Raw genomic sequence first — 57,671 nt, 5'->3', positions numbered from 1 at the left:
TGTTTTTATAAACATGTTGAAAGTTTATGTAATTTACACGCATTCCTTTAGAAACCGCCGTACGGATATAATCTTCTCCACTTGTCTGATAGTATTGTACGGCCAGTAATTTAAACATATAAAGAGTTGGTGCTATTGCCGTTAATACCATCGGATACCATATATTCAGCGCTCCGCCATCAGGTCTTAAAGAAATTACTCTGACACCAGAAACTTCATAAATTTTTATTGCCAATACTAATGAAAACACTATTAAAATAAAATCAGGTATGGTGGATAAAATATTTAACAGCATATTAAAAAATCGCGTTACGATAAAGCGGCTTAAAAAAATCCCAAATAATAACCCTATTACTACGGCCGACAGTACCCCAATTAATAATGTAAACAAGCTGATTAGAAAATTGCTCTTAATATCTGCTGAAATGAATCTTACCTGATCTCCAAGCTGATATGTTCCTAAACTTCCGCTGGCAAGCTCCTTCATAAACTGACCATATAAATGTCCAAGCTGGCTAAAATCTAAGTAAATATTTAGCTCATAAGGGTTTACTATGAGAATTGAGGGTATGGCAGCAAGAAGGATGATCAATAAGAAAATAAAAATAGCTTGTTGAATAATTCTCATCCTTGTCCCACCTTGCCTAACTTTTTTGCTATATTTTGCTACCTTTTTATTCTCCCGTTTTACTACAATATTGTCAATAATTCTCGAAATATTTAAAAACCCTTAAATTGTATAAAATAAAACGGTCTTGAATAAGGACCGTCTTATTTTATAGCTATTAGGAATAGGATAAAATTTCCACCCGATTTTATGCTTTCCAATGTCGCAATAAATTTCAACTTTGCCTTATGAACCGCCTTAACGGACTCTCCAATCGGCAAGTTTTCATTTATATTGAGCTTTATATTGTTCAAATTCTTTTTCAGAACAGTATACTAAATGTCCAGGTGCAATTTCACGCATTTCCACTTTTTCGTTTTCTTCATAATGATGAGAGCTTGGATCATACATGATCCGCCGCCGTGTTCTTTCGGATTCAGGGTCCGGAAGTGGTATGGCCGACAACAGTGATTTAGTATATGGATGCATGGCATTTTGATAAAGATCATCAGCTGGAGCCAATTCCACCAGCTTTCCGAAATACATGACTCCAATCCGGTCACTGATGTATTTAACCATTGATAAATCATGAGCGATAAACAAATATGTGAGCCCTTTTTCACGCTGCAACCGTTTCATTAAGTTGACAACCTGAGCTTGAATCGAAACGTCCAAGGCAGAGATTGGTTCATCGGCTATAATAAATTCAGGTTCAACTGCCAGAGCTCTGGCAATACCAATTCTTTGTCTTTGACCACCGGAGAATTCGTGCGGATAACGATTGGCATGCTCTTTATTAAGACCAACAGTTTCAAGCAGCTCATAGACTCGTTCCATCCGCTCTTTCTTGCTTTTAGCCAGTCCATGGATATCAATACCCTCGGCAATAATGTCTGCCACGGTCATTCTTGGATTTAATGATGCGTATGGATCCTGGAAGATCATTTGCATCTTGCGGTTAAATTTTTTTAATTCTGCTTTTGACTTTCTCCCATGGACATTTTCTCCGTTAAATAGAACTTGTCCCCCAGTAGCATCGTATAAGCGAATAATCGTCCGTCCGGTTGTAGATTTCCCGCAGCCGGATTCACCAACAAGCCCCAAAGTTTCACCCTTATAAATATCAAAAGTGACATCGTCTACTGCTTTTACCTGATTGGGACGGCCAATATTAAAATATTGCTTTAAATGTTTAATTTCCAGAAGTTTTTCCGCCATTTATTTCCCCTCCTTCACAAGGATCGGTTTTTCAAAGGTAGAGGATAATTTCCGCATCTTCAGCTTTACTGCTTCCGGCGGTTCTACTTTAGGAGCATCTGGATGCAACAGCCAGGTCTTGGCAAAATGGGTTTCCGAAACTTGGAACATCGGTGGCTCTTGCTCAAAATCGATTGCTAATGCATATTGATTTCTTGGAGCAAAGGCATCCCCTTTTGGCGGATTTGTTAAATCCGGCGGCGTACCCGGAATAGCAGCGAGCTCCGCCTTATGGTCACTGTCCAAACTTGGCATTGATGCTAATAATCCCCAAGTATATGGATGGCGTGGGTCGTAAAAAATTTCATCAACTGTGCCAATCTCGACGATTTGACCTGCATACATAACCGCGACACGGTCGGCCACATTGGCGACGACTCCCAAGTCGTGAGTAATAAAGATAATTGACGTGTCCATTTTCTTCTGTAAATCTTTCATTAACTCCAAAATCTGTGCTTGAATGGTAACATCGAGCGCTGTTGTTGGTTCATCAGCAATGAGCAGGCTTGGATTTGCGGCAAGCGCAATCGCAATCATGGCCCGTTGCCTCATACCTCCGGAAAATTCATGCGGGTATTGATTCACTCGTTTCTCCGGCATCGGAATCCCAACAAGTCGAAGCAATTCAATTGCTCTTTCTTTTGCTTGTGAGGACTTCATATTTTGATGTTTGTGTAGAACCTCCATGATCTGATGTCCGACCTTCATGGTTGGATTTAATGATGTCATCGGATCTTGGAAAATCATACTAATATCTTTTCCACGAATTTTTTCCATTTCCTTATCTGATTTATGAACAATATCCTCACCATGGAATAAAATCTGACCACCGGTAATTTTACCAGGAGGCATTGGAATCAATTTCATAATCGTTTGATTCAAAACGGATTTTCCCGACCCAGATTCTCCTACGATCGCTAAAGTTTCGCCTTTAAAAAGATCAAAGCTTACACCGCGGACAGCTTGGACTTCTCCTCCATACACATGGAATGAGACTTTTAAATCTTTTACTTCGAGTATCTTTTCCATGTTCTCACTCCTTATTCCGTAACCGTGGATCTAACGCATCGCGCAATCCATCACCTATAACGTTAAAGGCAAAAATTGTCAATGCAATCAGTACTGCCGGGAAGAATAATCGCCACGGATAATATTGAATCGCTGCTAAACCGTCATTGGCCATCGTTCCCCAACTGGCTAATGGTGGTGTTAACCCAAGACCAAGGAAACTTAAAAAAGCTTCAGTAAAAATGGCGTTTGGGATTGTTAACGTCATCGTAACCAATATCGAGCCCATTGCATTAGGGATTAAGTGACGTGCCATAATCCTTGTGACACTTGCCCCAAGGGTTTTTGCGGCCAGCACATATTCCTGGTTCTTGAGTGATAATACCTCACCGCGAACGATCCTTGCCATATTAATCCATCCGGTAATCGTCATCGCTAAGATCATGGTGGTTAAATTTGCTCCTAATACAACCATAAACAAGATTACCAGCAGTAAATACGGAACACCATATAAAATATCAGCAATCCGCATCATAAATTCATCAACGCGACCGCCCTTGAAACCGGCAATTCCACCCCAGGTTACGCCGATAACAAAGTCAATTAAAGCGGCCATCACACCAATCAGCAATGAAATACGCGCCCCTTGCCAAGTCCGGGCAAACATATCACGCCCTAAGTCATCGGTCCCAAACCAGTGGGTTCCGGAAGGCTCCTTATTGGTATTCATTAAGTCGTTCGTCGCATAATCAAATTTTGTCATATATGGTCCAAAGATTGCCATGATGATTAGGAGAATCAGAATAATAATCCCAAACATAGCAAGCTTGTTTTTTCGAAAACGAATTCTTACATCCTTCCAAAAGGAAAGACTCGGCTTTGATATTTTTTCCGCATCAGATGCTTTTGCACCAACAACTTGGAATTTTTCTTTAGCAATTTGCTCCATTCATTATTCTCCTTTCTTCCCGCCAGCCAGTTTAATGCGCGGATCAATGAGTCCATAGGCAATATCGACAAGGAGAATGGACACCAATAATAAGATACTATAAAATACTGTAACGCCCATAATTACTGTATAATCCCGGTTAGAAATACTTAAAACAAAGTGTGAGCCTAATCCTGGAATACCAAATATTTTTTCAATAACAAAACTTCCCGTAATAATACCGGCAGACAATGGACCCATATAGGAAACCACCGGCATTAGGGCATTTCGTATTGTATGCTTCATTATCATTGCTCCACGGCTCAATCCCTTTGCTTTCGCCGTTTTAATATAATCATTGCTTAAGACCTCCAGCATGCTAGAGCGCGTTAAGCGGGCAATAAATGCCATAGGCGTTGCTCCAAGGGCTAATGCCGGCAAAATTGTGTTAGAGAAATTATCCCAACGGGCAACGGGGAGCAAACCCAATTTGATTGCAAATATATATTGTAAAAATGTTGCCATGATAAAGGAAGGAACTGATATCCCGAAAACGGCAATAATCATCGCTGTATAATCCTGCCATTTATTATGCCGTAAGGCCGCAATAACCCCTAACAGAATCCCAATTGCAACCGCAAATAGAATCGCTTCAGCCCCTAGAGCTAAGGAAACCGGAAAGCCGTCATTAATTAGGTCATTAACGGTTCGTGATTCATATTTAAAAGACGGACCAAAATCCCATTGCGCAATCCTGACTAAATAATCTCCATATTGAGCATACCAAGGTTTGTTCAGACCATAATGTGCATTTAGGCTGGCCTCAATTTCCGGAGGTAACTTTTTTTCAGATGTAAATGGGTTTCCTGGTGCAATCCTCATAAGGAAAAACGTTGCAGTAATGATGAGAAATAAAGACAGCACCATATACAGCAAACGTTTGCTAATATATTTTACCAAATGGCACACCTCCATAATTTGCTAATAGAACCAAGAAAGAAACGAAGGTATACGGGAAATTTCCCATATACCTTTGTTCTAACTTTACAATTTGGCCATTAGATTATTCAAAATGAGCCCACTTAAATTGTACGTCGCCAAGACCAGAAATAACGACATCCTTTAAGTTTTCATCTTGAACCCAAGTATTTGTGTAGAAATATACTGGTGCAACCGGCATTTCATCCATAAAGATGGCTTCGGCATCTTTTAACAATTGTAAACGTTTTGCAGGATCTGCTTCTGTTTGCGAAGCATTTAATAATTTCTTGAATTCCGGATTTTCCCAGTTTGTATCATTGTTTCCGCCCTTTTTGTCGCGGAACAATTCTAGGAAGTTAATTGGATCGTTAAAGTCACCTAACCAGCCCATACGGCCAATTTGATAATCTCCAGTATGAAGCTTCGTAATGTAAACTTTCCATTCTTCGTTTTCAAGTTTTACATTGATACCGAGTTCTTTTTTCCACATATCTTGAACTGCTTGAGCAATCTTTTGATGTCCTTCATCAGTGTTATAAGATAGCGTAATGGTCGGCAGCTTGGAAGCATCGCTTAAGCCAAGTTCTTTTAAGCCTTTAGCTAAATATTCTTTTGCTTTTGCTACATCATTATCCTTGAAATATCCTTGTTCATTTTCTTTAATCATGGTTGGCGGTACAGCAGCCATTGCTGGAATTTGCCCACCTTGGGCTACATTCTCAACAATTGCCTTACGGTTAATTGCATAAGAAAGTGCTTTGCGGATATTAACATTATTTAATGGCGGCTTTTCAGTATTAAACTTATACCAATAGGTACCTGCGATTGGTTGAGTATGGAGCGAACCATCTTTCTTTAATTGTGGCAGAAGATCATTAGGCAGCTGTCCAAGCGGCATACCAGCCCAATCGAGCTCACCATTTTTAAACATATTTAATTCTGTATTGTTGTCGTTGATCATGTCCATATTAATTTTTGTTAACTTAACAGTATTGGCATCCCAGTAGTTTTCGTTCTTTTCAAGCACGATCTTACTGTTATGCTTCCATTCAACCATTTTAAATGGACCGTTCGATGTGTATTGATCACCGGCATCTTTGTACCAATTTGGATTTGCTTTAGCAATCTTGCTGTTAATTGGTGAGTAAGTATAGAAAGCCGTTAATTCTAGGAAATATGGAGTTGGGTTTTGCAACGTAACTTCCAATGTTTTATCATCAACAGCCTTTACACCTAGTGTATCGACTTTTGCTTTACCTGTGTTGATCGCTTCACCATTCTTGATGTAGTACAATTGATATGCATATTGTGACTTATTTTTTGGATCAATTGCCCATTTCCAAGCATATACGAAGTCCTCTGCAGTAACCGGATCACCATTAGACCATTTAGCATCGCGAAGTTTAAATGTGTAGGTTTTTAGATCTTTTGAAGTGGTGATGTTTTCTGCTGCAGCAGGCTGTGGCTTACCATCTTTATCAATACGTGTTAAGCCTTCAAATGTTTGTCTAATAACACCGCCTGAAGTGGAATCATTAGCCAGTCCTGGATGTAAGGAAAACGGCTCGGTCTTAATATTAATATTAAGAACTTGTGATGTCTTCTTACCAGAATCTCCTTTTTTGTTTTTATCGCCAGTAGAGTTGTCCTTGCCGGAACATGCTGCCAAGAACATGCTTAGCACAAGCGATAGTACTAATAGCAGTGAAAGTTTTGATTTTTTCACTAGTAGACCTCCCTTTTCTATTTTCTGAAAATATATTACATTCCCTATTATACATATTTTAAAATTTTTTGTACATTACTTTTTGAAAATTAATTTGGGATGCAGCAGTTAAATTGTTAAGGAGATTTACAAAAATCCCCATACTATATTAAATTCGCCAATTGAAAATTCGGAAAATTCCCTATAAATCAACGTTTCAAAGCGATTATTCCCTCATACACAGCAAACAAAAGGAGAGATTGGTAGCGTTTACAAAAACTTGGATTTTTTCCTTTTATGCTGTTATCCATTAAAATCTTCCCTATAATTGCTATTTCAATATACCATTTCCTTTGCTCGTTCAACAATAATTTTTATCCACTTGAAATTAAATATGTGCTTCATTTATAATAGAACCAATTATATTTTTGAAATAATAGCGATGATAAAGAGGAGTACGTATTTGCCAACATCGTAGAGAGTTTGTGGCTGGTGGAAACAAACATGTTTGGGATGCGGAATGGACTTTTGAGCTGCTTTGCTGAACCCTGCACATGAAGAAGGCAGTAGGTGAAGACGTGTTCCTTACGTTACAAGGATCCTACAGTAATGTAGGACAAAGCGACTCGAATTTCGAGTAATTAGGGTGGTACCGCGAGCCATTCGTCCCTAGATGAACGGGATGAATGGCTTTTTATATTTCTTTAGGAGGAAACAGAGGATGAAAACAATCTTTTCAGGAATTCAGCCGAGCGGAACCATTACGCTTGGCAACTATATTGGTGCTCTGAAACAATTCGTTGAGCTGCAGGAAGATTTTAATTGCTTTTTTTGTATCGTTGATCAGCATGCGATTACAGTTCCGCAGGATCCGCAAACACTCAGGAAAAATATCCGCAGTTTAGCGGCTTTGTATCTTGCGGTTGGCCTGGACCCGGAGAAAGCAACCTTATTCATTCAGTCAGAGGTACCGGCACATGCTCAGGCCGGCTGGATTATGCAATGCATTTCTTATATTGGTGAATTGGAACGAATGACCCAATTTAAAGATAAATCTGCCGGAAAAGAGGCGGTTTCTGCCAGTTTATTAACATACCCGCCATTAATGGCCGCAGATATATTACTTTATAATGCTGACCTTGTTCCCGTTGGTGAAGATCAAAAGCAGCATATGGAATTAACCCGGGACCTTGCTGAAAGATTTAATAAAAAATATAATAATGTCCTCACAATTCCTGACATCAGCCTGCCAAAAGTTGGTGCCCGGATCATGTCGCTGCAAGAGCCAACGAAAAAAATGAGTAAATCCGATCCGAATCAAAAGGCATTTATTTCGCTGTTGGATGAACCAAATCAAATTATCAAGAAAATTAAAAGTGCTGTTACCGATTCTGAGGGAATTATTAAATATGATGTAGAAAATAAACCTGGTGTTTCCAATTTACTTTCGATTTATTCTATTTTGGGAGATAAACCAATTGCAGAAATTGAAGAAATGTATACAGGAAAAGGCTACGGTGATTTTAAAGCTGATTTGGCAGAGATTGTGGTAAACTATTTAAAACCTATTCAGGATAGATACTATCAGCTTGTAGATTCTAGTGAGCTGGATGAAATATTGGATCGTGGCGCTGAAAAGGCCAAGGCTGTGGCCAATAAAACACTTAAAAAAATGGAAAATGCCATCGGTCTTGGAAGAAAGAAACGTTAAAAAAAAGCCTGATCTCAAAAGGTATGGAGCATACCTTTTGACTCAGGCTTTTAGTTTACTTTTGAACCCTGCTCCATTTCCCAAAGCTTTTCGAAAAATGGCTGTCCTTTAATAATGTTTTCACAAAAGATTTCGTGTTTTTCAGACCAGCCGTATTTGATTTCCTCAAAAAGCTGATCCCAGGCCTCTGCAAAATTCATTGCTTGGATGTGGGAATAACGCTCTGGACACCATTCCGTAAACCAATACCGCACTTCTGCCTCATTATTTGATGAGAACAATTGATCAAGTGCCATAAATAATAATTGCTTTAATTGTCTCTCTTTTCTTGTTAACCCGCGCATGAGTTCCGGTTCCGGCGATAAAATATGAAAGTTTTTCTGTTTTTGCTGCTGATAAAATGAATATTTCTTTGTTTCATGAGTTGCAATCATTTCATAAACCAGCTGTTCCTGCCTCGGGATTAACCGGCTTTTCCGAATCGGAATATTGTAACCAATCGTATCGACAGCTAAAATACCGACACCGTCCGTCACAATAAAACAATAATCCAGTTGAACTCTTTCATGATTTTTTCGAAGATAAGCTTTTTGATAAATATCATCTAATAGCTGCTGTGGTAATTCTGCCAGATCATTCTCAATATAGTGGAAAAGATCTGCTTCAACTTTTAGCAGTGGTACTTGATCCAGCAGTTCAACACCATCTTCTTTGCGCCATTCATGGAAATGGCAGACATTATAACCATTCTCTTCCCCTTCAAACCAATTTACCCATACATCATGGAGATACAACATCAAACAACCCCTCACTTCAAGTAACTATTTGTCACTAAGTATGGGCAGAGGGGAGTTAAAATATTCCTCTTGATATAATTTCCGGTAAAATTGAACCAGTTACTATAATCGGAATCGTTTCAAGGCAAAAAAGAGATGATCATGGTGACCATCTCTTCTTAATGATTAATTAACTTCAGGTGTTTCGCTTGTTACACCAACATTAAACCAGCCAAGTGCGTCAATCTCATGATCAGCATTAAGACCTGTTACCCGATTGTTTACAGAATAAATAATTGAACGGAACAATGTTGGAATAACCGGCATCTCATCATTCATATAGGCTTGCCACTCATCGTATACTTTCTTACGATAGTTATGGTCAAATGCTTGTTCTGAATGACCATCAGCTAATAATTGATCGTTCTTCTCGCTTACAAAGCGGGAATAGTTAAAGTTGGCATCTCTGCCATATAATCCATAAGGGTCCACATCTGTACCAGTTCCCCATGCAGCGGCAAAAACATCCACTTTAGGGTTATCTTCTTGAACCATTTTGTAGAATGAGTTAAATTCAGCCAAACGGCCATCAACCAGCTGTACATCTAAACCAACATCTTTCCAGCATTGGATATAGAATTTAGCAAGCGGCTCGGCAATATCGCCGCCACTCATAGATAGGAAGTTAATTTTGAACTTCTTGCCTTTTGGATCTTCACGAAGGCCGTCCTTATCTACGTCCTTATAGCCTGCTTCATCTAATAATTTCTTCGCCTTTTCCGGATCATAAGTAGCACCATTGGCATTTTCATCATACCAGCTTGGGAAGGAAGGCGGAATTAAAGATGTAGCTGGGAAACGAAGCCCGTGATATAGCTTTTCACCAACCGTTTTATTATCTAAAGCATATGCCATTGCTTGGCGCAGGCGTTTGTCTTGGAATTTCGGATTATCCATCACGTTTTCGCCTTTTTTTGCATCCCAGTGGCCAAGTTTAAAGCCGATATAGTTGTAAGCTAAATCGATTTTTCCAATGAATTGGAAATTTTTCGAACCCTTTGCTGCCGCATATTGGTCTGTTGGGAATTCGGCAACATCCACTTCACCCTTCTTCATTGCTTGGAGAATAACCTTTGGGTTCACTACTTTTAACACAATGCTTTTTAACTTTGGTTTGCCGGCATAGAAGTCATCGTTGCGTTCAAACTCAACTGATTCCCCTGGAACAATCTTTTTAATCTTAAATGGTCCGAAACCAATTGGTTTTTTGTGGATTTTATCAGATTTGGCCAAGTCTTTAATCGGAACATCCCCTAAGTAATGCTTAGGCATTGCATATGACCAAAGGCCCGTTAACAAGGCTGGATTTGCTTTTTCAAACGTAATTGAAAGTGTCTTGTCATCAATAATTTTGATACCGGAAATTCTTTTCGCTTTACCGGCATGGTATTCTTTCATCCCCACGATGCTTTGCATGAGAGCATCTCCATAGCGGACACCGGTGTAATCTTTATTACCGATAACCAGAAATGAATATTCATAGTCTTCAGCCGTTACAGGCTTGCCATCAGACCAATTGACATTATCTTTGATTTTTACTGTGATCGTTTTATGATCCTTGGATAATTCATATGTGGCCGGGCCATCATTGGTCATTTCGTAGTCCTCATTAATAGTAAACAATGGGATATCAAAGAATTGCAAAACCTTGGCATCTTCATCCCCTTGATAGAATGCATAGTTTAATGTACCCTCAAATGGAGTATCATAAACTAACCCATAATTCAAGGTTCCATCCTCTACTACTTTGTTATCATTTTTCACTTCCTTCGGGAACTGCCCGATGTCTTCTTTTGCTTTTTCAGTTGATGTTGTTGACTTTTTGCCGTCCTTTTTGCCGCCTGATGAGTTAGAAGAACATGCTGATAACAGCAGGCCTAAAACAACCAAGAGACTGAAGAACTTAAACAGATGCTTTTTCTTCATCAATACTTTCCCCCTTCTTTTATCCTAGTCTTTGTCTTGCATCAGCCGCACGTTTTAACGCTTGGCCAATATAATTTATACACAACATCATGACTAAAATCAGCAATGATGCAGGTAACCATATCCACCACTTGTTTTCCAGTACATCCGGATTAGTTGCATAGCTGACAAGTGTTCCTAAACTTGGTGTACTTTCCGGTAACCCAAATCCCAGATAGGTTAAACCGGATTCAATCCCAATATTTCCTGCCAAATTTAAAGTTAAGTTTACAATAATAATCGAACTAAGGTTTGGCAGCACTTCGCGGATGATGATTTTCCAATCTGGCGTGCCAAGCGTTTTCGAGGCACTGACATAATCCAGTTCTCTTTCTGCCAGAGTTTTCGACCTGATTAACCGCGCCTTACCCGTCCATAAGAATAAACTCATAATCAGAATAAAATAAAATACATTATATTTAGGTGCAATCGTAACAAAAACGATGATTAACATTAATGTTGGCAAAATTAGGAAAAAGTCGATGATCCGCATGATAATATTGTCGGTGCGGCCGCCAAAATAACCTGCAATTAAACCGACGGTAAGTCCGATTAATCCTGTCAACAAGGTAATACATAACCCAATCGTAAAGGAATTTTTCGCACCGATGATCAACTGACCTAAAATATCCCTGCCGCCATAATCTGTTCCCAGCCAGTGTTCAGCTGATGGCGGTGAATAAATGGAGAGAAAATCAACTGTGACAATTTTATCCTGATCTAACAGGAGGGATACTCCATAAACGATAATCAGGATAAGTCCTAATAGAATTAACGCTCCTAACGCCAATTTATCTTTGACAATCTCCCGCCACATTATCGAAAGTACGCCATGTTGCTTCTTCTGCTTTTTAACTTTTGGCTGCTTTTGATCTGTTAGTTCAGCTTTCATTTTTGTCCCCTCCTCGTTTGCTATTCAATCCTGATTCGTGGATCAACCGCACTTAATATGATATCTGACAGCAAAGTACCGATTAATGTCGCTAAACCAGATATCATGACCAGTGCAGTAACAACACTAAAATCGCGTTGCATAATGGAGGTGAGGAACAACTGTCCAATTCCTGGATATCCATAAATAGATTCCAAAAAGACGGAGCCGCCAATTAACGATACAATATCGTAGCCAAGAAAAGCAGCAATCGGCAATAACGAGTTTCTAAAAATATGGCGCGTATAAACTTTAGATTCACTAACACCTTTAGCTCTTGCCGTTTTAACAAAATCTTTAATCTTCGTATCAATAATTTCATTACGTAGATACTGAATGGTAACCGTTGTACTGACAATCGCACCGGACAATGCTGGTAAAATCAGGTGATTTAGCTTGCTCATATAGTAAGCAAAGGTGCCATTTTCAACACGGATATCAACACTGCCGCTTGTTGGAAACCATCCAAGCACAAAACCGAAAATAAATAACATCAACAAGGCAAAAATAAACAGTGGAGTTGCATAGGTTAAATAATTGTAGCCAACAATCATTTTATCGGCCCATGTATCTGTCCATCTGCCCCCAATGATTCCAAGCGGGATGGCAATCAGATAGCTAAGGATTAAAACAGCTGCACCTAATAAAACGGTATTCCACATTTTACCGGCTATTAATGAAGTTACTGGTGTTTGATGGATGATCGACATTCCTAAATTACCGTGAAGCAGCCCTTTAATCCATCTTGCATATTGAACATAATACGGATCATACATGCCGAGTTTTTGTTTCAATTCATGTAGTGTTTGGGCATCCATTTTCGGGTTGCTTGCCAGCTGACCTGTTAAGGCATCGCCAGGCATCGCTTTTGCTAAAAGAAAAATTAGAATACTTAAAATAAACAGCTGAGGGATCATAACCAAGATTCTGCGCAGTATAAATTTCAACATATTATAATCCCCTCTCTACGGTAATGCGACTAAATGTGTATCCGATATTGGTTTAAGATTATATACTTTTCCCTCAGCATTAAAATATTTATCATAGGAATTTTTATATTCAGAATTAATTTCCTGGCGTAATTTCATTTGATTTTCCCTGTTTTCGGGATTTATATCCGGGATCGCCGAGATTAATCTCTTTGTATAGATATGCTGTGGATTCGTATAAATATCCCGGCTCGTGCCTTCCTCGACAAACTGACCGCGGTACATGATTCCAATACGGTCACACATATGCTGAATAATGCCTAAATCATGACTTATGAAAAGATAGGTTAAATTGAACTCTTTCTGAATATCCTGCATAAAATTTAACACTTGAGCCTGTACGGAGACGTCAAGAGCCGAAACGGGTTCATCAGCAATGATCAGCTTTGGCTTTAATGTTAAAGCTCGAGCGATACCAATTCTCTGCCTTTGCCCGCCGGAAAATTCATGCGGATAATTATAGATAGCTTCGGGGTTTAAACCTACTTTTTCTAAATAAAACTGCACTTTTTTCTTTTCTTCTGCCGGAGATAGTCTTTCAAAGTTGCGTAGAGGTTCAGCAACAATATCCAGTACCCGTTTCCTTGGATTTAAAGAAGAATAGGGATCTTGAAAGATCATTTGAATGTCCTTGCGATGCTGATTGAAATCACGGCGATTCATCTTTAAAAGATCCTGGTTTTCAAATAGAACTTCCCCGGAAGTAGCTTTGATCAGTCCCATAATCGTTCTGCCGGTTGTGGTTTTGCCGCAGCCCGATTCGCCAACGAGGCCATAGGTTTCTCCCTGATTTAATTCAAAGCTGATGTCATCAACTGCTTTTACATGGGCTACTACTCTTCGAAAAAAACCACCGCGGATTGGATAATAGACTTTTAGATTGTTCACTTTAAGAAATGCCATAGTTCATATCTCCTACATCTTCATCTGAAAAGTGGAAATTTTTATAACATGTACATCTTACATAATGATTTGGACTAACTTCGCGCAATAGTGGGTTTACTTCATGTTCCTTGTCGCCAATCCATTTAATACGATCTTTAAATCGGCACCCTGATCTTGGCAAATTTTTTAGGGAAGGAACAATTCCTTGAATCACATGCAGTCGATCTTTGGTTGATGTCGATGATGGAATAGAATTGAATAGAGACCTTGTATAAGGATGTAATGGATTTTTAAACAAAGTATGAACATCTGCTATTTCGACTATTTCCCCGGCATACATGACGGCAACACGATCGGCCATTTCTGCGACAACACCAAGGTCGTGGGTGATAAGGATGATCCCGGTTTTAGTCTGGTTTTGCAGATCCTTCAGTAAATCCATAATTTGTGCCTGGATAGTTACATCCAAAGCAGTGGTAGGCTCATCGGCAATGACCAGCAGCGGATCACAGGCAACTGCGATCGCAATTACTACACGCTGACGCATACCACCGGATAACTCATGAGGATATTGTTTATAAGTTCGTTCCGGATTCGGTATTCCTACTTTTTTCAAAAGCTCAATTGTACGTTTCCTTTTTGCTTCACTGGACATATTGGTATGTACCGTCATACTCTCTTCTATTTGTTTTCCACAGGTCATTAATGGATTAAGGGCAGTTAGCGGATCTTGGAAAATCATCCCAATTTCTTTTCCTCTAACCTTATTCATCTCATTAGTGGAAAGAGATAGTAAATTTTTTCCTTTGAAATTGATCTTTCCTTCAAGCTTTGTTCTTTCTTGTGGATGCAATCCCATAATAGACATAGCCAATGCACTTTTTCCGCATCCTGATTCTCCCACAATTGCAACCACTTCATTCTCATTAACTGTCAACGAGACATCATCAACTGCTGCAAAATAATCGTCTCCGATTCGAAAGGAAGTACGGAGATTTTGAATTTGTAATAGTGGTTGATTACTCAATGTGAATCCCCCTAAACGGTTATTCTATAAAATTTTTCTCAGAAAAAAATTCCACTTTTTATTTTTTGTTTGATAATTCTTATATTTAAATAGAATTTTATTACGGAATTATTACAATTGCAAGACTTTTTTTATAACAACAGCAATTGCAAAACTTCAAATAAATAAAAAAGCCCCATTTTATGGGCTTCTCTACTGTTATATTTCCATTTTTTCGATAAAATTCGCTGCTGGAATGTTAAAAGATAGTTTTGTAGAATAATTTTCTGATTTAAAAAAATTCCTTACAATATTATACCCGGCAGCATATCCAAGCAATGCTGGTATCCTTCCACCGCCATAGAGGAGCTCATCATGAATCCTTTCTGTTTTTTTCTTACCCAGTTGTTTCTTTAGAAAATGATTCCAAAATAAGGATAATTCTCTTTCCGAATAAATATGACACCAATTAGCTACATACTCTTTGCCGCAATTTTTTAAGACGGCATATTCAGCCAGCCCTTCAATGATAATCGAGTCCAGTAATGTATAATCTTCCATCTTTTTATTTAATGCCCGAAGTCTGCATACATGATGATATTCATGAACAATGAGTGCTTCAAGTTCCTTTGGATCATCATAATGCGACAAAAACAGGAACATTTTATCCGGAAATGAAACCCCTGCTTTATTTCTTACTTCCTGTCTGAAAAAAATCCCCCCTTTTTGCTCCAAGGGAAAGATAAATATAGGTATATTAGTTCCTGACCACTTGGTTTTATATTTAAAAAATATTTTCTCGACCTGATTCCAGATATTATTTTCAATCATTGATTCCAAATTTTTCTGTGTCCGCCAACCTGGTCGGTACATCCCGTATTTTAACAGCAGATTGTATATCTCATTTGCTTTCAGCCCTTTAAAGTAGGGAAGGAGCGATTCACAGATTTTGACCGGACGGTCGAAGTCCTCTTTCAACCATTCATCTGTCCGGATAATCCCCATTTTGAGCACCCCATTTACGTTTAGTTAACTATTTTTAGTTTATGACTGAGTTAAAGGGATGTTCGGGAAGACGGAGATTTAACGGTATAGATTGAACTCCTGAAAAAAATCCCCACCCATGGCGTGTGTGAGCCTTTTGGTGGGGATTTTTTTATTCATATTTTTTAAATACGATTGTTGCGTTATGGCCGCCGAAGCCTAATGAGTTACTCATCGCTGCCTTAATTTCCTTCGGACGGGCTGCATTTGTTACATAGTCAAGATCACAATCCGGATCAGGGGTTTGATAATTAATCGTTGGCGGCAGGATACCATCCTTCATCGCCAAGACAGTAAAAATTGCTTCTACTCCCCCCGCCGCACCGAGCAAATGGCCAGTCATTGATTTCGTTGAGCTCATTGCAACTTTATAGGCATGGTCACCTAATACTTCTTTTACAGCAAGGGTTTCAAATTTATCATTATATTCCGTACTTGTACCATGGGCATTAATGTAATCAATATCCTCTGGATTTAATCCTGAATCGGTAATTGCCATTCTCATCGCCCGGGCACCTCCCTCGCCATTTGGAGCTGGAGCTGTTATATGATAGGCATCTCCAGTGGCTCCATAGCCAACAATTTCAGCGTAAATTTTAGCACCACGGGCTAAGGCATGCTCTAATTCTTCAAGAACGACAATCCCTGCACCCTCTCCAATCACAAAGCCATCACGGTTTTTATCGAATGGTCTGCTTGCGGTTTGTGGATCCGGATTGGTGGAAAGTGCCGTATTGGCACAGAAACCGGCGACAGACATCCGAGTGATTGGTGCCTCCGCCCCGCCTGTAATCATAACATCAGCGTCTCCACGCTGAATTACTTTAAAGGCGTCTCCAATCGAATTTGTTCCCGTTGCACAGGCGGTCACGGTGCAGGAATTAAAGCCTTTTGCTCCAAGGGTGATTGAAACCTGACCGGTGGCCATGTCTGGAATTAACATGGGTACGAAGAATGGACTGACACGCTTATACCCTCTTTTTTGAAAGATTTCAAATTGCTGTTCAAACGTCTCCATCCCACCAATGCCGGAACCAATCCATACTCCGACACGATGAGCATTCTCTTCATTAATCGTTAAGGTGGCATCCTTAACTGCCATAATTGCGCTGGCAACAGCAAATTGCGTAAATCGATCCATTTTTCTAGCGTCTTTTTTTTCCATAAACAGTTCCGGATTAAAATCTTTTACTTCGGCCGCAACCTTAGCCGGATATTCATCAGCATTAACCCTTGTTAAAGGACCAACCCCCGATTTACCGGCCAAAATTCCTTTCCAAGTTGTTTCAACATCGTTTCCAAGTGGTGTTACCGCTCCAACGCCTGTTACGACAACTCTACGTTTTTCCATTTGTGCATCTCCTTTACCAAGCATTTACAAAAAGTTGAATTTCACAAAGTAGTTGAACTTTACTATTTACCCCAGCGGATGGCAATGGCTCCCCAGGTTAGGCCGCCGCCAAATCCGACCATCACAATAATGTCATCATCTTTAATTCTACCTGCTTCCAAATCTTCAATGAGTGAAACCGGGATGGATGCAGCTGATGTATTGCCGTATTTATTTACAGTTTTGGACATTTTTTCTTCCGGAAGCTCTAATCTTTGTCGTGAAGCCTCCATGATCCTTATGTTAGCTTGGTGAGGGATCAGAAAATCAACATCTTCTTTTTTCAATCCCGCTTTTTCCAATACATGAATACAACTCTCACCCATTTGTCTTACGGCAAATTTAAATACTTCGCGACCGTTCATAATGATATATTCGTCTTGGTATAAATGTTTTCCTCCCGTTCCATCGGCCCCTAATTCAAAAGCCAGGATGCCGCGATTTTCCGAAACAGGACCAACGATCGCGGCTCCGGCAGCATCGCCAAATAGAACGGCAGTATTGCGGTCTGTCCAATCGGTGATTTTCGAAAGCTTCTCAACACCGACAACCAAAATATACTTATAAACGCCGGATTCAATGAATTGTTTGGCGGTTACCAATCCATACATAAAACCGGCACAGGCGGCACTAATATCCATTGCAGCCGCTTTTTTTGCTCCCAGCCGCTCTTGAATTCTACAGGCAACTGATGGGAAAGGCGAATCAGGTGTAACCGTCGCAACCAAAATTAAATCGATTTCTTCAGGCGTTATAGCTGCATTTTCAATCGCCTGTTGGGCCGCGAAAAAGGCCATATCCGAGGTATTAATATCGTCAGCTGCGATCCGCCGCTCTTCAATGCCTGTTCGTGTTCGAATCCACTCGTCGGTGGTGTCCATCATTTTTTCCAAATCATGATTAGTAAGTACTTTTTCAGGTAAATACCTGCCCATACCGACAATACCTGCTTTCATTTTTCCAACTCCTTTAAATTTAAAAACAGATCATATTCTAAGATTTAACATCAATTATTATGACTTGGTACTAATTTTATCAAATTAAACATTCATTTCGCAACTGTTTCCACTCTCCTATTTCCGCTAATGTACATTCCGATTGAGTCATTCGTTCATATTTTAATGAGTAGGATGCAGTGAAAAGGAGGACTTTTGATGGATGACAAGGAAATAAATGATCTTGAGGAGCAGATTGAGCCAGAGAATTTTGCAGGCCTGGAGGAATCGAATGATCAATATGATAAACCAGATCGACAACAGGATGTTGCCGACCCCTTTACTACTTTAATGTTTGGTCCAAAGAGAGCAGAACAGTTATCAAGACAGTTCCCCGCTCAGCAGCCAATAGACCTTCCTCCAACTAAGCAAAATGATATTGACCTGGAAGCCTTAATCGTTAATATCGATACACTAATCGAGTCTGTCCGCGGATTAAAGCCTTTATTTCAACAGGTGTACCCGCATATTGAAAAGTTCTGGAAAAAGAAATAAAGCTGCCCTATTTTTGAGCGGGCAGCTTTATGTTGTTATATCATTCAACTAGCTTTGGAGTACAAGGTTAAACTTGGTTTTTATAATAATATTTCACATGCTCCTCTTGTTTGGTAATGGCCTCAGGAAATGGGGTTAAGTTTTTCAAAGAAACTTTGCGAATTTGGGCATCAATTGGCAGGGAACGAGGGTTAACGGTTAACGCTATTTTTTCTTTTACATACGCGGCGCATTGTTCCTGATATTGTTTGCTGCCGCTTTCCAGTAGAAAATGACCTGGTTCACCTGATTCAATCAGGTCAAAAATAGCCTCCGCAACATCGGTAACATATAAAGTATCTTCAGTCCATTCCCGTTCCGATAATGAAATAGTCCCTTCCTGCGATGAGGAGATAATCGCTTGGTGAAATAGAAATACCGGCGGCTGCCACGGACCGAAAACCGCCGGAAGATAAATATATAGTGTATGATTAACGCACTCCCGCGTTTGTTCAAGAAACTCATCTATATAACGGATATTTTCGCACAATTTCTGTATTGGGATGAGGATCACCATTTTTGTATGATCTTTATTCTGTTTTACATATTGCGTTACTGGCTCAAAAACAACTTGTAATAGTGACTCTTCCTGCTCCATGTAAAGATCATATAGTGAAAAAATAACTATTTGTTCCTTATTAATATCCTCATCCATATGAATGTTTAACTGTGAGATGGAAATTTCGGTAAAATTTGCATTTCGGCCAATTTCCAGTTTTTTATCCTCCAGAAATGGATCGGACTTTGCTGCAAGAGGAATGCCGGTAACTTCAATTCCTTTATTCAATAATGATTGACAGAGCTCAAAGCCTACAAAATGATAACTACCGACAATTACGGCCTTGTCCATAAGTTTTACCTCCTCAATCTAACCTTAGTGTATCGTATGCGACTCACGAAGGAATTATTTCTACTGAGGAGGTGGGATTATAGTTCTGATTCATTTAGTTGATAAAAGTCGATGCAAATTTTTCCGATCCGTTGTTTTTTTTCAGGAACGATAAAGGTTGGGTTAGTTGTTAATGATTGCAAGAGGTTCTTATATTGTTTAGCCTGATTATAAGATCTGCCCCCTGCGAGGACATGAATAACCTTTACCGATATTTTTTCAGGGAGTTGAATCTGGTCACTCAACTGGGCAATTTTAGCTTCAAGCTCTTTTTGCTCCATTTGATAAGCTGCCGTTAGTTCTCTAATGAGTTTTTTATAAAAAAATTTATGCTCTTTTTCCTGCTCAAGTTGGTGTTTTAAAGATAAGATCGGGTTAATGAGGATGATCGACCTTATTGATTCACCCATTTTTTCAATAAGCTTTAGTGCAACAAGTGCTCCCATTCCTTCTGCTAAAATATGAATCTTGGTATTAAGAATCTCGCTGCGAATGACTTTCTCATAAACCCGCTGGGCCAGATCAACAGCATGTTGGCTTCCCCAGTGCCGACCATACAGATTCGAGGAAAAAATGGTGTACCCTGCATCTTTCAGCTCATTTAAGATAGCTTGTTTACCTTCATTTTGCGTCCAAAAGCATTTGCTCTCTTCAACAAAATGTCTTTCGTCACCAATGATGAAAACCGCAAATCCAGTAGGTCTTTCAGGGTAATAAATAATATTCCATTGGGTATCCATCATAAACGCTCGACTTTCCATCGGTAAATCTCCTTTTACATATTTCCTCACCATATTGTATGTTGGTTCACAAAAGATGTAAGGGAGTTAGCCTAATTTTTAGGATAAACCGTTGGATCTATATGTTTATTATTTTGAATGGATATGGTAATATTATAAAGGATTGAAATAGGTAGGTGAAAAATCTTGCGTTATTTTTGGACATTCTTTTGGTCGTTTTTTCTAGTTGAAATGCTTGCATACGTAGTTAGTTCGATGAAAGGTGCCGAATTTGACTTTGTAACTGCAGCTGTCATCTCTGTAGTCGTTTCGATCTTTGTTTTCATTGTGGGTGCAGTTATTCCAAATCAGCCGGTAGAAAAACATTGAACAAAAAGGTCTTCCATTTTATGATGGAAGACCTTTTTAATTGATTATTTTTTAGCTAATAAGAAAGCATAAATTCAACTACGCCTCATGAACCGTCCTAAAAGATTCGCCAATCGGCGAGTTTTCATTTATTAATTTGGATTGCCAGTTTACCATTTTCAGTAATAATCTCAACTTGCGACCCATCGTAGACATTTCCGGCAATTATTTCACGGGCAAGCATTGTTTCAATATTTCGTTGAATATAACGCTTCAATGGTCTCGCTCCATAATTTGGATCAAATCCATTTACAGCAATAAATTCCTTTGCATCCTCGGCAACCGAAATATGAATTTGCTGTTCTTTTAATCTGTTTTCGAGCTCCTTTAACATCTTGACAACAATTTTCTTAATTTCCGTTAAGGCTAATGGTTTGAACAGGATGGTCTCATCAACCCGATTTAAGAACTCTGGCCGGAAATGGGCTCTTAATTGACTCATCACCTGTGCCCTTGCCGCTTCCGAAATCTCAATTTCATTTTCTGTTCGCTCGAGTAAAAATTGTGAACCAATGTTAGATGTCATAATAATAACCGTATTTTTAAAATCTACCACCCGCCCTTGCGAGTCGGTAATACGGCCATCATCTAAAGCCTGCAGGAGGATATTAAATACTTCCGGATGAGCCTTCTCAATTTCGTCCATTAAGATAACGGAATAAGGTCTTCTTCTGACAGCTTCTGTCAACTGCCCACCTTCTTCATATCCCACATAACCAGGTGGTGCGCCGATTAACCGGGAAACGGCGTGCTTCTCCATATATTCAGACATATCAATCCTGATGATGTGCTCCTCACTGTCAAATAAAGATTCAGCTAACGCTTTGGCCAATTCTGTTTTTCCTACCCCTGTCGGTCCGAGAAATAAGAAGGAACCGATTGGCCGGTTTGGATCTTTAATTCCGGCCCGAGCCCGCAATACGGCATCGGCAACAAGATTGACGGCCTCATCTTGACCAATTACCCTTTCATGGAGAATCGATTCCAATCTCAACAGTTTTTCTCGTTCCCCTTCCACTAATTTTGCGAGCGGGATACCTGTCCATCTTGAAACAATATTGGAAATTTCCTCACCAGTAACCTCTTCCCGCAGCAGCTTATCATCCTTTTGCGCAGCCGTTTCCAGCTCTTTAAGTTCTTTCTCGGCTGTTGGAATCAGGCCGTGACGGAGCTCGGCAGCCCGATTTAAATCATATTTATCTTCCGCTTGTTCAAGTTCGCGGCGGAGTTTTTCAATTTGCTCACGTTTTTCCTGTAATTTCGTAATATTTTGTTTCTCCTCCAGCCATTTTGCCTTCATTGTATTGGCCTGTTCTTTTAAATCCGCCAGTTCTTTTTGCAAACTCACCAGCCGTTGTTTACTAACCTCATCTTGTTCCTTTTTTAAGGCCGCTTCTTCAATTTCCAACTGCATCACCCGGCGTGTTACTTCATCCAACTCTGTCGGCATCGAATCAATCTCGGTACGGATCATCGCACATGCTTCATCAACGAGGTCGATGGCTTTATCCGGTAAAAAGCGATCGCTGATATAACGGTCAGATAAAGTTGCCGCTGCGACTAAGGCATGGTCATGAATTTTTACCCCATGATGCACCTCAAATCGTTCCTTTAAGCCCCTTAAAATCGAGATTGTATCTTCCACCGTCGGTTCTTGGACTAATACCTGTTGAAATCTCCGCTCTAATGCCGGGTCTTTTTCAATATATTTTCGATGTTCATCCAGCGTTGTGGCACCAATACAATGCAGCTCACCACGAGCGAGCATCGGCTTTAGCATATTTCCGGCATCCATTGCCCCGTCTGTTCGTCCGGCGCCAACAATTGTATGAATTTCATCAATGAACAACAATATTTGCCCTTCGCTTTTTTTAATTTCATTTAAAACAGCTTTTAACCTTTCTTCAAATTCCCCTCTAAACTTTGCACCGGCAATGAGTGAACTCATATCAAGCGCAAAAATGGTTTTATCTTTTAATCCTTCAGGTACATCTTTTCTAACAATTCTTTGCGCCAAGCCCTCGACAATGGCCGTTTTTCCAACGCCAGGTTCACCGATTAACACAGGATTATTTTTTGTCTTCCGTGATAAAATTCGAATCACATTACGGATTTCCGCATCCCTGCCGATCACCGGATCCAGCTTACCCGCCTTTACCTCTGCGACAAGATCCCTTCCGTACTTTTTCAACGCATCGTATCCAGATTCCGGATTTTGTGATGTCACCCTTTGATTCCCCCTTATCTCTTTTATTGTTTTGAGAATGTCTTCGGCAGAACGGCCATAGGATTGGATGATTTTTTTTAATTCGGATTCACTTGCATTAACAGCAGCTAACAGAATATGTTCGACGGAAATATACTCATCGGAGAAATTTTTGGCAAATTCCTCAGCATTAACCAATAACTTTTGCATTTTATTAGTGATATAAAGTTTTCCCTGCTCAGCTCCACTCCCGCTAACTTCAGGCTTTTTCGCTAGTGACTTTAATAAACGTTCCTTCACTTCTTGCGAAGGGACTCCAGTTCGTTCCAATATCATGGAAATCAAGCTATCCTCTTGATCGATTAAGCACAAGAATAAATGGGCCTCATCAATTTCTTGGTGATTCTTTTTAATTGCTAATGTCTGTGCGTCCATAATCCCTTGTTGCAGCCGCTCTGTCATCCGGTTTATATCCACATTTTTCACATCCTTTGACCTTTTTTGACCTATTAACTTTATTATAGAAAATCCTCCATTAAAAGTAAAAGATAAAGCCATCCATTTTGGGATGACTTTATCTTTTTCTATCATGGTTTCCTTTGATAGGTCCAAACCCTCTCATCATTCGAGTTTTCTGGAAATGGATCTCCGGCTTTAAGCTTTATTTTTTTAGGGTTAATCACATTGCTCCCTGTATCTCCGACTTCAATATAGACACCGTTATTCGGTGCCTTGTCTCCCGGTTTAAATTGTCGATTTTGTCCCATTTTCATCCCTCCTTATTATTAACATTTGTAGTATTACCTTTTAATATCGGTCCAATAAAGGAATTTCTTTCAATTTGACTAACGAATCGACATTATTTCCTAAGAAATACTTTTTATGAAGATTATATGAATTTATTCTACAATTATTGCTATTTATTCCTTGTAAACAATATACTTATGGTAATATCATGTTAATTTCACCGAACAGTTTCATTTTCAGGCCTGATTCGTACCTGTAAAGGTGGTTAAAATTATGCAACAGTCAATCAATGAAATTCCAGTTACACTCTCACGTCTTTTTGAACTGGTTCACTACGTTAAAAAAATGAAAAAAGGGGACTTCTTATTCCGGGAGGGAAGTCATGCTGAGGAACTATTTATTGTCCAAAGCGGTGTCCTTCAACTGAGTAAAATTATCCCCGATGGCCGGGAGCTTACTTTAAGAATGTGCAGCCATGGTGATTTTATCGGCGAGTTAAACTTGTTCTCTTCTTCGCCGCGGTATTTATTAAGTGCTCGTGTCGCCGAGAGTGGTGAAGTAGCGGTTATTATGAGAGAGGAACTCGAGAAAAAATTATCAGAGGATCTTCCCCTTTCTTTTGAATTCATCCAATGGATGAGCCTGCAATCGCGAAAAACACAAACAAAGTTTCGTGATCTTGTTTTGTACGGAAAAAAAGGGGCCTTATACTCAACCTTAATACGTCTTTGCAACAGCTATGGAATCACTGCCAGCAATGGGATAGTCATTGACTTGCCGTTGACGAATCAGGAATTAGCCAATTTCTGCGGTACCTCGAGGGAGGTAGTAAACCGGCTGCTCAGTGATTTGAAAAAACATGAAATTATCTCGATTGCAAAGGGTACGATTACAGTTCACGATGTAGAGTATTTAAAACAAGAAGTTGACTGTGAGGATTGCCCAGTAGAAATTTGTAAGATTGATTAACCTTTTTATATAAAAAATCGGCCCGAGTGGCCGATTTTTTCCTTTACCTGATTTAGTATTCTGCTACTTATTCTTATGTACAGCATCGGTACATCTCTCGACAATAAATTGTTCGGCAGATCGATCATTTATGGAAAAGCATGGAAGATCGAACCATCCTTTGACCAAATCCTTTATTTCTTCCTGCCAGTATATGACCGCCTTAATGTTTGTCAACCTATGCAATAAATCGACATCGCCGATTTCTTTTAGTAATACCACCTTCGGATATCCCGAAAACTTATGACCTTCAATCAAAATCAAATCGGGATGGAAGAAATCTAACAGTTGTATTTGCTCTGGCAAACTTAATTCCTGTCCTTCTGCCTGAAGAAGCAAGCGGCCATCACCAGCTGTGATCGCTGCTATAGCACCGGCACTGACATGTTTACTGGAATCCTTGTGTTCCAGGACATCCGGTTTTCCTCCATGACCGTGATGTTTGATGACTGCTGTTTTTACCCCATTATTAGCTAGGGTTGCTATTAATTTCCTAATAAACGTTGTTTTCCCGCTATTTTGAAAACCAACAACTTGAAATACAACAGCATTTACCAAGGCCATTCACTACCAGTCTGATCTTCAAGCAAGAGTACCGTAACTTCACTGCCCGCGGTAAAACCTCTCGTCCCCCCAGGCAGTATCGTCAAAGCATTAGCCCCAGAAAGGCTCATAATAATATTTGATTTATCTAATCCGCTAGGGACCACCTTTAATCTTCCATCCTCCAAATAGACGGTGCTGCGGACCAATCTTGTAAATGGATTCGCCTTTGGAAAGTCTACTTCAAGGATTGCTTTTTCCTTTCTTAGATGTGGCTTTGGCGAACAAAGGGCGATTCGAATAACGGGTCTAACAAACAATTCAAACCCGACATAACATGCTGATGGATTGCCGGAAAGTCCAAATAACAGCTTGCCGTTATGACGGGCAACGGTTGTCACACTGCCAGGACGCATGGCTACTTTATTAAAAAGGACTTCAGCGCCTAATTTTTGATAAATTTCCGGAAGAAAGTCATAATCGCCAACAGACACTCCTCCTGTCGTAATCAGAAAATCTACTTTATCGATTGCATTCTTCACTGCCGTAAAACACGTATCAAATTCATCCGGAAGTTTACCGAAGTAACGACAGGTTCCCCCGGATCTGGCAATTTGTGCTGCAATCATATAGGAGTTACTATTACGAATTTTTCCGGGCACTAAAGGCTCATCAACTTCCAGTAATTCGGTACCGGTAGCAAATAGACCAACAAGCGGCTTTTTAGCCACTGGTACTTGGTTGTAGCCAAAAGTCGCAAGCATAGCTTGAATTCCTGGGTTAATCGATATTCCTTTTTTGACAAGTACCTCTCCCTCCTTGGCATCCTCTCCTCTGAAAGAAACGTTTTCGCCCTTTTTAATGCTGCGCTTAATAGACATAAAAGGAACTTCGTTTTTTTCGTACGTATGTGCCACTTCAAACATAACGACCGCATCGGCTCCTTCAGGCATCATCGCACCGGTCATAATCCGGACTGCCTGGTTCCTGCTGACTATTTTTGCAGAAACTGCTCCTGCACCAATGTGATCAATCACTTCGAATTCAACCGGGTTGGATATGCCCGCCCCTTCAGTGTCGATCGAACGGATAGCAAACCCATCATACGGTGATCGGTCAAAATGGGGAACATCATGGGTGGCTGTTAAATCCGCAGCCAAAAAACGACCATAACTTTCCTCAATGGGAACATGCTCAATTACTGCTTGGTGTGGAAAAGCAATAATTTTTTTTACTGCATCTGCAATTGGAATGGGTTGTCTTCTTTCAAACAATTTCATCGGCTCCTATCTCAACAGTTCAAAATCTCAATATTCATTATAACCCTATAATTTGAAAACGCTAATGGATTTCACAAAGAAGAAAAAAACATAGCAAAAGTGTGATGCCGGTCACCTTGTTTTTTACTCGTTTGGATTATGATTATGTTAGTAATTATTAAACTTTACGATTCAAAGGAGGATTTCCTAATGTCTTTTCCATTTACAGCTGATTCTTTAGTTAGAGATATAGTGAATGAATTACCTAAAACAAGCGATATCTTTAAAAAGAAGCGCATCGATTTTTGCTGTGGCGGAAATATCCCTTTATCACAGGCAGTTTCCCAACGTGGGCTTGATATCGATACAGTGCTGGAAGAATTAAAAGAAGTTTTCGAAAAATACCAAGATGAAGAAAAAGATGTAACCGTTTGGACCGATTCTAATTCTGACACCATTATCGATTATGTGATTGAAAATTATCATCGAGTATCTGAAGAAGAATTAAAGAACCTTAGCCCCTATGTGACGAAGGTTTCCCGCGTTCATGGTGATAATCATCCAGAGCTTTTAAAGGTCTATGAGCTTTTTAATGAATTCAAGAAAGAGTTGCTTGAGCATATGGAAAAAGAAGAGGCAACCGTCTTTCCGTTAATTAGACAGCTTGAAAAGGGAACAATTGAAAATCGTCAAGAAGCAATCAATCAGATTGTTGAGCTTGAAAAAGAACATGACCAATGCGGTGAGATTTTAAGACAAATCCGCTCCATTACTTCCGACTATGCTTTACCGCTTGACGCTTGCGGTACCTATCGTTTAGTTTATGCCCGGTTGGAGGCATTAGAAGGATTAACCTTTATGCATGTCCATCTCGAAAATAATATTTTGTTTCCGAGATATATGTAGTGAATAATGAGCCTGCCAGTATATCTGCAGGCTCATTTTTTAACTAAAATGATAGTGAATTCTGTTTTTAGCCGCCAATGTAAGACATTTCAATTTTCTTGCGGTCGTTGTTAATCCCAGCAGTTCGTTCATCGGAATATCGGTCATCGCGTCCATTCCAAATGGTGCTAATCCGCTCAGATAATTGTTCATCCGTAGCGCCATTCCGCATAAAATTGCGGATATCATGGCCATTTCCGTTAAATAGACAAGTAAAAATTTGTCCATTGGCAGACAGTCTGGCACGAGTACAGCTTGAGCAAAAAGATTCAGACACTGAAGTAATAAACCCTACATTGATGTTCTGATCCTTGTAGCGGTAAAGTTTGGCAACTTCTCCATAATAAGCAGGAGTAACAGGCTCCAGCTCGAAATGTTGTTCTAACAGTTCATAGATTTGCCGTTTGGTGACAACATCATCCATTTTCCAGCCATTTGTCGAACCGACATCCATAAATTCAATATAACGAAGTTCTAAGCCGTTCGCTTTGCAATATTTTGCCATCGGAATAATTTCTGATTCATTTAACCCTTTCTTAACCACCATATTAATTTTGATTCGAAGTCCTGCTTGCTTTGCTGCTTCTATACCGGCAAGTACCGGACCAATTGCGACTCCTCGCCCGTTTATTTTTCCAAAAAGCTTGTCATCCAAGCTGTCCAGACTAATATTTACTCGCTGTAAACCAGCCTTCTTTAACTCCCAGGCTAATTTTGGTAAAAGGACACCATTCGTCGTTAAGGCAAGGTCAGCTAATCCGTCTATTTGGGCAAGCTTTTCTACCAGAGTTGGTAAATCCCGTCTTAACAGCGGTTCACCACCGGTCAGGCGGATTTTTTCGACCCCCAATTGAACAAATATATTGGCAACTCTCACAATCTCTTCATATGTCAGCAAAGCACTTCGAGGTAAGAATTCAAAATCAGGACCAAACTGATCAGCAGGCATACAATATTGACAGCGAAAATTACAGCGGTCAATAACTGAGATTCTTAAGTCCCGTAAAGGTCTGGTTAATTTATCCTTGATAATGGTTTTTTCCATTGAATTCAACTCCGTTATATTAAAGAAACGTGTTATCACTATTGTATCAAATGATGACAAAAAAAAGACTAATACTTTAAACACTATGATAATATTTTTATTGACTTATGATAAAAGATGGTGGGTTCTTGAGCGCCCGACCATCTTTTATTCATGATATTTCTCTTTATTGTCCTTGCTTTTCCCTTAATGCCTTAGGAATATAAACGCAGAATGGTTCACTTTCGAGGTAGTCTCCGGTCATGGCGTAGGCTCTTGACCTTGACCCGCCGCAGACATAGCGGAATTCACAAACACCGCATTTGCCCTTAAAGCCATCCGGATTTCTTAGTGCCTTGAAAATGGGGGACTCCCGATAAATTTCCGCAAGCGGAGTTTCCCGAACATTTCCAGCCTTAACCGGGAGCAAACCACTCGGATAAACATCGCCAATGTGGGAAATAAATACAAAGCCGTTCCCATCATTAACGCCTTTCGGTGCCCTGCCTAAGCCATCAATCGATCCGGTCAGCCCTTTTTCGGTTAATGCCGCTAGATAATCGATTTCGTTAGTCTTCGCTTTCGCTTCCCGCATTTTCTGCTGAATGACAACTCGACGATAGTGCATTGCTTCGGTTGTTTTAATATCAAACGAAACTTGCTTACTAAGATCATACAGCCAGCGCAGCACCTTTTCATGCTCTACCGGAGATATCATGTCAGATACCTGCCCTCTCCCTGTTGGTACGAGGAAAAAAACGCTCCAAAGGACGCAATTTAACTCTTCCACTAATTTTGCCATTTCCTCCAGATGCTCATAATTATACCTGGAGACAACGGTATTGATCTGAATTGGCATTTCCAGCTCATGTAAATACTTTATCCTTTCGATCGTCAGGTCAAACGAGCCAGCTGTCCCGCGAAAATGGTCATGGATCTCGGCAGTGGGTCCATCTAGACTAAAGGCCCAGCGAGAAAGACCAACCTCTTTCGCTTTACGCATCGCTTCAAGCGTCACATTTGGGGTTGCACTAGGTGTCATCGAAACCCGTACCCCTTTATCGACCGCGTATTTAGCAATGTCGAATACATCCTGCCGCATCAGCGGGTCACCACCAGTAAACACAAGCAGCGGATTATTCATTTCATATATTTGATCGATTAAGTTTTTTCCTTCTTCAAAGGTTAACTCCCTGGGATCTCTTGTATATTGTGCATCGGCACGACAATGCAGACACTTTAATTGACAAGCCCGGGTCAATTCCCAAATGACAATAAACGGATCTTTATTAAAGTCCCGGCTAAAATCCATTTCAAACGCCTCCTAATACGGCTATTTCGGCCAAAATTGCCTTAATATCCAATATTATAAAGCTGTTTATGCTTGGGAAAAGTGAACTATCTCACACTTTCGCCAGATTGGGAATTCCCGCCAAAATCTGCTATCTGCGAGTTTGTAAAGCGGTTCATGTTCATGGAAACCGTTAAGTAGACAAGGAAGGAATTAAGTAAAAACAGCAGTAGAAACTGCTGTTTAGGAAATGGTTAATACCTCATATTTTGCGGCCAGTTCAATAAAATCTCCCATGCCGCTTATCTTACCGACGGTTAATTTTTCACTGACCCCATAATGGTCGGCACATGTTTTACACGCTAAAATAGCGACACCCTTTTGCTCAAGTTCTTTTAAGTGGACGGAAACGAGTGACTCTTCTGTCATCGTCAAGACCCCGCTGTTCATGCAAAAAACAGCCGCAGGAAGGTCGTCCCTTTGCTTTAAAATCGTGAAAAATGTTTCTAAAATGTTTTCTCCTAAGATTTGATCGCCCCCGCCAAGCTGATTGGAGCTGACTAAGATCACTTTATTATTCATGTAACTGTAACTCCTTAGCGAATTCCTAAAGCAATTTTTGCATAGCGTGACATCATGTCCTTATTCCATGGCGGATTCCAAACAATGTTGACATCCACATCTTTAATTTCGGGGATATCCGCCAATGCCCTTTTCACTTGATCTACGATTGTTCCAGCAAGCGGACAACCCATTGCTGTTAACGTCATTGTAACAGTCAAAATGCCTTCGTCATCCATTTCCAGGTTGTAAACCAAACCTAAGTTAACAATATCTATGCCAAGCTCAGGATCAATAACAAGCTCCAGAGCCCCCATTATATTCTCTTTTAATTCCTCATTCATGTTTTCTTCACTCCTTTTATATCTATATATCCTATTATATCAAAAGAACTTTTTTCCATCACACAGATACGGTTTCCTAGCAGCTGAGTGTGAATTTTTTTACAGTCCCGATATAAAATTGTTAACATAGTGTTTAAAGGAAAATAAATTTCCTGTCAGTAGTTTAACATGAAATTGCGTTTTTTCCTAAAGCAATGCATAATGGACTAAAAGTGAGGGAGTCTTCTAATGGTACAAAGACACTTAATTGCCTTAGATTTAGATGGAACATTATTGAAAAATGATAAAACCATTTCGCCGAAAACCAAAAAGGTACTGCAAAAAGCAAAAGAAGAAGGTCATTTGGTGATGATTGCAACCGGAAGACCATATCGTTCAAGCGAAATGTATTATCGGGAATTGCAATTGGATACGCCAATTGTCAACTTTAACGGTGCCTTTACCCATCATCCGCAGCAGGCAAACTGGGGATTTTATCATGAACCGCTAGATGTAAAGGTGGCTAAAGACATCGTTGAGGCATGCAGCAGCTTTCAATTGCATAACATTATTGCCGAGGTCATCGACGATGTTTATTTTCACTATCATGACGAGAAATTGCTGGAAATTTTTAGTTATGGCAATCCGAAAATTACTACCGGAGATTTAATACGTTATCTCCATGACTCACCGACGAGCATGCTGATCCATACAGAAGAGGATCAACTGCAAAAAATTCGTGACCACTTGTCAAGTGTTCATGCAGAAGTAATTGAACAGCGCAGCTGGGCAACGCCATGGAATGTGATTGAAATTATTAAAGCTGGTTTAAATAAGGCGGTCGGATTAAAAAAAGCTGCTGATTACTATGGAATTCCGGCAGAAAGAGTGATTGCTTTTGGTGACGAAGACAATGATTTAGAAATGATTGAATATGCCGGCCATGGAATTGCGATGGGAAACGCGATTGATCAACTGAAAAATATCGCTAATGACGTCACCTTGCCAAACGAAGATGATGGGGTTGCGTCATACCTTGAAGATTTGTTAAAGCTAAAATAACTAGTTGGTCGCCATTGTTTACCTAAATGAATCGTCCTTTAATCGTGCATACTAGACTTGAGACAGCAGCGCTGTTTCAAAAGAGCTTTTAAGCATATTGGAGGGATTCGAATGGGTAGATCGAACAAATCGCGACGCTTTGTCCAGCAGGGAAAGGATTCCGTTACCAAGCATGCTGAAAGGATTCCTTACAAAATGACCTATGCTGAAGCTGAGGCTCGGAAAATGGCCAATGAAGATAACTCCTCATTTGGAGGATTTTAACAATGGGTAACCAATTATTCCAAGATGCCCGAAGATTTGTTGAGATGGCAAAATCTGCCGACCCTGCCGACCGTGAGAGTGCTGTGTCAAAAGCAAAAAATGCTCTGCGTTCTGCTTTTGCCAACTCCACTTTTGCGGAACAAAGACAGCTCCAAGAAATGCAACAAGAGCTTGATCAAATCACTTAAAGAGAAAAGCAGGTACACCCTAAAACATGGTGCACCTGCTTTTCTTCTATTATTCCTTTCGGAAGAATCCGTAAACTCCTGTTGTTTGGACAATGTTGGTAAAGGCATTTGGGTCCACTTCGTGGATCACCCTTTCCAAATCAAACAGCTCGTAACGTGTAATGACAATCATCAGCATATCTCTTGTTTCGTTTGAAAAGGCTCCCTTAGCCGGAATCATCGTGATTCCGCGGACAAGTTTGGCATGGATCGCCTTTTTCATCTCTTCCGCCTTTTTCGTAATAATAAAGGCCGTCAGTTTGGCATGACTTGTATGAATAGCATCGACCACTCTTGTTGAAGCGTATAAGAAAACAAGCGTATAAAGTGCTTTTTCCCAACCGTAAACAAATCCTGCCGTGACAATAATAACGCCATTTAAGGCAAACATATAAGGTCCTATCGGTTTATCTTTCGATCTCGATAATACCAATGCGATAATATCAAGTCCGCCAGTTGATGCCCCCCATTTTAATGTAATCCCTACTCCGACTGCAAGAATGACCCCGCCAAAAACAGCATTTAGCAAAATATCATGTGACATTTGCTTGACCGGAATCAAGTCGATAAAGATCGACGACAGGGCAACACTAATAATACTATAAATCGTAAATGATTTGCCAACCTTTTTCCAGCCGAGGATCGCAACTGGAATGTTCAGCAGGACTAATAGTAAGCCAATTGATAAATGTATTGGCGTGTAATCGGATAAAATTTTTGAGAGTAATTGGGCAATTCCGGTAAAACCACTAGAATATACATTTGCAGGTATAAGAAATAAGTTCATTGCCAGCGCCGTTAAAAAAGCACCGGTGATCACAATGGCGATTTTTTTTATTTCCAGCCACATATGAAATTCCCCCTTTATTTTCTGAGATGTTAGTTAGATAATTGTTTTTTTTACCTGAAACCGATAAACTTAAAATTATAGAAATTTCGTTGAAAGCAGGTGAGCAACATGCAAGTTAAAATTCTAGCTGACAGCGCATGTGATTTACCCAAAAGTTTTTACCAACAACATAATGTTACACTTATTCCATTAAATGTCCACATAAATGGTGAAGAATATGAAGATGTTAAAAACATTGATCCTAAAACCGTTTATACTGCGATTCGCAATGGGATCGTCCCGAAAACATCGCAAGCCTCTCCACTCTTATTCGAACAAGTTTTTACAGAGATGGCGGAAAAAAATGAAGATGGTATCTATATTGCTTTTTCCTCACAATTGTCGGGAACATATTCTACCGCTGTTATGATTCTTGACCAAGTCAAGGAAAAATATCCGAACTTTCACTTAACCATTATTGATACAAAATGTGCCTCATTGGGACAGGGACTTATTGTTATGGAAGCGGCAAGACAGGCAGCCGCCAATGTCCCGAAAGAAGAGATTGTCGAGGATATAAAATTTAGAGCCCTTCATATGGAACATCTCTTTACCGTGGAGGATTTAGATTATTTGGCAAAGGGGGGCAGACTCTCAAAAGCATCGGCCTTTCTGGGAGGTTTATTGAATATTAAGCCCATCTTAAATGTCGAAGATGGAAAGCTTGTTCCGATTGAAAAAATTCGTGGTCAAAAGAAGGTGTTTCGCCGGATCATTGAACTGATGAAAGAACGCGGCAGCAACCTTGATCAACAAATAATCGGCATCAGCCATGCTGATACCGAGGAAACAGCGCTTGAAGTAAAAGCGATGATTGAAGCGGAATTTCATCCTAAAGAAGTTTATGTTTCCTCGATTGGCGCTGCCATCGGTGCTCATACCGGTGCAGGTACGGTTTCGATATTCTTTCTAAACCAATTGCCATAAGAAGAAAAAAGCGGAGGCGCCTCGATTAAATTAAGGGCGACAAGTAAAGGAGTGAGGCGGTACCTCACTCCTTTACTTATGGTCGGTCTTTTTCGAGTACTGATTTTTCCCGGCTTGGCGGTTTCTTTCGCGAATCATATTTTTTTCATGACGTAATGCGTTGTTGTCCTGTGCCTTCTTATCATTATCTGACGTATGTGGCAAAACGACCTACCCCTTTCAAATGCTGTCAATATTAGTGTCTGTCATTTTGAAAAAGGATATGTGCCAGACTTTAACTATTTTTCTTTTCATATGTCCAGCTGCCTTCTTGATATACCTTTCCCTCTTTCATCAATTTTCCCAATGCCCGTTTGAAAGCTGCCTTGCTTAAACCAAAACGTTCCTTTATATCCTCCGGCATACTTTTATCCGTATACGGCATGGCTCCATTTCTGCTTATCAAATATTCATAAATACGGGCGGCATCCAATTCCAGCGAATCCTGTTTACGGGCAAGGAGTGACACATTAATCGTTCCATCCTCTTTAATATCAATAATTCGCCCCTCCACCTTTTCACCGAGACGAGGTTCTTGGTTTCGTTGTGATTCATGAATGAAGCCCTTAAAGCCTTCAAGGGTATAGATCCAGCTGCCTACTTTAGCTGTTCGGTAAATATACCCCTGAATATTTTTATTAAAGCTTGACCGCGTTGCTTTTGTGGAAATCGACTGAATCACTTGATCACTGGCAAGCTTTGCATATAAGAGATAACTGCGGTTTACCCGAAGTGTGATGTAGAGCATATCGCCCGTTTCCGGCCAGACTGATTTATGGACCGGAAGATCATCCTTCCCCAGCAAAATATCCTTTTGCAAACCAATATTCAAAAACACACCAATATCCGGTTTTACATCCGTCACCTTCACCCATGCATAGTGTCCGATGGAGACCTCAGGAATCACAGTTGAAGCTGTAGGTCTCCCTTCAGAATCGACATAAAGAAAAACCTCAACTTGTTCCCCCTCTTCCAATTGTTGATCCGTTTCATTTTTATGTAATAAAACATCTTCCTTTCCATCTGTTAAAAAATAGCCGAAGGGCGCTTTACGTGCCACGGTTAAAATGGTAGTTTGACCGACTAATTCTTTTAATGTCAATGATAACTCCCCTTTCCTTTTGGAGCTTCCTTTAGGTTGTAAAACTAGTGCTTATTTTACTATAATGAAGCCATGAAGGGAAACTTTTACGGATGAAAGTTCTTATAATGTGCTAAAAAATGGAGGGCTGGCCATGGCAAAAGATAGTTCATTTGATATTGTATCGAAAGTGGATTTTTCCGAAGTCACCAATGCAATCACACAAACGATGAAGGAAATTACTACCCGTTATGATTTTAAAGGCAGTAAAAGTGAAGTTTCACTTGATAAAGAGGAGCTTGTTCTGATTTCCGATGATGAATACAAAATGGAGCAGCTAAAGGACGTTCTTCTTAGTAAATTAATTAAAAGAGGCGTGCCCATCAAAAACCTTGATTATGGCAAAATCGAGAAAGCTTCCGGAGGCACAGTCCGGCAGCGGGCAAAGCTTGTCCAAGGGATTGACAAAGAGAATGCCAAGAAAATTAATACAATCATTAAAAACAGCGGCCTAAAAGTGAAAAGCCAACTGCAGGATGATCAAATCCGTGTCAGTGGCAAAAGCCGCGATGATCTGCAAAAAATTATTTCCTTAGTTCGTGATGCCGACTTAAGTATCGATGTTCAATTTATCAATTATCGATAAGAAAAGCGCAAGCATTAGCTAAAATTGGCAGCGGTGAAAGTTCACCACTGCCTTTTTTTAATCAACTATCGTTCGATTTCTTCTTTTAAGAATAAATAATAAAAATACTAGGAATAAGACGACAACCAGCATTAATGATGCAATAAATGGTATATTTATCCCTGTTTTTTCGGCAAGGACGTAAAGCTCGGAAATGTCCCGATCGATAATGAGCACATACTGATCATTATGGCTGCGCACTAGGTCCCCATTCAACAAACCGCGCAGTTCTTTACCACCTTCAAGCTGATCAGTCGTCAAGGTAACCTTTTGTGATTTAGTCGTATTATTGATCGCAATGACAGTTGTTTCCCCTTTATAAATTCTCTTATAAATCATCATTCCATTTTGGTTATAAAGCATTTCAAACGTTCCCCGCGTTAAAGAGGGCAGCTGATTTCGCAATTCACTAATTTTACTGATGTAATCGATCAGTTCTTTTTCTGCCCGAAAATTCATCGGTTGTCGATTATCGGGAACTTCACCACCATTTAATGCAATATCCGTCCCATAATAAATGAACGGAATACCAGGCGTTGAAAATAAATAGGTTAACGCCGTTTTCCAACGGGTACCTGGAAACTGCCGCTTTTTGACAATATCGCGGGTAAATCTCGCCGTATTTTCGGTATCCAAAAAATTTACTGTAACATTGACTGATTGGTCATTTACAGCATCTGTATATTCTTCCGGTAGCGGCTGATTAGTCGCAGCAAAAACTTTGCGGAGCTCTTGACTGCGAGTAAAATCTAATACCGTATCCAAGCCGGCGTTTCGATAGCTTTTTACATCGATAACCGTTGCTTTTGCAGGAATTCCCATTAGAAAGAAATCCGCTTTTTCTTGTTTCATGGCAGCCGAGAAATCCTTCCAAAAGCTTAACGGCACATAATTTACCTCAGGGAGGGTATAGCCGTCAATATTTGTTTCTTTCATCCACCATTTCGCCGCATCGAGCAAATATTGTTTGACCTCCGGATTTTCCTGATTTAAATCAGGTAACCCATCAACCCAGCCATTTTCCGCCTCTTGCTGATTATTCCAGTTTACAGTACTTTTTTTCGGATGGAACCAATTCTGTTTCCCCGCATCACTCACCCATGGATGGCTTTTAGCAACATTATTGGTGACAAAATCAAGTAAAACTTTCATTTTCCGCTTATGAGCTTCCTTTACAAGCTGCTTGAACGTTTCAAGTGACCCGAAATGCTCGTCCACTTTATAAAAATCCGTGACCCAATATCCGTGATAGCCATTTTGGGCATTAGCGAAAATGGGTGTTAAGCGAATGGCCGTAAAGCCCATGCTTTGTATGTAATCTAGTTTATCAATAATTCCCTGTAAATCGCCGCCATTATACGCTAACGGTTCTCTTGTATTAACTCCGAGATCATTTTTCGTATCACCATCATTAAAGCGGTCAATCATAATGGAATAAATCGATTCATCTTGCCACAGGCGGTTTCCTTTGTTCATTTCCGCCTTAGCAGGAATGGCTGAAACTAATAACAAGCATATGAAAATAGGAATCATTCGTTTGAACATTCATTTACCCCCTCTTCCCTACAACCATTTTAATCTATGAAAGTAGTTATTCCAAATTTTATCTTCTTTTCTCCAAACTGCCCATTTTAATAGGCTACTACCATAACAAAGTATCAGAATGGCGAAAATCGGAATATTTTAAGATAGGGGAAATTAACTTGAATCTTAAACATTCAAATGAGATTTGATCAATCGGTTGACAGTTGCTGCCCCTCCTTTACACTTGTCACAAACAAAATTTTCCAACTATGATGAGTTATAAAATTCCAGGAAGATGTCTAAAAAGAAAAATGAAACATCTGACATGGAGGTTAACGATGAATCGACAACACCGAATGCACCTTTATGATATACAAAACAGGGCCTATACAGAAGGAACTGTTGAACAAATAAATGATCAGTGGATTTTTTTTGATGAGGAAACGGAAGAAGCTGTCATGTTGGAAGATTTTCTCCAGCAGGAAATGGAAATATACCGGCTGAATCGTTGGAAAAAGGGTATTTTATATGAAGCAGGAAAAATCCGCATTGGTAATGAGGTTATGATGCTTCGTGATCATGATCGTGTTAGAATTAGAAAGCATTTAATCTATTCACTAGAAAGGCTTTTAGAAGGAATCAACGATGATGCGTTTATCCAATTCGTCACAACGTTAAATTCATTGAATTTTTCCATTTTTGATTGTATTTATTGTTACAACCATTTATCTTTTCTATCTGATGAAAATCGTAAGGATGGAGTAAATTTTATGGTCTTCGATAATCAAAATGAAATTTGTAATGTACAGCACCATTTTTGTTATTATGAAAAAATAAATGACCGCTTTGAATTCACAATTAATACAGGTAAACGATTGATTATTGAAAAATTAATTTCCTAAAAAGAGAAGCTGTCAGATGGGAACCTCCATTTGACAGCTTTTTGTTTTTTATACAGGATAAAAAATGGACATTGGCAGCTTCACAAAGCCTAAATATAATACAAGCGCCCAGGCAATCACAAATTGGAACCAAAAAACGGAGGTCCTGCGCTTATTGGCAACTCGACTGAGAATGACTTCAAACAGACCGATAATCCATAAACCCACGACTGCTTTTAATATATACATCGCATTGATATTAGTTAATTTGAAGAGAAGCCCAACACCTGTAGCAACAATAATCAGATAAAGAACCCGTAAAATCATTTGCACCATTTTTGCCCCCTTCGTCTTTCCGTTAGACAGGAGAATAAGGGCAACAATAAATAATATAAGCGCTAACGCCCATGCAGTGACATGTCCATGTATCATATATTTTCCTCCTATGTAATAGTTCGAGACTATCATATCATAGGATTCTAAAAATTTCGAAGAAAAAGCAATTAATTACAGTGATAATGCTATTAATGATATTAATTAATTTTCAATCTCATTTACGAGGGTTCCGATTTTTTCAATTGTAATTTCCATTTTATCCCCTGGTTGTAAAAACTTTGGCGGTTTAAAGCCTTTCCCTACACCGGCAGGAGTACCAGTTGCGATGATATCTCCTGGTTCAAGCGTCATTCCTGCTGATAAGACAGAAATAATTTCTTCAACCGGAAAAATGAAATGCTTTGTATTGGAACTCTGTCTTACTTCTCCGTTTATTTTGGTTTCGATGTTTAAATCATTAGGATTATCAATCATATTTTTATGAACAATCCACGGTCCCAGGGGCGCAGTTGTGTCCAAACTCTTACCGATAAAAAATTGCTTATGCCTTGATTGCAGGTCTCTGGCGGTCACATCATTTAGAATGGTATAGCCAAAAACGTGGTCCAATGCTTCTTCGCGTTTAATAGCCCCTCCTTTTTTACCAATGATAACAGCCAATTCACCCTCATAATCAAGCTGTGATGTCAGATGTTGATGGTTTAACACTACTGCATTCGGACCGATGACTGTCGTCGGTGCCTTTGTAAAGACCATGACATGTTCAGGGATATCAGCTGCGCTTCCCAATTCAATCGCATGCTCAGCATAATTTTTACCTACACAAAAAATATTTTTCGCTGGTCTTGGAATCGGGGCAAGTAATGTTACCTCCTCAATTGGGAGATAAAAGTGAGCTGCTCCTTCCTGTGTTTGTACCCAATCGAGCAGTTGACTGACCTGATTAATAAACTCTTCTCCAGCGGCAATACAGTCAAGCATTGATGCTGGGAAACGCTTTTTCCCCGTTCTCGCCGCCTCTGCTTGATGTAGCACGAGGATCTTCTGCAGATCGTCATCAAGTAAGCCAACAAAAATTTCTGCCTCTTTTTTTGCCGTTACAAACTTCATATGAATCCCCCTCGATAAAATAGCTTCTTATTTAGAATAAAGGATATGAGACAATCTAACAAATATATTTTTTGGGCTAATTAATCACATTACTTTCGCCCATACATAGGATATGAATAGAAATATAAGGGAAGGGTGTTATTTATGCCAGCCATTGTAGGGGTAGCTCAGGTGATCACTCTTGGCAACAGTTCGGTTTTTCATATTGGCGATGTCTATAAAATTATGCCTTTCTCAAATGCAAAGACATTTTCGGGCGCAGGTTCCTTTAATACTGGTGAACGTTTGCGCGTCGATAATAACTTGAGCTCGACCAACACATTTGACCCGGATATGATGGACCAAAATAATGCTTTCAATATGTAATTTCTGGGTGGGCTGAAAATGAATTTTTATATCCAGCAGTCGATTCATATTAATACCATAAAAATTGGCGGTGTTACAAACTCTTCTGTCATTCAAATTGGCAGTGCCGGCATCATTAAACCGCAAGCAAACCTGTTTAATACCGGCGGCTTTCTCAAATCAGCACCGACTGCTATTAAACAGTTTGGGCTGACCCCTCCCACCCTACAAGAAATACCTTCTGTTCCATTGCAGGCACCTGTAAGGACTGCAGGAAAGGTAAACAGCAGTTAAGCGCCACGAAACGGCCCGAAAATAGATCGTGAATGGGGTGATCGACATGACTCAGGATCTTTACCAATACCTTCAATGGCTGCAGATGTGCATGCAAACACAGGAACAAAGAATTTCAGCACTTGAACAAACTATTCTTAAACTTCAACAACAAATCAAGAATTTAGATGAGAAAAAGGCCATCCACGTAGACAGAATCGAGTATAAATTTGATCAATTAAAGGTAGAAACACTAGAAGGAACGTTGAATATTGGCCTTAATCCAAATGATATGTCAGCAATTGAAGACTTTGCCGTACAAAATCAAACACTAGCCACCCCCTTTTCACCTGAAACAAACATGCGAAAATCGATGAAAATAGAAGAAGCGATTTATCAATATTTAGAGACGGAATTACCGCAAATGATTGAAAATAATCAAAGAAAATTATCCATTCCACCGAACGAATCCTATTTATCCTTCATTAAACAGGATATTATTAAACAGCTTCCCGCCAGAATTGATTATCATCTGAAAGCTAGTCAAGCAAGTGAGCAGCAAGTGACTGATGAGCAAATTATTGAATTATTAAAACAGGAAATTGAGAATGGCGTCTTTGTATTTCTAAATAATCTGCCAAATCATGTGAAAGGAATGAAAAATGAATGATCTTTGAAGTTTACAACCGCAATCTTTGTGTCGATAACATTAATATTACCGGGGTTGCCAGCTCCTCGATGGTCTTTGTGGGGGATACTGACACGATTCAACTCGCTTCCATTTTTGACACTCCGCCGGAATCCTTAATTATTGGACCATTTGTTCCGCTCGCGCCGGAAGTGAGATAAGTATGCCCGGTAGAACATCCGTTGTTGACAAGGCCAAAGTATTTATTGTTTCTTATTCTTCCATTTTTCAAATTGGCGACTCTCATTATATCTATAAACTATCACGTGCACTAGCGGTTCAACGGGAGGCTGAAATATTTTTTGGAGATGAAGGCAATTTTGCAGCCTTTCAAACCTTTACCCGCCCCATTTCCCCGCCTCCCATTGATGAACCTATTTCAATTGCTCACCATCACTTATCTCCGATCATCAAGGTTAACAATATCAATATCATCGGAATTTCTTCTGCCTCAATGCTTAATATCGGCAATAGTCATCATGTTGCAATGGAAGCAAGAATTAAGCATATACGCCAGCTTTTACCTACTGGGCATGAACAGGATATCGGGTAACCGCATATGTTACTGTATGGCTTATATCGGATTTTATCCCGCCTTAACGGGCAGTAAGACCCCTACCTCGAGAATCCCAGTTACAAGGAATCTAGGCGGGGGATCAACTGCCCGTAAAGGTCCGATTGGTTCAACTAACCATCAGTGGGGGATGAAGAAAACCCCACTGATGGAAGTTTCACTTTATCCAAAAAGGATGTTGTTTTATGCCAGCAATAATCGGTCCTGTACAAATTGTGAATGTTAGCGGTGGAGTGGTTCAATTCGGCGATACCTTATATATTTCACCAAAAACGTCAACTAAAACGTCTGCTGGGTCCGGAGGCTTTAATACCGGCGGGGTGATCGTGGCGAATAACGGATTAAGTGCAACAAATGTACTTGATGCAAATGTAATTGACCAGCCAATAGCGGGAAATAATTAAACAACAAAAGAAGACTGGCTCAAGAGTCAGTCTTCTTTAGCTTGTCTTTAGAATCGAGTTTAATGATGTGGGCTCCGTCAAAGAAGAATAAATACCTTTCCGTCACATTTCGTTTCCAAATTTTCTCGATAGCTTTTGTATATAAGTCAATTTGCACCTTATAGCGCGCTTCCAAAATCGATTTTGCCTGGTCAAAGCCACCCTTAAATCTGTCGGTAATGCTATCCGATTTATAATCGATGATCACAAGACCTTGTTCATCCTCAATCAGACAATCGATAATCCCTTGAACAAAAATGGATTCATCATCTTCCTGCCAATCATGGTACACCTCATCAGCCTTTAGAGACAATGTAAACGGCACTTCACGATGAACCGCATGAGCGGATAAGTATCTTTTTCCTAAATCTGTTTGGAAAAATTGCTCGATTAATTTGCTATCAATAACTTGAGCCTGCTCCTCAGTTAATAATTCTCGATCCACCATTGCCCTGATCTGTGCGGAAATGGCCGCTTCATTTACAGGTCTGGTCAAATCAAGATGCTGCATCACCATATGCATGGCTGTTCCCCGTTCAGCCGGACTCAAGGTCTTTTCCTGCATAAATTTGGGACGTTTGAGAATCGGCTTTTTATACTTTCTAATAAGATCTGTCCCACTCTGTTCGTCTGCCATTTCCCGTTGACGTTTTATTTCGGAAACAGATTGCTTCGACCGATGCGTTGCCGCACTACGAAAAGGATATTTCCACGAAAGTCTTTCGTTTATTTCCTTGGCAAACGGTGAGGTCAGCGGGATTGTTTGTTCTTCCTTTACTAAGCGAATAAAATCATTCTCCTGTAAGTCATCCTCCATTTCCTGTTCCTTAATCTCGCTGGCCGCCGTCATAATAATTTTCCAGGATGAAGGATGCTTTCTAATCTCTTCCGGAACACGCTCATACATTTTTTCAGTAATTCTTAATACCTCACAGTCTTGATGACGCACCAATGCAGGGCCAATCCAATCAAGATAACTGGCAACAGCTGCGCGCCTGTAATCCTTCAGCAGCCATTCTTGATGATTGACATCCTCATTCCATTGCCCCATCGTTTTTGCGGCATCTTTAAGCGTTGCAGTCAAATAGAGTTTTTCCTTCGCCCTGGTCAGCGCCACATATAAAACACGCATTTCCTCGGCCAGCATCTCGATTTTCTTTTTACGTTTAAAAGCAAGTTGCGGTAACGATGGGTAGGAGATCCGCTTTTCCACATTTACATACTTGGCGGCAAAGCCGTACTCTTTATCAAGCAAATACGGTTGCTTTAAATCCATCATGTTAAATTTCCGCGCCATTCCTGCAATAAATACAACCGGAAATTCCAGACCCTTACTGCTATGAATGGTCATGATCCGGACTACATCTTCTTGCTCCCCTAAGGCACGAGCCGCCCCAAGATCATCGCCTCTATCAATCATGCGTTCGATAAATCTTAAAAAACGGAATAAGCCCCGAAATGATGTTTGTTCATAGGCTCTCGCCCTGTCATACAGAGCCCGTAAGTTTGCCTGGCGCTGTTTTCCACCTGGGAGCCCTCCGACAAAATCATAAAATTTCGTATCTCGATACAGCTGCCAAATTAATTCTGAAAGTGAACCTTGACGGGCCATGGTACGCCATTGTTGTAAAGCTGTATAGAATTGGCAGACCTTATCATAAAAGGCTTGTTCTGCTTCATTCGTTTTATCAAGGCAAAAGGAAGCGACCGCATCCCAAAATGAACCGCGCTTTTGATAAAGCCGGATTCTTGCCAGCTCTTCCTCATTTAAACCGACAATGGGCGAACGCAGAACGGAAGCCAGCGGAATATCCTGAAATGGATTATCTATGACTCTCAATAATGACAGCATGATGGCAACTTCAGTCGCTTGAAAATATCCGGTTGATAAATCAGCATAAACCGGGATACCTTGCTGCTTAAACTCTTCGATCATTTGCGGCGCCCAGGTAAATGAGCGAAGTAGAATCACGATGTCACGATATTTCAGCGGCCTTTCCGACTTTGTTTTCGGATTATAAACAGGGGCCCCATCCGCCACCAAATCCTTTATTTTTGCCGCAATTACCCTTGCTTCCAGTTGGGACTGTTCAAGATCAGCCTTATCAAACACATCTTGTGCCGCTTCGGCTTCCGATTCGTTCTCTGTCTCTTCCAGCGTATCCTCCTCTTTCTGATCAATCAAAATAAGCTCAATTGGAAATTGTTCGGCTTCAGGATATGGCGCCCCATTTCGCAATTCTGCCGCTTCGTCATATTCGATTTCGCCCACTTTTACGCCCATTATTTGTTTAAACAAGTAATTGACGCCTTCGAGTACTTCTTTACGGCTGCGGAAATTACGTGCTAAATCAATTCTTAGCCCTGATGCATCCCCATCAGGCCGGAAGCGATTATATTTCGATAAAAATAAATTCGGTTCGGCCAAACGGAAGCGATAAATTGACTGTTTCACGTCCCCGACCATGAAAAGATTTCCTGCTGCCTCCTCATCTTTCGCAATTAGTTTTAAGATTGTTTCCTGAACCATGTTCGTATCCTGATATTCATCAACAAACACTTCTTTAAATTGCCGCCGATACGAAAGGGCAGCCTCTGATGGGATAAATTCCCCCTCGGAGGTAACTTCTTTTGTTAAAATCTCAAGGCAATAATGCTCCAAATCAGCGTAATCGACAAGCCCCTTTTCCTTTTTGGCGCTTTCAAAGCGCTTGGAAAATTCTTTCACCAGATTCGTTAGCGTTGCGATTAACGGGTACATCTCTGTCATGTCGCGCAAAAAGCTTTCCGGTTTGCGGGAAAATAATTCCGTCTGTAGCATCTGAACTTTTTTCTTTGCCTGCTCTCGCAGCTTCTGTGCCTTTGCTGTCAGTTCTTCATGATACTCCCCTTTTTTTAACCTTTTTGCCGTCGAAAAGGTCACGCTTTGCATCGCTTGATAAAGGGTTTCCCAAGAGTCCTGTTTGGCTTTGATTAACGTATCAATAATATGCAGATCATCCAAGAAGTTTTCCGCCCTTGGTGCCGGTCCGTCCGGAAGCTTGGTGATTTCTAAGCCCTGGATGATCATTTCCCGGGTAGCTTCCAGCTGTAATCCAATATCAAACCGGAGGGCTTGAGTAAATGGCAGTTCTTCCATATTTTTAATGTTAGAAACATTATACATTTCTGCCATTTTGTTTAAATATTTTTGCGGCTCCGGGTTCGCTTGGGCAAAATCATATATCGTCTGAACAATCGTCTCTAAAGCGGCATCACTGCGATCGTTCGTGAAAGCATCCACCAAGCTGAAAAATGCCTCGTTATCCTGCTTCCCATATTCAGCTTCAAACAGCTCATCGATAACTTCATCTCTCATGAGTTGTGCCTCTGTGACATCAGCAATCCGAAATCCCGGATCAACATCTATTAAATAATAATACTTGCGAATGACCTCCATGCAAAAAGAGTGAAGGGTAGAAATAGAGGCCTTATTTAATAAACTCAGCTGCTTTCTCAAATGACGGGAATGGGGATCATTGTCAATCGCTTTTTCCAGCGCCTCACCGATCCGGTTTCGCATTTCTGCCGCCGAGGCGTTCGTAAAGGTAACGACTAACAATTCATCCACATCGATCGGGTCGGCTTGAGAAAGGATTTTTTGGATAATTCTTTCGACAAGAACTGCCGTTTTTCCAGAGCCGGCAGCAGCAGCGACAAGAATATCTTTATCTTTTGCCATAATCGCTTTCCATTGGTCGTCCGTCCAGGTTACATTTTCAGGCTTTGCCGGAATAACCATATTACTCATGCTGTGCGGCCTCCTTTCTTATCTTCTCTATAACGCTATCCTTAGAATGCGCCGTGAGGATTCGGTAATGATTGGGTTCAATCGATTCATCAAATTGGCATACCGATTTGAAAGGGCAGAAGGTACAAGGTGTTTTGTTTTTCAATTTATACGGGGAAATATTCGTCTCTCCGTCAATGATGGCATTCCCAGTTTTCTGATAGATTCCTCGTACATACTTCCTAAGATCGGCAAATTCCTCTAGTGTGGCAACCTTTGATTTTTTCGATAACTGTCCATCCTTTTTGATCCCGGCAGCAATAACCTGTGAATCCCCGGAATCCAGGGATTGATCCATTAACCGAATAACATCAGGGTCACTCACCATTAAGCCGTTCATTTTAAATTTTTTCAGAATCTCCGTTTCAATTTCATCGTTTGTCAACATTTTGGTCGCATTCACAAACGGATTGTGAACATGAAAATATAGGACACCGGCCGGATTTGCCTTTATCTCTACCAATTCTTTTGAATGAGTTATGACAATATCAAGATAGGTCAACATTTGCAGAGCCAGCCCATAATAGACCTCGGTTAAATTGACATCCTTTTCACTTGATTTATAGTCAACGACCCGTAAATAGATATTATTATCCTCTGCCTTGGCCTGGTCAACCCTGTCAATCCTGCCGGCTAATTCCATCTTCTTTCCATTTTTCAAAGCAAAGGATAACGGCGGCAGTTTCCCTTTTGGACCAAAGCTTAATTCCAACCCAATTGGTGAAAAGCCGCTTACCTTCGCATGTTCACTTAGGACGAGCGAGGCACGGGTAATAATTTGTTCAAGCTTCAGTCTAATATAATGATGGCGCTGAGAGCTTAGGAGAATTTCATTTTGCAGCTTTGGCGCCAGTGTTTTAACCGCTTCTTTGGCCAATTCCTCGCATTGCTGTCTAGTGAGTCCCGCCCAGGACAGCTTCTGCTCATTGACGATATCGGCAATTTGCTTCAAGGCGGCATGAAATAATTCCCCGATATCAGGGGCTTGCAGTCGAAATACTTGTCTCTCCCTTAACTTCAGGCCATGCTGAGCAAAATGGGAGAAGGCACAGGAGTTATAGAGTTCCATCCTTGAAACACTTGCTTGGATTGTTTCTCCATATAATTCTTCTGCTGTTTTTTGGGAAAGCTTAACAGTCTGATTCGTGTAAAAAAGACTTGAGAATACTTTTTGTGCCTGTTTTCCCCCTGGACTTGCGATGTAATAGTTGTACACATCCCACCACAAATCAGAAATAGGGTAATTTCGCTTTTTCAATTGCAGCTGTGCATTTAAATAAGCGAGTGTAGTGGTTTCATTAGCGACAAAGCTTAGCTGCTCTGCCTCTGAAAGTTCCGAAGGGTCGGTAACATAAAAATGCTCGACTGCATCGGGAAACATGTCTTTTAATCTTTTAATATAAGATGAGGGTATTAATGATTTTCCTTCTTCATTTGCAAGCGGATAACTGACATACAGTAATTCAGACGGTGCCGTAAAGGCTTTATAGGCTAAAAAGTTTTCATCCAATAAGCGAATTTTGCTGCTCGGAGCAAGGGTAATGCCATTGATTAACAGCATTTCACGATCTTCGTCTGATAATATTCCTTCATCGGAAACCTTTGCCGGCAAAACTCCCTCATTGATGCCCACCACAAAGACAACTTTCATCTCATTTAGCCTTGATTTTTCTAAATCACCGACTAATACCTGGTCAAGGGCAGGTGGAATAAGGGAAAAATGTAATGATTCAAACCCGGCCTCAAGGATGTCGGCAAATGACTTTAATGACACCTGGTCATCTCCTAAAACCTCCACATATTGATCGAGAAGATCGATGACAGCATTCCAAACTTGTTCATGCTCCCGGGCTTTAATCAGATTGCCAGACTCTTCAGCAGCCATTTTCCAGCTTTCCAATTTTGTCGGAATATCTAATTCCTCTAAAAATAAATAAATGGCTTCACAAAGTTTTCGCCCTGTATCGGCCCGTTTCAGGCGTCGTGATAACCGCATTAACGGTGCCGTAATCATCAGTTTTAATTCATTTAACTCTTGTTCCCATGCTTTTTCCGCATCTGTCTGGACTTTTGCTTCCATTTCCAGGCCTCTGATGTTCCGATATACCCAGCGATCCTTGCTTGTCCATTTGCGGCCATTTATTCCGTAAGCCAAAACATAGTTTTCAAGCTTGTCCATTTTCTCACGCATATCCCCGATAGTTCCATCAAGCGGATAAATTAATTCCGTTTTGATCATCCGAAATATCGGTTCATAGCGCCAATAAGAATAAATTACTTCAAGACTGGAACGGATTAATTCAATTAACGGGTGATTAAGCATCGTTCTTTTTTGATCGATAAAATAAGGGATTTGATAATCATTAAAAACAGGCTCGACAATCTCATGATAATCGCCGCCATTCCTGATTAGTATTGCAATATCACGGTAGCGGTACCCTTTTGTCCGAACTAATTGACGCATCTCGCGGGCAATTCCCTCGATTTCGGCACGCCGGTTAACCGCTTGACAAAGATGGATGTCAGTTTCACCATGAAAGGCTTGAACAGGACGATCATCAAATTTCTGCTCTAAATGCCTTAGTGATGGACTGTTCCATTTTTTTGGTTGTTGTAAAAATACTGGCTGTTCCAGTTCAATCTCAAATTCATGGGCGATGTCAAAAAGGATATGACAAGTTTCATTTGATGCCCGAAATAAATCCAGTTCATCCTGGATCCTGGCAAAAGCTGATTCATCTGTGGTCATGGCAATGGATACTCTGTTGCAATGCTTGGCCAGCTCGCCAATGATTTGATATTCTTGCGGTGAAAAATGATCGAAACCATCGAGATAAATTTCTGCATCACGTAAGTAAAGAGAGGCTGCTATTTTTTCAGCAAGCAGGCGAAAATAATCTTCGGAATCAACATATTTTCCAAAGATTTGATCTTCAAATTCTCGATAAATTAATTCTAAATCATGCAGTTTATCTTCCAATGCCTTGGAAGCAAAATGTTCTTCAGAAAATTCTAACCCACCGGTCAGTTCCTCCGGTCTGATACAATAACGCTTGAATTCCGTCACCATTTGCTCTAATTGTTCGATAAATCCGGTCTTGTCGACAGCCCGTTGAAAGAGCTTCAATTCCTCTTTCCGCTCGTCAATAATTTTGCGGAGCAGCATATTTATCCCAACACTGCTTAGATGCAGCCTGCTTATGCCGCCAGTTTCCTGGAGAATTCGCCATGCCAGCCGTGAAAAGCTGTACACCTGTGCCCGAATCATACCAGCGATGGACGGATCGGTTGCCAGAAGGTATTCTGATTGAAATGTCATCTGTTCTGGAACGATATAAATTAGTGGCGGACCCTCCGGATTTTCAATTAGTTTCCTGCGGATCTCGTTGTGGAACATCGTGGTTTTACCACTTCCGGTACGCCCGATTACCATCCTTAATGACATGTGCAAACCTCACTTTCCCTTCATCAATTGTCTACCTTTCATTTTAACACAAATAAGCACAAATGTTTGGATTTGTGCGAAATAGATTATAGCCAGAACTGGAAAAATTCTTTTAAACTTAATTTTTTACAACCCAAATGCGCAAAAAAAAACACGATATTGCTATCGTGATATTGTTTAAAAATGAACATCCATTTCATTTAGCGGCCAGTAGCGGAGGTCGACTTTACCAACCACTTGGCTGATAGAGATAAAACCGAAGTGACGACTATCCCAGCTTCCTAAACGATTATCACCGAGGACAAATAATTTCCCCTCAGGAACCGTATCCTCACCGGTAATTTCCTTCAAACTGAAATCACCCGTTATCTTTACACCAGGAGATTTTTGTTTATAAGCATTTAAATATGGCTCATTTATTTTCCGGCCATTAATATACAATTGATCATGACGATATTCCAATTTATCACCCGGCAGCCCAATAATCCGTTTAACAAAATCTTCTTTTGCATTTGCGTGAAAAACAATTACATCAAAACGTTTAAGGTCGCTGACTTGATAACCAAACTTGTTCACCACCAGCTTGTTACCGTCTTGCAGCGTCGGCATCATCGATTCGCCTTCGACAACATAATTGGAAAAGAAAAATGCACGAATAAAGATAAAAATAATAATTCCAATGGCGAATGCTTTTAGCCATTCCCATCCTTCTCTTTTCCATTTACTCTTCATCAAAGCCCCCTCCGTTTCGCGATCTCATTGTTTTTCTCTGTTTCCCCATTTTGTCCTCCTGAATAATTCCGATTTAATCTGGCTTCGATTCTTTTTCCAACAAACCAAAGAATAAATATCACCACCAATACTTTAGCTGTTTGCAGCGGCTGGGTGATCAAAGCACGAATATCATAGCCGATATAACTGATGGTAAAAATCATCACCATTTTTCCAATACAGACTGCGAGTATGTACTGGGCGCGGCTAATTTTGGAGAGACCGGCGACAATGTTTACCACAGCTGAAGGAGTAAACGGAAAACATAGCAATAAAAATAGCGGACCAAAGCCATGGCGTTCCACCCAATCCATAAGCTTGGAGACTTTCGGATGTCTTCGCAAAAAGGCCAAAAGCCTTTTTTGTCCGTACTGCCTGACCAGTGAGAAAACAAGCACAGCCCCAATACAGGCCCCGAGCCAGGAATATAAAAATCCTAACCAGAGCCCGAAGGCATTGGCATTTGCCATTACAAAAACAAACAAAGGGAGAAACGGAAAAAAGGCTTCAAGCACTGGCAGCAATATTCCCGGTAGTGGTCCAAGAGTACGATATTCCTGTATGAGATTCATGATATTTTCTAGTGTAAACCAATCCTTTAAGATTTCAAAATCCATCCGTTTTCTCCTCTTTTTAACTCTATTTTAAAGACAACCTTGCGATTATTTTGTAATAAATTGGTGAAGAGCTTGTTTATTTTTTTCAACATTTATATCAAGGACTAGCCCTTCCCCTGGTACCCGCGGCTCGGTAAAGCTATTGTCAATAGGAATCCTCAGCGTATCTACTTTTCCGCTTTTGTCAGATAAGAAATCTTTACCCATAAATAAAATATCCGAGGTCTTCATATTTGTATTGACGTAAGGAGTAACAACACCAATTAATTTTGGAAGCTTGGCAATCGTTTTGAAGCCGCTTAATTGGTCTTTTATTGCTCTCACCGTCTTTTGCTGACGTTCAACACGACCAAAATCACTCATGGCATCGTGACGAAAACGAACATAACCAAGTAATTGTTTTCCGTTTAGTCTTTGCCGGCCGGGTTCTAACGTTACACCGATGTTTCTCTTCATTTCTTTCTCCACATCGATTTCGACACCATTCGGGAATGCTTCGTCAATCAGCTGCTCAAACCCTCGAAAGTCAACAATTGCATAGTACTGCGAATCAAGATCAAAATTTTGCTTAATCGTTTGTCTAAGTAAGTCCGGTCCTCCATAGGCAAAAGCAGCATTAATTTTATGTTTGCCGTGTCCCGGAATCTCGACATAGCAATCCCTCATAATGGAAGTAAGTTTAAATGTTCCTTTCTTCTGATTAAAATGCGCAATCATGATGGTGTCAGAGCGGGATGTTTCTTTTCCCCGTGCATCACTTCCAAGCAGCAGGATATTGGTATCCCCATATTGATCCTTTTGACCATTGAAGGAATAATTAACCTTTGAAGGATTAGTCTGCAATTGTTTTAATGATTGGTTTACTCCTTGCTTGTATTGAAAATAGGAATACCCAATTCCCACACCAAGCAACAGTAAGAAAATGAGCAAAATTTTGGTCCATCGCCCTTTTTTCTTTACTTGATGTTTATCCGATCTCATGATTAATCACCTATCCGTCCAACGTAATTTTATTTTACTATATATTTGACTATATTTAGGCTTGCAAGGTTTCTTTTTTTTCATTTTTCCCTTTTTAGTATCCCGCTATTTATGGCAGCATCCTAATGAAATAATTGGATAAAATTAAAAATGCCCGCTATTAAGCGGACAATAATTAGGGAGGTGCTCTCTTTTAACTGGCAGCAGGGGGGTTTAGAGGGAATTAGCTGAGGCAAAACAATACATGAAAAAACATAAGATGAAAGTGATCGAAACAAAACGGGACGATGCTTTTACTATGTATTTGTTTATTGATCAAGGCTACGAAGGAAAATCACAATTACTTTAATCCAAGAATCCGCAATAAGGTTCAAGAGTTAATGGAGGCCTATTTTCTGAAAAAACATCTGTCCCGCAAGGTAAGAATTATTGCCCCTTTGAAAAAATATCTTCCCTGTACAGGCTGGAGCTTTCCGATGCCTGCGATGATTTTGGGCCATGCAATAAATAAAATGACTTTTTCTGATTGTTTTCAATTCTTTGCAACAGCTTTGTCTCTAATAAAGCTGTTCGCAGCATTTGCGTTTCAATTGTCCCAAAGGAAACCGGAAAAATATGCGATTGTTTGTTTTGGAAAGTAATGAGCGTTTGATGTGGTCCAAGACGGCGGTAATTCTCAACATGCTTATGAGCAATCCAAATACATTCGGGACGGGTTGGTGATGTCGTTGGGAAAAAGAAAAGATGGTTTGTTGGCTCTATTGCAATTGGAATTTTTCGATTATAACCAATTAATAGACTGGTACCTTTCTTTCTGCTCTCATAGCTAACCCCAAAATAGTTACAGTTTTTCTTAATAAGATCGAGCGGTTTAAAAGGAGATAAATATTCATCGTCAACTTCCATCACCTTAGAATACAGTTTGCTGCCATACTCAACAGGCAAAATAAATAACGTGCAGGAATTAATTTCATAATCCTCAATCCGATTCAACCTTTTCAGCTCCTTTTTCTTTATCCATCGACCATATCTTACCACTATTACCTATTCATTTCCTCCTGATTTCTTTTTGTTGCTAAATTATTCACAAATTGATTTTTGCAAAATTTGAAATATTAATCCTAAAATTTCAAAAACCCCATATAATTTAAAAAAGCAACAGAGGTGATTTTCATGAAAGAAAAGTCATATGGCGAATTAATGAAAATTGCTGCTATGAAACGCAACCAGAAAAAGGATAATTTTGTCCAAAATCTTTACATCGAAATACTCCTATCAGAAATTCAGCTTACCAGTGAAAGAGAAAGGATATTACAGAAAATTGACGCGGCCATTGACAACCGGGACAAAAAATCATTTCTGCAATTAACCGATCAGCTCAAAGAAATTAACAAAAGATTTGGAACCTGAAACCGTCGACATGACGGTTTTGGTTTGTTAATAGAAAAGCGCAAGCGCCTTCGGAACAAGCCCAGCTTGTTCTTACGAGGCTTATTCTCTCAGTAGCTTTCCTTAGTGGTCATCCCCGACAAGCAAATGTTCTTCTATCCTAAAAGTCCGTTTTTTGACTTTTTACCCGAAACAAACAGAAAACAAGCTGAAGACAAAAACGTCTTCAGCCTATTGTTCTTTATTCCGTTGTTGGATCTCATATTCCTCCAGCTTAGCAATGCGGTCAAGCATCGGCGGATGGGTATAGCGGAAAATTTTCACCAGCAGCGGCGGGTTCACTTGACTTAATCCCGAGCGGGTTAATTCCTGAAATGAGGTAATCGCGGCATTTGGATTTTTCGTCATCTCAATGGCGTATCGGTCGGCCCTTGTTTCCTGATAGCGTGAGGCCAGGTTCGTAAACGGGCTGGCTGTAAATAACAGGATGGAGAGAATCATAAAAAATAATGGCAGTGACTGGATATCACCGACATCGTTAATTTTTAATTCTTTACCCCAGCGGTCAACAGCCCAATTCATAATCCTATAGATTAAATACAAGCCCAGCAAGGAAAGCAACAGATAGCCGCCCATCCCCCAATAGATATGCTTTTCCACATAATGGCATATTTCATGAGCCATGATAAATAAAATTTGATTATCTGACAGCTTATTTAAAGTAGTATCCCAAAGCACTATTCTAGCGTTCCCGCCAATACCGGTGACATAAGCATTCATCGCATTTGTTTTTTCTGCCATGTTGACTTCAAAAACATGCTCTGCAGGAATCTGAGCCTTATGCGCAAGTGTTAATATCTTTGCTTCCAGTTCCTTGTTTTTCAATGGATAGAAATCATTATATAATGGGTCGATTAACACCGGCTGAACAAACATCATAAAAATGGTAAATGGCACCGAAAGAAGCCATCCGTACAGCCACCAGCGTTTGTTGCTCTTTTTCATCAACCAGTACAATACCGGCACAATTATTAACCATGTTCCAAAATGAATCCAAAAATCGATTAATTCATCTTTCATCCAAGAAGGGAAGCTTTGAGTTGAAATATGATAGGTTTTTGAGAAAGAATAACTGATATAGTTCAGTGGGAACGTGGCCATAAAAGCAAAAAGCGATAGCCAAAAAAGATAAATGGCTGTCTGAACAATCTTATACTTGGCTGAACTGGCAGCCCAGCGCTTAAACACCCTTGAGAAGCCGAATAATAAAATCAGAAAGTACAATACCCATTCGAACGGGGTACTTAAGAAAAACAGCAGATTTTTTATTTTCGAATACTCTTCACTTAAGCTAAGTTCCCGGCCATTTAAAAAAGTGGCTGGATCTGCTTTTGTGCCTTGATATTCAAATGGCAGCTTAGGCTCGGCAAAATAAAATAAATACCAATAAAAAAACAGTCCGTATAGGACATATCCCAGAACGGCGAAAACTCCCATTTTTCGCACCATGCTTTGTCCCCCCTTTTGTACAACCTCTTTATACTTAGTTTAGTTAAAAAACCAAGAATTAGAACATAAAAAAAGCCAGTGAAAATTCTGGCTTACATGAAATAGGAATATACTGTTAGAACAGTGATTGAACTCAAAACAACAAAGATAACATTAGCACCTAAATAAGAAGCAAGGAATGCGGTGCATGCGCCTAAAACGCCATACCAGAGATCGTCCTTTTGGATAAAAATAATGGCGGGAAAAATAAGTGCGCCAAGCGTAGCATAAGGCACATTTTTTAGCACTCCTTGAACAAACGGCGGCAGTTCTTTTCCTTTAAACAGCAGGAACGGCAGCATCCGGGGAATATAGGTAACAAGTCCCATACCAATGATCATCCAAATGATTTCACTCTTCATCGTCAACCCCCCGATAGCGTTTTTTGAGCACTTCTGCGATTTCGATGATAATACTTGATAAAAGCGTCGCTGTGACAATTGCCCAGCCTTGAGCCATGATCTCGTTTATTGTCAAAATAGAATTAAAGACGGCGCCAAGCACAGCCAAAAAGACCACTTTCATGCTTACTTTCATCGATGGTACCAAAAGACCAATAAACATCGCATATAATGCCACTCCCATACTTTCCTGTAAGGTTTGCGGCAGGCTTGCCCCAATCAAATGGCCTACACCCGAAAAAACCACCCAGCTAGAGTAGGCGACAAAGTTAAGACCCAGCATAAAGCCAGTGGTAATTGGCCCATCTTTTGTCGCCGCAACAGAAAATGTTTCATCAGTAATCCCGAAGGCATAAATAATCTTATTTATGAGTGGATCATCATCAGATTTCTCATTTAAGGTTGCGCTCATTAAAAAATGTCTAATATTTACAATAAAAGTCGTTAAAATAATTTCAAAAACTCCTGTCCCGTAGGCAATAAGGCTTAGTGATATGTATTGGGATGCACCGGCAAAGACAATCATGCTCATTAAAACCGTTTCCGTAAGCGAAAGTCCGGAAGTTTTCGCGAGCAATCCAAACGTCAAGGCTATCGGAAAGTAACCGATTCCGATACTAATACCTGATTGAAGCCCTTTTTTAAATTGAGACGAGTCTTTTTCCATGACCAAATCGGCCAATCTACTCCCCCCTTTTCTTCTGTCTCATTTAAAAATAAATTTTAACAAATTTTCAGAATAAAAGGAACAAAAAAGCACCACAGTATCAAGGACTGTGGTGTGGCAAAATTTTATACTTCTTTCAAAAAAGGCAAGCCTTTTAAAAAATTTAATTAGTTTCCAACAGTATGGGTTACCTGTTTCTTTAGGGCGCGTCTGAGAATTTTCCCGGTAGTATTTTTCGGGAGCTCTTCCAAAAACTCAATGGTGGATGGAACCTTGTATTTTGCCAGATGTTCCCTACAGTATTCCAACAGTTGATCTGAAGTCAAATCTGGGTTTTTACTGACAACATAGGCACTGACTACCTCCCCCTGATTGGGGTCGGGAACACCAAGAACAGCTACCTCCACGACGTCCTTATGATTATAGATCACTTCTTCTACTTCACGTGGATAGACATTATATCCGCCGACAATGATTAAATCTTTCTTTCGGTCAACGATATAGAAATAGCCTTCCTCATCCATTCTCGCCATATCACCAGTATAGAGCCATCCGTCTTTTATGGCTGCTTGCGTTTCTTCCGGCATTTTATAATAACCCTTCATCACATTGGGACCGCGCACAATGAGTTCGCCCACTTCCCCTACAGGGACCTCTTCGCCAAGTTCATTGACGACTTTATTCTCGACATGAAGAATCGACGTTCCAATCGATCCAGGCTTTCGCGGGCGATCTAACGGATTAAAACAAGTTACTGGCGATGCCTCAGATAAACCATACCCTTCGGAAATCACAACATTGAATTTTGCTTCGAAATTCTTTAATAAGGCGACTGGAAGGGATGCCCCACCGGAAATACATAAGCGGAACGTTTTTAAATCCTCGGCATTCCCATCAGGATATTGATACAGAAAATTATACATGGTTGGTACGCCGGCAAAAACAGTAGCTTCATATTTCTTCGTGATACGAAAAATTTCTCTAGGACTAAATTTCGGAACGATTAATATCGTTGCCCCGCTTAACAATGGTGCATTTAATGCCACCGTTAAACAAAATACATGGAACATTGGCAAAGTTGTAATAACGCGATCATCATTGTTCATCCTCAGATAATGACCAACATCCTGGGCATTGCTGAATAAATTTTTATGGGTCAGCATGGCTCCCTTCGGTTTTCCAGTCGTCCCCGAGGTATAAAGGATGAGCGCTGTATCCTCATCTTGGAGCTCAGGTCCTTGGTAGCTCAAATCACCGGAGTCAACGACTGCTGTAAACGATTTCACTTTTGGGTAGATTGAAAGCTGCTCTACCCCAGGCTGCCCTAATCCATTATGCTCCGTTTCACAGATAATATAATGCTCGACTTTCGGCAATTGGCTATGGACCTTTTCTGCCAACGGAATCATCATATCAAGTCCAACCACTACTTTGACGTCTCCATTGTGTAAGATATAGCCGATTTCATCTGCCGTATAGATTGGATTTACCGGAATTACAGTTGCCCCTGCCCGTAATGCCCCGTATAAGCTGATGACAAAATGTGGTGAGTTCCCCAGCAATAGTGCAATATGGTCCCCTTGTTTTACCCCCAGTTTCTCAAGACCTGATGCAAACTTCGTGATTGCCCCATCCAATTCAGCATAGGTACAAGGCTTATCCAAAAAGTAATAAGCAATCTTTTCAGCTGAAGCCTTGGCCGTTTCGTGAAGTTGTGAAGAAAGATTCATAACTCGCTCCCCTTTGTTGAATGAATACTCATTCATTTTTAGTTTAAATTTTCTAAATATATTATATTGAATGAATTTTATCTATTCAAGTAAAATAGATAAAATGTTTGAGTCAAGTATTTGTGGGCAGTTTTTTTATCCCCACAGAAGTGAAAGCGGATTCACTTATTTAGAGTGCTCTCTTGATAGAAAATTTGTCTTTTTTAAAAACCGGCCAACTCTTTTAATG

59 protein-coding genes, 1 pseudogene and 1 other annotated feature (1 of these 61 running past the window's edge) are annotated in these 57,671 nt (G+C 40.1%); of the genes and pseudogenes, 19 read left to right on the top strand and 41 right to left on the bottom strand.

Annotated elements, in window-relative coordinates; all coding sequences use genetic code 11:
- The 6 genes from JK635_RS09245 to JK635_RS09220 form a co-directional block, all read right to left on the bottom strand.
- A protein-coding gene (locus tag JK635_RS09245) for an ABC transporter permease subunit (RefSeq protein ID WP_202653673.1) crosses the window boundary here: on the bottom strand, positions 1-628 show its 5' portion. 233 nt of this gene lie to the left of the window's left edge; the window shows 628 of its 861 coding nt (coding positions 1-628); its start codon is at positions 626-628; its stop codon lies off the left edge, out of view.
- Between the two features lie 264 nt (positions 629-892).
- Positions 893-1,825, bottom strand: coding sequence for an ABC transporter ATP-binding protein (locus JK635_RS09240; RefSeq protein WP_202653672.1), 933 nt, complete (start codon positions 1,823-1,825; stop codon positions 893-895).
- Positions 1,826-2,893, bottom strand: coding sequence for an ABC transporter ATP-binding protein (locus JK635_RS09235; protein ID WP_202653671.1), 1,068 nt, complete (start codon positions 2,891-2,893; stop codon positions 1,826-1,828).
- A gap of 4 nt (positions 2,894-2,897) precedes the next feature.
- On the bottom strand, positions 2,898-3,821 hold the full coding sequence (locus tag JK635_RS09230) for an ABC transporter permease (protein WP_202653670.1): 924 nt from the start codon (positions 3,819-3,821) through the stop codon (positions 2,898-2,900).
- 3 nt (positions 3,822-3,824) lie between these two features.
- Positions 3,825-4,760, bottom strand: coding sequence for an ABC transporter permease (locus JK635_RS09225; RefSeq protein ID WP_202653669.1), 936 nt, complete (start codon positions 4,758-4,760; stop codon positions 3,825-3,827).
- A 103-nt stretch (positions 4,761-4,863) separates the two neighbouring features.
- On the bottom strand, positions 4,864-6,456 hold the full coding sequence (locus JK635_RS09220) for a peptide ABC transporter substrate-binding protein (RefSeq protein WP_235888044.1): 1,593 nt from the start codon (positions 6,454-6,456) through the stop codon (positions 4,864-4,866).
- 463 nt (positions 6,457-6,919) lie between these two features.
- Positions 6,920-7,160, top strand: a binding site (T-box leader).
- A 47-nt stretch (positions 7,161-7,207) separates the two neighbouring features.
- Here JK635_RS09220 and trpS point away from each other — a divergent pair.
- Positions 7,208-8,197 (top strand): tryptophan--tRNA ligase, encoded by a 990-nt coding sequence (gene trpS, locus JK635_RS09215; protein ID WP_202653667.1) that lies wholly within the window; start codon positions 7,208-7,210, stop codon positions 8,195-8,197.
- Between the two features lie 50 nt (positions 8,198-8,247).
- Here the strand turns inward: trpS and JK635_RS09210 are convergent, their stop codons facing one another.
- From JK635_RS09210 to JK635_RS09170, 9 genes are all read right to left on the bottom strand, one after another.
- Positions 8,248-8,994 carry a YjbA family protein gene (locus tag JK635_RS09210; RefSeq protein WP_202653666.1) on the bottom strand — a complete coding sequence of 249 codons (747 nt, stop codon included), beginning with the start codon at positions 8,992-8,994 and terminating at the stop codon, positions 8,248-8,250.
- Positions 8,995-9,159: 165 nt separating this feature from the next.
- The gene (opp4A, locus tag JK635_RS09205; RefSeq protein WP_202653665.1) at positions 9,160-10,959 is read right to left on the bottom strand and encodes an oligopeptide ABC transporter substrate-binding protein; all 1,800 of its coding nucleotides are present in this window, start codon (positions 10,957-10,959) and stop codon (positions 9,160-9,162) included.
- A gap of 19 nt (positions 10,960-10,978) precedes the next feature.
- Positions 10,979-11,890 (bottom strand): ABC transporter permease, encoded by a 912-nt coding sequence (locus JK635_RS09200; protein WP_202653664.1) that lies wholly within the window; start codon positions 11,888-11,890, stop codon positions 10,979-10,981.
- Positions 11,891-11,910: 20 nt separating this feature from the next.
- Complete coding sequence (gene opp4B, locus JK635_RS09195; protein ID WP_202653663.1) at positions 11,911-12,879, bottom strand: oligopeptide ABC transporter permease; 969 nt, start codon at positions 12,877-12,879, stop codon at positions 11,911-11,913.
- 15 nt (positions 12,880-12,894) lie between these two features.
- On the bottom strand, positions 12,895-13,821 hold the full coding sequence (locus JK635_RS09190) for an ABC transporter ATP-binding protein (RefSeq protein ID WP_202653662.1): 927 nt from the start codon (positions 13,819-13,821) through the stop codon (positions 12,895-12,897).
- The gene (locus JK635_RS09185; protein WP_202653661.1) at positions 13,808-14,830 is read right to left on the bottom strand and encodes an ABC transporter ATP-binding protein; all 1,023 of its coding nucleotides are present in this window, start codon (positions 14,828-14,830) and stop codon (positions 13,808-13,810) included. Before JK635_RS09185 ends, JK635_RS09190 begins: the two co-directional genes overlap by 14 nt.
- A gap of 198 nt (positions 14,831-15,028) precedes the next feature.
- Positions 15,029-15,814 (bottom strand): DUF2268 domain-containing putative Zn-dependent protease, encoded by a 786-nt coding sequence (locus tag JK635_RS09180; protein ID WP_202653660.1) that lies wholly within the window; start codon positions 15,812-15,814, stop codon positions 15,029-15,031.
- Between the two features lie 151 nt (positions 15,815-15,965).
- Positions 15,966-17,204, bottom strand: a complete 1,239-nt coding sequence (fabF, locus tag JK635_RS09175) for a beta-ketoacyl-ACP synthase II (protein ID WP_202653659.1) — start codon at positions 17,202-17,204, stop codon at positions 15,966-15,968.
- Positions 17,205-17,266: 62 nt separating this feature from the next.
- A complete protein-coding gene (locus tag JK635_RS09170) occupies positions 17,267-18,199 on the bottom strand; it encodes a beta-ketoacyl-ACP synthase III (protein ID WP_202653658.1) in 933 nt (310 codons plus the stop codon).
- 198 nt (positions 18,200-18,397) lie between these two features.
- Here JK635_RS09170 and JK635_RS09165 point away from each other — a divergent pair, with 198 nt between their 5' ends.
- Entirely contained in the window at positions 18,398-18,733 is a 336-nt protein-coding gene (locus tag JK635_RS09165; RefSeq protein WP_202653657.1) for a hypothetical protein, read from the top strand.
- Between the two features lie 67 nt (positions 18,734-18,800).
- Here the strand turns inward: JK635_RS09165 and JK635_RS09160 are convergent, their stop codons facing one another.
- Positions 18,801-19,622 carry a hypothetical protein gene (locus JK635_RS09160; protein ID WP_202653656.1) on the bottom strand — a complete coding sequence of 274 codons (822 nt, stop codon included), beginning with the start codon at positions 19,620-19,622 and terminating at the stop codon, positions 18,801-18,803.
- A gap of 77 nt (positions 19,623-19,699) precedes the next feature.
- The gene (locus tag JK635_RS09155; RefSeq protein WP_202653655.1) at positions 19,700-20,422 is read right to left on the bottom strand and encodes an alpha/beta fold hydrolase; all 723 of its coding nucleotides are present in this window, start codon (positions 20,420-20,422) and stop codon (positions 19,700-19,702) included.
- A 165-nt stretch (positions 20,423-20,587) separates the two neighbouring features.
- On the opposite strand from JK635_RS09155, the gene JK635_RS09150 reads away from it, so the two are divergent.
- Complete coding sequence (locus tag JK635_RS09150) at positions 20,588-20,770, top strand: YjzD family protein (RefSeq protein ID WP_202653654.1); 183 nt, start codon at positions 20,588-20,590, stop codon at positions 20,768-20,770.
- A 124-nt stretch (positions 20,771-20,894) separates the two neighbouring features.
- On the opposite strand, the gene clpB is transcribed toward JK635_RS09150, so the two are convergent.
- Positions 20,895-23,492, bottom strand: coding sequence for an ATP-dependent chaperone ClpB (clpB, locus tag JK635_RS09145; RefSeq protein ID WP_308078959.1), 2,598 nt, complete (start codon positions 23,490-23,492; stop codon positions 20,895-20,897).
- Between the two features lie 110 nt (positions 23,493-23,602).
- Complete coding sequence (locus JK635_RS09140) at positions 23,603-23,782, bottom strand: YjzC family protein (RefSeq protein ID WP_202653653.1); 180 nt, start codon at positions 23,780-23,782, stop codon at positions 23,603-23,605.
- Between the two features lie 253 nt (positions 23,783-24,035).
- Here JK635_RS09140 and JK635_RS09135 point away from each other — a divergent pair, with 253 nt between their 5' ends.
- Complete coding sequence (locus tag JK635_RS09135; RefSeq protein WP_202653652.1) at positions 24,036-24,731, top strand: Crp/Fnr family transcriptional regulator; 696 nt, start codon at positions 24,036-24,038, stop codon at positions 24,729-24,731.
- 63 nt (positions 24,732-24,794) lie between these two features.
- Here the strand turns inward: JK635_RS09135 and mobB are convergent, their stop codons facing one another.
- Positions 24,795-25,334: a molybdopterin-guanine dinucleotide biosynthesis protein B gene (mobB, locus tag JK635_RS09130; RefSeq protein ID WP_202653651.1), complete on the bottom strand. Its 540-nt coding sequence runs from the start codon at positions 25,332-25,334 to the stop codon at positions 24,795-24,797.
- Positions 25,322-26,587, bottom strand: coding sequence for a molybdopterin molybdotransferase MoeA (locus JK635_RS09125; RefSeq protein ID WP_202653650.1), 1,266 nt, complete (start codon positions 26,585-26,587; stop codon positions 25,322-25,324). The genes mobB and JK635_RS09125 overlap by 13 nt, the downstream gene beginning before the upstream one ends.
- Before the next feature lie 195 nt (positions 26,588-26,782).
- Here JK635_RS09125 and ric point away from each other — a divergent pair, with 195 nt between their 5' ends.
- Positions 26,783-27,478 carry an iron-sulfur cluster repair di-iron protein gene (gene ric / locus JK635_RS09120; RefSeq protein ID WP_202653649.1) on the top strand — a complete coding sequence of 232 codons (696 nt, stop codon included), beginning with the start codon at positions 26,783-26,785 and terminating at the stop codon, positions 27,476-27,478.
- A gap of 67 nt (positions 27,479-27,545) precedes the next feature.
- Here ric and moaA read toward each other — a convergent pair whose 3' ends face one another.
- From moaA to JK635_RS09100, 4 genes are all read right to left on the bottom strand, one after another.
- On the bottom strand, positions 27,546-28,562 hold the full coding sequence (gene moaA / locus JK635_RS09115; protein WP_202653648.1) for a GTP 3',8-cyclase MoaA: 1,017 nt from the start codon (positions 28,560-28,562) through the stop codon (positions 27,546-27,548).
- Positions 28,563-28,728: 166 nt separating this feature from the next.
- Positions 28,729-29,853 (bottom strand): TIGR04053 family radical SAM/SPASM domain-containing protein, encoded by a 1,125-nt coding sequence (locus JK635_RS09110; RefSeq protein ID WP_202653647.1) that lies wholly within the window; start codon positions 29,851-29,853, stop codon positions 28,729-28,731.
- Between the two features lie 222 nt (positions 29,854-30,075).
- Positions 30,076-30,414 (bottom strand): DsrE family protein, encoded by a 339-nt coding sequence (locus JK635_RS09105; RefSeq protein WP_202653646.1) that lies wholly within the window; start codon positions 30,412-30,414, stop codon positions 30,076-30,078.
- Between the two features lie 14 nt (positions 30,415-30,428).
- Positions 30,429-30,737 carry a metal-sulfur cluster assembly factor gene (locus JK635_RS09100; RefSeq protein ID WP_202653645.1) on the bottom strand — a complete coding sequence of 103 codons (309 nt, stop codon included), beginning with the start codon at positions 30,735-30,737 and terminating at the stop codon, positions 30,429-30,431.
- Between the two features lie 228 nt (positions 30,738-30,965).
- Between JK635_RS09100 and JK635_RS09095 the strand changes: the two genes are divergently transcribed.
- From JK635_RS09095 to JK635_RS09085, 3 genes are all read left to right on the top strand, one after another.
- Positions 30,966-31,778 carry a Cof-type HAD-IIB family hydrolase gene (locus JK635_RS09095; protein WP_202653644.1) on the top strand — a complete coding sequence of 271 codons (813 nt, stop codon included), beginning with the start codon at positions 30,966-30,968 and terminating at the stop codon, positions 31,776-31,778.
- Between the two features lie 111 nt (positions 31,779-31,889).
- Positions 31,890-32,042 carry a hypothetical protein gene (locus JK635_RS09090; protein ID WP_202653643.1) on the top strand — a complete coding sequence of 51 codons (153 nt, stop codon included), beginning with the start codon at positions 31,890-31,892 and terminating at the stop codon, positions 32,040-32,042.
- Between the two features lie 2 nt (positions 32,043-32,044).
- Positions 32,045-32,230: a DUF3813 domain-containing protein gene (locus tag JK635_RS09085; protein ID WP_202653642.1), complete on the top strand. Its 186-nt coding sequence runs from the start codon at positions 32,045-32,047 to the stop codon at positions 32,228-32,230.
- A gap of 49 nt (positions 32,231-32,279) precedes the next feature.
- On the opposite strand, the gene JK635_RS09080 is transcribed toward JK635_RS09085, so the two are convergent.
- Positions 32,280-33,119: a YitT family protein gene (locus JK635_RS09080; RefSeq protein WP_202653641.1), complete on the bottom strand. Its 840-nt coding sequence runs from the start codon at positions 33,117-33,119 to the stop codon at positions 32,280-32,282.
- A gap of 108 nt (positions 33,120-33,227) precedes the next feature.
- Here JK635_RS09080 and JK635_RS09075 point away from each other — a divergent pair, with 108 nt between their 5' ends.
- Positions 33,228-34,085 carry a DegV family protein gene (locus tag JK635_RS09075; protein WP_202653640.1) on the top strand — a complete coding sequence of 286 codons (858 nt, stop codon included), beginning with the start codon at positions 33,228-33,230 and terminating at the stop codon, positions 34,083-34,085.
- Positions 34,086-34,157: 72 nt separating this feature from the next.
- Here the strand turns inward: JK635_RS09075 and JK635_RS09070 are convergent, their stop codons facing one another.
- On the bottom strand, positions 34,158-34,289 hold the full coding sequence (locus JK635_RS09070) for a DUF3941 domain-containing protein (protein WP_202653639.1): 132 nt from the start codon (positions 34,287-34,289) through the stop codon (positions 34,158-34,160).
- 70 nt (positions 34,290-34,359) lie between these two features.
- Entirely contained in the window at positions 34,360-35,226 is an 867-nt protein-coding gene (locus JK635_RS09065) for a CvfB family protein (RefSeq protein WP_202653638.1), read from the bottom strand.
- A 133-nt stretch (positions 35,227-35,359) separates the two neighbouring features.
- On the opposite strand from JK635_RS09065, the gene JK635_RS09060 reads away from it, so the two are divergent.
- Positions 35,360-35,851, top strand: a complete 492-nt coding sequence (locus JK635_RS09060) for a YajQ family cyclic di-GMP-binding protein (protein ID WP_202653637.1) — start codon at positions 35,360-35,362, stop codon at positions 35,849-35,851.
- 57 nt (positions 35,852-35,908) lie between these two features.
- On the opposite strand, the gene JK635_RS09055 is transcribed toward JK635_RS09060, so the two are convergent.
- The gene (locus JK635_RS09055) at positions 35,909-37,435 is read right to left on the bottom strand and encodes an alpha-amylase family glycosyl hydrolase (RefSeq protein ID WP_202653636.1); all 1,527 of its coding nucleotides are present in this window, start codon (positions 37,433-37,435) and stop codon (positions 35,909-35,911) included.
- Positions 37,436-37,752: 317 nt separating this feature from the next.
- Between JK635_RS09055 and JK635_RS09050 the strand changes: the two genes are divergently transcribed.
- A complete protein-coding gene (locus JK635_RS09050) occupies positions 37,753-38,316 on the top strand; it encodes a DUF2777 domain-containing protein (RefSeq protein WP_202653635.1) in 564 nt (187 codons plus the stop codon).
- Between the two features lie 48 nt (positions 38,317-38,364).
- On the opposite strand, the gene JK635_RS09045 is transcribed toward JK635_RS09050, so the two are convergent.
- Positions 38,365-38,727, bottom strand: coding sequence for a YisL family protein (locus JK635_RS09045; protein ID WP_202653634.1), 363 nt, complete (start codon positions 38,725-38,727; stop codon positions 38,365-38,367).
- Between the two features lie 105 nt (positions 38,728-38,832).
- Positions 38,833-39,741: a fumarylacetoacetate hydrolase family protein gene (locus JK635_RS09040; RefSeq protein ID WP_202653633.1), complete on the bottom strand. Its 909-nt coding sequence runs from the start codon at positions 39,739-39,741 to the stop codon at positions 38,833-38,835.
- Between the two features lie 144 nt (positions 39,742-39,885).
- On the opposite strand from JK635_RS09040, the gene JK635_RS09035 reads away from it, so the two are divergent.
- From JK635_RS09035 to JK635_RS09010, 6 genes are all read left to right on the top strand, one after another.
- Positions 39,886-40,107 carry a spore germination protein gene (locus JK635_RS09035; RefSeq protein ID WP_202653632.1) on the top strand — a complete coding sequence of 74 codons (222 nt, stop codon included), beginning with the start codon at positions 39,886-39,888 and terminating at the stop codon, positions 40,105-40,107.
- A gap of 18 nt (positions 40,108-40,125) precedes the next feature.
- Positions 40,126-40,380 (top strand): spore germination protein GerPB, encoded by a 255-nt coding sequence (locus JK635_RS09030; RefSeq protein ID WP_202653631.1) that lies wholly within the window; start codon positions 40,126-40,128, stop codon positions 40,378-40,380.
- 46 nt (positions 40,381-40,426) lie between these two features.
- Complete coding sequence (gerPC, locus tag JK635_RS09025) at positions 40,427-41,029, top strand: spore germination protein GerPC (protein ID WP_202653630.1); 603 nt, start codon at positions 40,427-40,429, stop codon at positions 41,027-41,029.
- Positions 41,026-41,208 carry a spore germination protein GerPD gene (locus JK635_RS09020; protein WP_202653629.1) on the top strand — a complete coding sequence of 61 codons (183 nt, stop codon included), beginning with the start codon at positions 41,026-41,028 and terminating at the stop codon, positions 41,206-41,208. Before gerPC ends, JK635_RS09020 begins: the two co-directional genes overlap by 4 nt.
- A 2-nt stretch (positions 41,209-41,210) precedes the next feature.
- Positions 41,211-41,600 carry a spore germination protein GerPE gene (locus tag JK635_RS09015; protein ID WP_202653628.1) on the top strand — a complete coding sequence of 130 codons (390 nt, stop codon included), beginning with the start codon at positions 41,211-41,213 and terminating at the stop codon, positions 41,598-41,600.
- A gap of 206 nt (positions 41,601-41,806) precedes the next feature.
- Entirely contained in the window at positions 41,807-42,025 is a 219-nt protein-coding gene (locus tag JK635_RS09010) for a spore germination protein (RefSeq protein ID WP_202653627.1), read from the top strand.
- Between the two features lie 19 nt (positions 42,026-42,044).
- Here JK635_RS09010 and addA read toward each other — a convergent pair whose 3' ends face one another.
- The 5 genes from addA to JK635_RS08985 form a co-directional block, all read right to left on the bottom strand.
- Positions 42,045-45,854 (bottom strand): helicase-exonuclease AddAB subunit AddA, encoded by a 3,810-nt coding sequence (gene addA, locus JK635_RS09005; RefSeq protein ID WP_202653626.1) that lies wholly within the window; start codon positions 45,852-45,854, stop codon positions 42,045-42,047.
- Positions 45,847-49,338, bottom strand: coding sequence for a helicase-exonuclease AddAB subunit AddB (gene addB, locus JK635_RS09000; RefSeq protein WP_202653625.1), 3,492 nt, complete (start codon positions 49,336-49,338; stop codon positions 45,847-45,849). The genes addA and addB overlap by 8 nt, the downstream gene beginning before the upstream one ends.
- A gap of 177 nt (positions 49,339-49,515) precedes the next feature.
- The gene (lepB, locus tag JK635_RS08995; RefSeq protein WP_202653624.1) at positions 49,516-50,070 is read right to left on the bottom strand and encodes a signal peptidase I; all 555 of its coding nucleotides are present in this window, start codon (positions 50,068-50,070) and stop codon (positions 49,516-49,518) included.
- The gene (locus tag JK635_RS08990) at positions 50,070-50,726 is read right to left on the bottom strand and encodes a TVP38/TMEM64 family protein (RefSeq protein WP_202653623.1); all 657 of its coding nucleotides are present in this window, start codon (positions 50,724-50,726) and stop codon (positions 50,070-50,072) included. The genes lepB and JK635_RS08990 overlap by 1 nt, the downstream gene beginning before the upstream one ends.
- Positions 50,727-50,771: 45 nt before the next feature.
- Positions 50,772-51,707 carry an LCP family protein gene (locus tag JK635_RS08985; RefSeq protein ID WP_202653622.1) on the bottom strand — a complete coding sequence of 312 codons (936 nt, stop codon included), beginning with the start codon at positions 51,705-51,707 and terminating at the stop codon, positions 50,772-50,774.
- A gap of 217 nt (positions 51,708-51,924) precedes the next feature.
- Here JK635_RS08985 and JK635_RS26890 point away from each other — a divergent pair.
- Positions 51,925-52,114: pseudogene (locus tag JK635_RS26890) on the top strand (YhjD family protein); the annotation flags it as partial.
- A gap of 19 nt (positions 52,115-52,133) precedes the next feature.
- Here JK635_RS26890 and JK635_RS08980 read toward each other — a convergent pair.
- Complete coding sequence (locus JK635_RS08980) at positions 52,134-52,700, bottom strand: competence protein ComK (protein ID WP_235888004.1); 567 nt, start codon at positions 52,698-52,700, stop codon at positions 52,134-52,136.
- Positions 52,701-52,880: 180 nt separating this feature from the next.
- Here JK635_RS08980 and JK635_RS08975 point away from each other — a divergent pair, with 180 nt between their 5' ends.
- Complete coding sequence (locus JK635_RS08975; RefSeq protein ID WP_202653621.1) at positions 52,881-53,117, top strand: IDEAL domain-containing protein; 237 nt, start codon at positions 52,881-52,883, stop codon at positions 53,115-53,117.
- A gap of 210 nt (positions 53,118-53,327) precedes the next feature.
- Here JK635_RS08975 and JK635_RS08970 read toward each other — a convergent pair whose 3' ends face one another.
- The 4 genes from JK635_RS08970 to JK635_RS08955 all read right to left on the bottom strand — a co-directional run bounded on the left by JK635_RS08970 (position 53,328) and on the right by JK635_RS08955 (position 57,442).
- A complete protein-coding gene (locus tag JK635_RS08970; RefSeq protein ID WP_202653620.1) occupies positions 53,328-54,605 on the bottom strand; it encodes a M48 family metallopeptidase in 1,278 nt (425 codons plus the stop codon).
- Positions 54,606-54,697: 92 nt separating this feature from the next.
- Positions 54,698-55,006 (bottom strand): AzlD domain-containing protein, encoded by a 309-nt coding sequence (locus JK635_RS08965; protein ID WP_202653619.1) that lies wholly within the window; start codon positions 55,004-55,006, stop codon positions 54,698-54,700.
- Positions 54,996-55,727: an AzlC family ABC transporter permease gene (locus JK635_RS08960; protein ID WP_202653618.1), complete on the bottom strand. Its 732-nt coding sequence runs from the start codon at positions 55,725-55,727 to the stop codon at positions 54,996-54,998. The genes JK635_RS08965 and JK635_RS08960 overlap by 11 nt, the downstream gene beginning before the upstream one ends.
- Before the next feature lie 152 nt (positions 55,728-55,879).
- Positions 55,880-57,442 (bottom strand): fatty acid--CoA ligase family protein, encoded by a 1,563-nt coding sequence (locus JK635_RS08955; RefSeq protein WP_202653617.1) that lies wholly within the window; start codon positions 57,440-57,442, stop codon positions 55,880-55,882.
- Positions 57,443-57,671: the final 229 nt, after the last annotated feature.

The organism is Neobacillus paridis, assembly GCF_016765675.1.
In the GTDB taxonomy this organism is placed as follows: Bacteria; Bacillota; Bacilli; order Bacillales; family Cytobacillaceae; genus Neobacillus; species Neobacillus paridis.
The sequence above is the reverse complement of the archived record's forward strand: the minus strand, read 5'-3'. Positions and strand labels throughout refer to the sequence as shown.

What these genes read in the sequence shown, in the direction of transcription:
- JK635_RS09240 (WP_202653672.1), bottom strand. Translation starts at nt 1,825, where the DNA reads ATGGCGGAAAAACTTCTGGAAATTAAACATTTAAAGCAATATTTTAAT.
- JK635_RS09235 (WP_202653671.1), bottom strand. Translation starts at nt 2,893, where the DNA reads ATGGAAAAGATACTCGAAGTAAAAGATTTAAAAGTCTCATTCCATGTG.
- JK635_RS09230 (WP_202653670.1), bottom strand. Translation starts at nt 3,821, where the DNA reads ATGGAGCAAATTGCTAAAGAAAAATTCCAAGTTGTTGGTGCAAAAGCA.
- JK635_RS09220 (WP_235888044.1), bottom strand. Translation starts at nt 6,456, where the DNA reads ATGTTCTTGGCAGCATGTTCCGGCAAGGACAACTCTACTGGCGATAAA.
- trpS (WP_202653667.1), top strand. Translation starts at nt 7,208, where the DNA reads ATGAAAACAATCTTTTCAGGAATTCAGCCGAGCGGAACCATTACGCTT.
- JK635_RS09210 (WP_202653666.1), bottom strand. Translation starts at nt 8,994, where the DNA reads ATGTTGTATCTCCATGATGTATGGGTAAATTGGTTTGAAGGGGAAGAG.
- opp4A (WP_202653665.1), bottom strand. Translation starts at nt 10,959, where the DNA reads ATGAAGAAAAAGCATCTGTTTAAGTTCTTCAGTCTCTTGGTTGTTTTA.
- JK635_RS09200 (WP_202653664.1), bottom strand. Translation starts at nt 11,890, where the DNA reads ATGAAAGCTGAACTAACAGATCAAAAGCAGCCAAAAGTTAAAAAGCAG.
- opp4B (WP_202653663.1), bottom strand. Translation starts at nt 12,879, where the DNA reads ATGTTGAAATTTATACTGCGCAGAATCTTGGTTATGATCCCTCAGCTG.
- JK635_RS09190 (WP_202653662.1), bottom strand. Translation starts at nt 13,821, where the DNA reads ATGGCATTTCTTAAAGTGAACAATCTAAAAGTCTATTATCCAATCCGC.
- JK635_RS09180 (WP_202653660.1), bottom strand. Translation starts at nt 15,814, where the DNA reads ATGGGGATTATCCGGACAGATGAATGGTTGAAAGAGGACTTCGACCGT.
- fabF (WP_202653659.1), bottom strand. Translation starts at nt 17,204, where the DNA reads ATGGAAAAACGTAGAGTTGTCGTAACAGGCGTTGGAGCGGTAACACCA.
- JK635_RS09170 (WP_202653658.1), bottom strand. Translation starts at nt 18,199, where the DNA reads ATGAAAGCAGGTATTGTCGGTATGGGCAGGTATTTACCTGAAAAAGTA.
- JK635_RS09165 (WP_202653657.1), top strand. Translation starts at nt 18,398, where the DNA reads ATGGATGACAAGGAAATAAATGATCTTGAGGAGCAGATTGAGCCAGAG.
- JK635_RS09160 (WP_202653656.1), bottom strand. Translation starts at nt 19,622, where the DNA reads ATGGACAAGGCCGTAATTGTCGGTAGTTATCATTTTGTAGGCTTTGAG.
- JK635_RS09155 (WP_202653655.1), bottom strand. Translation starts at nt 20,422, where the DNA reads ATGGAAAGTCGAGCGTTTATGATGGATACCCAATGGAATATTATTTAT.
- JK635_RS09140 (WP_202653653.1), bottom strand. Translation starts at nt 23,782, where the DNA reads ATGGGACAAAATCGACAATTTAAACCGGGAGACAAGGCACCGAATAAC.
- JK635_RS09135 (WP_202653652.1), top strand. Translation starts at nt 24,036, where the DNA reads ATGCAACAGTCAATCAATGAAATTCCAGTTACACTCTCACGTCTTTTT.
- mobB (WP_202653651.1), bottom strand. Translation starts at nt 25,334, where the DNA reads ATGGCCTTGGTAAATGCTGTTGTATTTCAAGTTGTTGGTTTTCAAAAT.
- ric (WP_202653649.1), top strand. Translation starts at nt 26,783, where the DNA reads ATGTCTTTTCCATTTACAGCTGATTCTTTAGTTAGAGATATAGTGAAT.
- moaA (WP_202653648.1), bottom strand. Translation starts at nt 28,562, where the DNA reads ATGGAAAAAACCATTATCAAGGATAAATTAACCAGACCTTTACGGGAC.
- JK635_RS09110 (WP_202653647.1), bottom strand. Translation starts at nt 29,853, where the DNA reads ATGGATTTTAGCCGGGACTTTAATAAAGATCCGTTTATTGTCATTTGG.
- JK635_RS09105 (WP_202653646.1), bottom strand. Translation starts at nt 30,414, where the DNA reads ATGAATAATAAAGTGATCTTAGTCAGCTCCAATCAGCTTGGCGGGGGC.
- JK635_RS09100 (WP_202653645.1), bottom strand. Translation starts at nt 30,737, where the DNA reads ATGAATGAGGAATTAAAAGAGAATATAATGGGGGCTCTGGAGCTTGTT.
- JK635_RS09095 (WP_202653644.1), top strand. Translation starts at nt 30,966, where the DNA reads ATGGTACAAAGACACTTAATTGCCTTAGATTTAGATGGAACATTATTG.
- JK635_RS09090 (WP_202653643.1), top strand. Translation starts at nt 31,890, where the DNA reads ATGGGTAGATCGAACAAATCGCGACGCTTTGTCCAGCAGGGAAAGGAT.
- JK635_RS09085 (WP_202653642.1), top strand. Translation starts at nt 32,045, where the DNA reads ATGGGTAACCAATTATTCCAAGATGCCCGAAGATTTGTTGAGATGGCA.
- JK635_RS09080 (WP_202653641.1), bottom strand. Translation starts at nt 33,119, where the DNA reads ATGTGGCTGGAAATAAAAAAAATCGCCATTGTGATCACCGGTGCTTTT.
- JK635_RS09075 (WP_202653640.1), top strand. Translation starts at nt 33,228, where the DNA reads ATGCAAGTTAAAATTCTAGCTGACAGCGCATGTGATTTACCCAAAAGT.
- JK635_RS09060 (WP_202653637.1), top strand. Translation starts at nt 35,360, where the DNA reads ATGGCAAAAGATAGTTCATTTGATATTGTATCGAAAGTGGATTTTTCC.
- JK635_RS09055 (WP_202653636.1), bottom strand. Translation starts at nt 37,435, where the DNA reads ATGTTCAAACGAATGATTCCTATTTTCATATGCTTGTTATTAGTTTCA.
- JK635_RS09050 (WP_202653635.1), top strand. Translation starts at nt 37,753, where the DNA reads ATGAATCGACAACACCGAATGCACCTTTATGATATACAAAACAGGGCC.
- JK635_RS09045 (WP_202653634.1), bottom strand. Translation starts at nt 38,727, where the DNA reads ATGATACATGGACATGTCACTGCATGGGCGTTAGCGCTTATATTATTT.
- JK635_RS09040 (WP_202653633.1), bottom strand. Translation starts at nt 39,741, where the DNA reads ATGAAGTTTGTAACGGCAAAAAAAGAGGCAGAAATTTTTGTTGGCTTA.
- JK635_RS09035 (WP_202653632.1), top strand. Translation starts at nt 39,886, where the DNA reads ATGCCAGCCATTGTAGGGGTAGCTCAGGTGATCACTCTTGGCAACAGT.
- JK635_RS09030 (WP_202653631.1), top strand. Translation starts at nt 40,126, where the DNA reads ATGAATTTTTATATCCAGCAGTCGATTCATATTAATACCATAAAAATT.
- gerPC (WP_202653630.1), top strand. Translation starts at nt 40,427, where the DNA reads ATGACTCAGGATCTTTACCAATACCTTCAATGGCTGCAGATGTGCATG.
- JK635_RS09020 (WP_202653629.1), top strand. Translation starts at nt 41,026, where the DNA reads ATGATCTTTGAAGTTTACAACCGCAATCTTTGTGTCGATAACATTAAT.
- JK635_RS09015 (WP_202653628.1), top strand. Translation starts at nt 41,211, where the DNA reads ATGCCCGGTAGAACATCCGTTGTTGACAAGGCCAAAGTATTTATTGTT.
- JK635_RS09010 (WP_202653627.1), top strand. Translation starts at nt 41,807, where the DNA reads ATGCCAGCAATAATCGGTCCTGTACAAATTGTGAATGTTAGCGGTGGA.
- addA (WP_202653626.1), bottom strand. Translation starts at nt 45,854, where the DNA reads ATGAGTAATATGGTTATTCCGGCAAAGCCTGAAAATGTAACCTGGACG.
- addB (WP_202653625.1), bottom strand. Translation starts at nt 49,338, where the DNA reads ATGTCATTAAGGATGGTAATCGGGCGTACCGGAAGTGGTAAAACCACG.
- lepB (WP_202653624.1), bottom strand. Translation starts at nt 50,070, where the DNA reads ATGAAGAGTAAATGGAAAAGAGAAGGATGGGAATGGCTAAAAGCATTC.
- JK635_RS08990 (WP_202653623.1), bottom strand. Translation starts at nt 50,726, where the DNA reads ATGGATTTTGAAATCTTAAAGGATTGGTTTACACTAGAAAATATCATG.
- JK635_RS08985 (WP_202653622.1), bottom strand. Translation starts at nt 51,707, where the DNA reads ATGAGATCGGATAAACATCAAGTAAAGAAAAAAGGGCGATGGACCAAA.
- JK635_RS08975 (WP_202653621.1), top strand. Translation starts at nt 52,881, where the DNA reads ATGAAAGAAAAGTCATATGGCGAATTAATGAAAATTGCTGCTATGAAA.
- JK635_RS08970 (WP_202653620.1), bottom strand. Translation starts at nt 54,605, where the DNA reads ATGGTGCGAAAAATGGGAGTTTTCGCCGTTCTGGGATATGTCCTATAC.
- JK635_RS08965 (WP_202653619.1), bottom strand. Translation starts at nt 55,006, where the DNA reads ATGAAGAGTGAAATCATTTGGATGATCATTGGTATGGGACTTGTTACC.
- JK635_RS08955 (WP_202653617.1), bottom strand. Translation starts at nt 57,442, where the DNA reads ATGAATCTTTCTTCACAACTTCACGAAACGGCCAAGGCTTCAGCTGAA.